Origin of the sequence: Metasolibacillus sp. (assembly GCF_025291715.1) — a bacterium.
Taxonomy (GTDB): Bacteria; Bacillota; Bacilli; order Bacillales_A; family Planococcaceae; genus Metasolibacillus; species Metasolibacillus louembei.
Map to the genome: position 1 here is coordinate 1 of NZ_JAMBIZ010000018.1, position 57,671 is coordinate 57,671.

56 protein-coding genes and 1 pseudogene (1 of these 57 running past the window's edge) are annotated in these 57,671 nt (G+C 37.9%); 29 read left to right on the forward strand and 28 right to left on the reverse strand.

Going from position 1 to position 57,671, the window contains the following annotated elements; genetic code table 11:
- Window positions 1-253: 253 nt before the first annotated feature.
- On the forward strand, window positions 254-1,393 hold the full coding sequence (locus tag M3Z76_RS12045) for a hypothetical protein (RefSeq protein ID WP_293927490.1): 1,140 nt from the start codon (window positions 254-256) through the stop codon (window positions 1,391-1,393).
- A gap of 4 nt (window positions 1,394-1,397) precedes the next feature.
- Window positions 1,398-1,790 carry a hypothetical protein gene (locus M3Z76_RS12050; protein WP_293927488.1) on the forward strand — a complete coding sequence of 131 codons (393 nt, stop codon included), beginning with the start codon at window positions 1,398-1,400 and terminating at the stop codon, window positions 1,788-1,790.
- A 111-nt stretch (window positions 1,791-1,901) separates the two neighbouring features.
- Here the strand turns inward: M3Z76_RS12050 and M3Z76_RS12055 are convergent, their stop codons facing one another.
- Window positions 1,902-2,123, reverse strand: coding sequence for a DUF1128 domain-containing protein (locus M3Z76_RS12055; protein WP_293927486.1), 222 nt, complete (start codon window positions 2,121-2,123; stop codon window positions 1,902-1,904).
- Window positions 2,124-2,299: 176 nt separating this feature from the next.
- Here M3Z76_RS12055 and M3Z76_RS12060 point away from each other — a divergent pair, with 176 nt between their 5' ends.
- On the forward strand, window positions 2,300-2,620 hold the full coding sequence (locus M3Z76_RS12060; RefSeq protein WP_293927483.1) for a YtxH domain-containing protein: 321 nt from the start codon (window positions 2,300-2,302) through the stop codon (window positions 2,618-2,620).
- Between the two features lie 26 nt (window positions 2,621-2,646).
- Window positions 2,647-3,585, forward strand: a complete 939-nt coding sequence (locus M3Z76_RS12065) for a YihY/virulence factor BrkB family protein (protein WP_293927480.1) — start codon at window positions 2,647-2,649, stop codon at window positions 3,583-3,585.
- Window positions 3,586-3,625: 40 nt separating this feature from the next.
- Here M3Z76_RS12065 and M3Z76_RS12070 read toward each other — a convergent pair whose 3' ends face one another.
- The 9 genes from M3Z76_RS12070 to M3Z76_RS12110 all read right to left on the reverse strand — a co-directional run bounded on the left by M3Z76_RS12070 (window position 3,626) and on the right by M3Z76_RS12110 (window position 14,599).
- Entirely contained in the window at window positions 3,626-5,524 is a 1,899-nt protein-coding gene (locus M3Z76_RS12070; protein WP_293927477.1) for a heavy metal translocating P-type ATPase, read from the reverse strand.
- 246 nt (window positions 5,525-5,770) lie between these two features.
- Complete coding sequence (locus M3Z76_RS12075) at window positions 5,771-6,409, reverse strand: RNA ligase family protein (RefSeq protein ID WP_293927475.1); 639 nt, start codon at window positions 6,407-6,409, stop codon at window positions 5,771-5,773.
- A 15-nt stretch (window positions 6,410-6,424) separates the two neighbouring features.
- Window positions 6,425-7,381, reverse strand: a complete 957-nt coding sequence (locus tag M3Z76_RS12080; protein ID WP_293927472.1) for an AAA family ATPase — start codon at window positions 7,379-7,381, stop codon at window positions 6,425-6,427.
- A gap of 120 nt (window positions 7,382-7,501) precedes the next feature.
- Window positions 7,502-9,049 (reverse strand): fumarate hydratase, encoded by a 1,548-nt coding sequence (locus tag M3Z76_RS12085; RefSeq protein ID WP_293927469.1) that lies wholly within the window; start codon window positions 9,047-9,049, stop codon window positions 7,502-7,504.
- A gap of 107 nt (window positions 9,050-9,156) precedes the next feature.
- Entirely contained in the window at window positions 9,157-9,339 is a 183-nt protein-coding gene (locus tag M3Z76_RS12090; protein ID WP_293927466.1) for an SE1561 family protein, read from the reverse strand.
- Window positions 9,340-9,564: 225 nt separating this feature from the next.
- Complete coding sequence (gene gnd, locus M3Z76_RS12095; RefSeq protein ID WP_293927463.1) at window positions 9,565-10,965, reverse strand: decarboxylating NADP(+)-dependent phosphogluconate dehydrogenase; 1,401 nt, start codon at window positions 10,963-10,965, stop codon at window positions 9,565-9,567.
- Between the two features lie 12 nt (window positions 10,966-10,977).
- Window positions 10,978-12,324, reverse strand: a complete 1,347-nt coding sequence (locus M3Z76_RS12100; protein ID WP_293927460.1) for a GntP family permease — start codon at window positions 12,322-12,324, stop codon at window positions 10,978-10,980.
- 12 nt (window positions 12,325-12,336) lie between these two features.
- Window positions 12,337-13,875 (reverse strand): gluconokinase, encoded by a 1,539-nt coding sequence (gntK, locus tag M3Z76_RS12105; protein WP_293927457.1) that lies wholly within the window; start codon window positions 13,873-13,875, stop codon window positions 12,337-12,339.
- Window positions 13,868-14,599: a GntR family transcriptional regulator gene (locus tag M3Z76_RS12110; RefSeq protein WP_293927454.1), complete on the reverse strand. Its 732-nt coding sequence runs from the start codon at window positions 14,597-14,599 to the stop codon at window positions 13,868-13,870. Before M3Z76_RS12110 ends, gntK begins: the two co-directional genes overlap by 8 nt.
- 619 nt (window positions 14,600-15,218) lie before the next feature.
- Between M3Z76_RS12110 and M3Z76_RS12115 the strand changes: the two genes are divergently transcribed.
- From M3Z76_RS12115 to M3Z76_RS12125, 3 genes are all read left to right on the forward strand, one after another.
- Window positions 15,219-16,400: an MFS transporter gene (locus M3Z76_RS12115; protein WP_293927451.1), complete on the forward strand. Its 1,182-nt coding sequence runs from the start codon at window positions 15,219-15,221 to the stop codon at window positions 16,398-16,400.
- Window positions 16,400-18,115, forward strand: a complete 1,716-nt coding sequence (locus M3Z76_RS12120; RefSeq protein WP_293927448.1) for an ABC transporter ATP-binding protein — start codon at window positions 16,400-16,402, stop codon at window positions 18,113-18,115. Before M3Z76_RS12115 ends, M3Z76_RS12120 begins: the two co-directional genes overlap by 1 nt.
- Window positions 18,116-18,313: 198 nt before the next feature.
- A complete protein-coding gene (locus M3Z76_RS12125; RefSeq protein ID WP_293927445.1) occupies window positions 18,314-18,679 on the forward strand; it encodes a hypothetical protein in 366 nt (121 codons plus the stop codon).
- 149 nt (window positions 18,680-18,828) lie between these two features.
- On the opposite strand, the gene M3Z76_RS12130 is transcribed toward M3Z76_RS12125, so the two are convergent.
- Entirely contained in the window at window positions 18,829-19,596 is a 768-nt protein-coding gene (locus M3Z76_RS12130; RefSeq protein WP_293927442.1) for a class I SAM-dependent methyltransferase, read from the reverse strand.
- 123 nt (window positions 19,597-19,719) lie between these two features.
- On the opposite strand from M3Z76_RS12130, the gene nagZ reads away from it, so the two are divergent.
- Window positions 19,720-21,381 carry a beta-N-acetylhexosaminidase gene (nagZ, locus tag M3Z76_RS12135; RefSeq protein ID WP_293927440.1) on the forward strand — a complete coding sequence of 554 codons (1,662 nt, stop codon included), beginning with the start codon at window positions 19,720-19,722 and terminating at the stop codon, window positions 21,379-21,381.
- A gap of 72 nt (window positions 21,382-21,453) precedes the next feature.
- On the opposite strand, the gene M3Z76_RS12140 is transcribed toward nagZ, so the two are convergent.
- The 4 genes from M3Z76_RS12140 to M3Z76_RS12155 are packed head-to-tail and all read right to left on the reverse strand — an operon-like array spanning window position 21,454 to window position 24,121.
- On the reverse strand, window positions 21,454-22,329 hold the full coding sequence (locus M3Z76_RS12140; protein WP_293927438.1) for an ABC transporter permease: 876 nt from the start codon (window positions 22,327-22,329) through the stop codon (window positions 21,454-21,456).
- Window positions 22,330-22,333: 4 nt separating this feature from the next.
- Complete coding sequence (locus tag M3Z76_RS12145) at window positions 22,334-23,248, reverse strand: ABC transporter ATP-binding protein (RefSeq protein WP_293927436.1); 915 nt, start codon at window positions 23,246-23,248, stop codon at window positions 22,334-22,336.
- Window positions 23,245-23,661, reverse strand: a complete 417-nt coding sequence (locus M3Z76_RS12150; RefSeq protein WP_293927434.1) for a DUF3021 domain-containing protein — start codon at window positions 23,659-23,661, stop codon at window positions 23,245-23,247. Before M3Z76_RS12150 ends, M3Z76_RS12145 begins: the two co-directional genes overlap by 4 nt.
- A 4-nt stretch (window positions 23,662-23,665) precedes the next feature.
- Entirely contained in the window at window positions 23,666-24,121 is a 456-nt protein-coding gene (locus tag M3Z76_RS12155) for a LytTR family DNA-binding domain-containing protein (protein WP_293927432.1), read from the reverse strand.
- A 213-nt stretch (window positions 24,122-24,334) separates the two neighbouring features.
- Between M3Z76_RS12155 and M3Z76_RS12160 the strand changes: the two are divergent.
- Window positions 24,335-24,772: pseudogene (locus M3Z76_RS12160) on the forward strand (substrate-binding domain-containing protein); the annotation flags it as partial.
- 135 nt (window positions 24,773-24,907) lie between these two features.
- Window positions 24,908-26,107 (forward strand): M48 family metallopeptidase, encoded by a 1,200-nt coding sequence (locus M3Z76_RS12165; RefSeq protein WP_293927429.1) that lies wholly within the window; start codon window positions 24,908-24,910, stop codon window positions 26,105-26,107.
- A 113-nt stretch (window positions 26,108-26,220) separates the two neighbouring features.
- On the opposite strand, the gene M3Z76_RS12170 is transcribed toward M3Z76_RS12165, so the two are convergent.
- Together M3Z76_RS12170 and M3Z76_RS12175 are read right to left on the reverse strand one after the other, a co-directional pair.
- Window positions 26,221-26,466 (reverse strand): hypothetical protein, encoded by a 246-nt coding sequence (locus M3Z76_RS12170; protein ID WP_293927427.1) that lies wholly within the window; start codon window positions 26,464-26,466, stop codon window positions 26,221-26,223.
- A 49-nt stretch (window positions 26,467-26,515) separates the two neighbouring features.
- Window positions 26,516-27,118 (reverse strand): class I SAM-dependent methyltransferase, encoded by a 603-nt coding sequence (locus M3Z76_RS12175; RefSeq protein ID WP_293927424.1) that lies wholly within the window; start codon window positions 27,116-27,118, stop codon window positions 26,516-26,518.
- Window positions 27,119-27,212: 94 nt separating this feature from the next.
- On the opposite strand from M3Z76_RS12175, the gene M3Z76_RS12180 reads away from it, so the two are divergent.
- The gene (locus M3Z76_RS12180; protein WP_293927421.1) at window positions 27,213-28,415 is read left to right on the forward strand and encodes a multidrug effflux MFS transporter; all 1,203 of its coding nucleotides are present in this window, start codon (window positions 27,213-27,215) and stop codon (window positions 28,413-28,415) included.
- A 10-nt stretch (window positions 28,416-28,425) separates the two neighbouring features.
- Here M3Z76_RS12180 and M3Z76_RS12185 read toward each other — a convergent pair whose 3' ends face one another.
- The 6 genes from M3Z76_RS12185 to M3Z76_RS12210 all read right to left on the reverse strand — a co-directional run bounded on the left by M3Z76_RS12185 (window position 28,426) and on the right by M3Z76_RS12210 (window position 35,197).
- Entirely contained in the window at window positions 28,426-29,361 is a 936-nt protein-coding gene (locus M3Z76_RS12185; RefSeq protein ID WP_293927419.1) for an alpha/beta hydrolase, read from the reverse strand.
- A gap of 84 nt (window positions 29,362-29,445) precedes the next feature.
- The gene (locus tag M3Z76_RS12190) at window positions 29,446-30,348 is read right to left on the reverse strand and encodes an aminoglycoside phosphotransferase family protein (protein WP_293927416.1); all 903 of its coding nucleotides are present in this window, start codon (window positions 30,346-30,348) and stop codon (window positions 29,446-29,448) included.
- Between the two features lie 491 nt (window positions 30,349-30,839).
- Entirely contained in the window at window positions 30,840-31,682 is an 843-nt protein-coding gene (locus M3Z76_RS12195) for a malate synthase (protein WP_293927413.1), read from the reverse strand.
- 341 nt (window positions 31,683-32,023) lie between these two features.
- Complete coding sequence (rlmD, locus tag M3Z76_RS12200; protein ID WP_293927411.1) at window positions 32,024-33,403, reverse strand: 23S rRNA (uracil(1939)-C(5))-methyltransferase RlmD; 1,380 nt, start codon at window positions 33,401-33,403, stop codon at window positions 32,024-32,026.
- A gap of 63 nt (window positions 33,404-33,466) precedes the next feature.
- Entirely contained in the window at window positions 33,467-34,207 is a 741-nt protein-coding gene (locus M3Z76_RS12205) for a polysaccharide deacetylase family protein (protein WP_483310164.1), read from the reverse strand.
- Window positions 34,208-34,306: 99 nt separating this feature from the next.
- Window positions 34,307-35,197, reverse strand: coding sequence for a TIGR01777 family oxidoreductase (locus M3Z76_RS12210; protein WP_293927407.1), 891 nt, complete (start codon window positions 35,195-35,197; stop codon window positions 34,307-34,309).
- 97 nt (window positions 35,198-35,294) lie between these two features.
- Between M3Z76_RS12210 and recX the strand changes: the two genes are divergently transcribed.
- From recX to M3Z76_RS12235, 5 genes are all read left to right on the forward strand, one after another.
- Window positions 35,295-36,098: a recombination regulator RecX gene (gene recX / locus M3Z76_RS12215; protein ID WP_293927403.1), complete on the forward strand. Its 804-nt coding sequence runs from the start codon at window positions 35,295-35,297 to the stop codon at window positions 36,096-36,098.
- Window positions 36,098-36,424 carry a YfhH family protein gene (locus M3Z76_RS12220; protein WP_107840128.1) on the forward strand — a complete coding sequence of 109 codons (327 nt, stop codon included), beginning with the start codon at window positions 36,098-36,100 and terminating at the stop codon, window positions 36,422-36,424. Before recX ends, M3Z76_RS12220 begins: the two co-directional genes overlap by 1 nt.
- A 1-nt stretch (window position 36,425) precedes the next feature.
- Window positions 36,426-36,695, forward strand: coding sequence for a YfhJ family protein (locus M3Z76_RS12225; protein ID WP_293927400.1), 270 nt, complete (start codon window positions 36,426-36,428; stop codon window positions 36,693-36,695).
- A gap of 84 nt (window positions 36,696-36,779) precedes the next feature.
- On the forward strand, window positions 36,780-37,970 hold the full coding sequence (locus M3Z76_RS12230; protein ID WP_293927397.1) for a sensor domain-containing diguanylate cyclase: 1,191 nt from the start codon (window positions 36,780-36,782) through the stop codon (window positions 37,968-37,970).
- 206 nt (window positions 37,971-38,176) lie between these two features.
- Window positions 38,177-39,970 carry a sensor domain-containing diguanylate cyclase gene (locus M3Z76_RS12235; protein ID WP_293927394.1) on the forward strand — a complete coding sequence of 598 codons (1,794 nt, stop codon included), beginning with the start codon at window positions 38,177-38,179 and terminating at the stop codon, window positions 39,968-39,970.
- Between the two features lie 67 nt (window positions 39,971-40,037).
- Here M3Z76_RS12235 and M3Z76_RS12240 read toward each other — a convergent pair whose 3' ends face one another.
- From M3Z76_RS12240 to M3Z76_RS12250, 3 genes are read right to left on the reverse strand one after another with little or no spacing between them, the layout of a single operon-like run.
- Window positions 40,038-40,643 carry a kinase gene (locus M3Z76_RS12240; RefSeq protein ID WP_293927391.1) on the reverse strand — a complete coding sequence of 202 codons (606 nt, stop codon included), beginning with the start codon at window positions 40,641-40,643 and terminating at the stop codon, window positions 40,038-40,040.
- Between the two features lie 3 nt (window positions 40,644-40,646).
- Window positions 40,647-41,048: a hypothetical protein gene (locus tag M3Z76_RS12245; protein WP_293927388.1), complete on the reverse strand. Its 402-nt coding sequence runs from the start codon at window positions 41,046-41,048 to the stop codon at window positions 40,647-40,649.
- 17 nt (window positions 41,049-41,065) lie between these two features.
- Window positions 41,066-42,052, reverse strand: coding sequence for a metal-dependent hydrolase (locus tag M3Z76_RS12250; protein WP_293927385.1), 987 nt, complete (start codon window positions 42,050-42,052; stop codon window positions 41,066-41,068).
- 187 nt (window positions 42,053-42,239) lie between these two features.
- On the opposite strand from M3Z76_RS12250, the gene mutY reads away from it, so the two are divergent.
- The 12 genes from mutY to M3Z76_RS12310 all read left to right on the forward strand — a co-directional run bounded on the left by mutY (window position 42,240) and on the right by M3Z76_RS12310 (window position 54,554).
- Window positions 42,240-43,277, forward strand: a complete 1,038-nt coding sequence (mutY, locus tag M3Z76_RS12255) for an A/G-specific adenine glycosylase (RefSeq protein WP_293927382.1) — start codon at window positions 42,240-42,242, stop codon at window positions 43,275-43,277.
- Between the two features lie 46 nt (window positions 43,278-43,323).
- Window positions 43,324-43,494 (forward strand): hypothetical protein, encoded by a 171-nt coding sequence (locus tag M3Z76_RS12260; protein WP_293927379.1) that lies wholly within the window; start codon window positions 43,324-43,326, stop codon window positions 43,492-43,494.
- A gap of 171 nt (window positions 43,495-43,665) precedes the next feature.
- Window positions 43,666-44,211, forward strand: coding sequence for a nucleoside tri-diphosphate phosphatase (ntdP, locus tag M3Z76_RS12265; protein ID WP_293927376.1), 546 nt, complete (start codon window positions 43,666-43,668; stop codon window positions 44,209-44,211).
- A gap of 102 nt (window positions 44,212-44,313) precedes the next feature.
- Window positions 44,314-46,056, forward strand: a complete 1,743-nt coding sequence (locus tag M3Z76_RS12270; protein WP_293927373.1) for an ABC transporter ATP-binding protein — start codon at window positions 44,314-44,316, stop codon at window positions 46,054-46,056.
- Window positions 46,057-46,265: 209 nt separating this feature from the next.
- Complete coding sequence (locus M3Z76_RS12275) at window positions 46,266-46,610, forward strand: hypothetical protein (RefSeq protein ID WP_293927370.1); 345 nt, start codon at window positions 46,266-46,268, stop codon at window positions 46,608-46,610.
- A 148-nt stretch (window positions 46,611-46,758) separates the two neighbouring features.
- Window positions 46,759-48,021: an MFS transporter gene (locus tag M3Z76_RS12280; protein WP_293927367.1), complete on the forward strand. Its 1,263-nt coding sequence runs from the start codon at window positions 46,759-46,761 to the stop codon at window positions 48,019-48,021.
- Window positions 48,022-48,056: 35 nt separating this feature from the next.
- On the forward strand, window positions 48,057-48,392 hold the full coding sequence (locus M3Z76_RS12285; protein WP_293927366.1) for a hypothetical protein: 336 nt from the start codon (window positions 48,057-48,059) through the stop codon (window positions 48,390-48,392).
- A gap of 390 nt (window positions 48,393-48,782) precedes the next feature.
- The gene (locus M3Z76_RS12290) at window positions 48,783-49,826 is read left to right on the forward strand and encodes an ABC transporter ATP-binding protein (RefSeq protein ID WP_293927363.1); all 1,044 of its coding nucleotides are present in this window, start codon (window positions 48,783-48,785) and stop codon (window positions 49,824-49,826) included.
- Window positions 49,801-50,769, forward strand: a complete 969-nt coding sequence (locus tag M3Z76_RS12295; RefSeq protein WP_293927360.1) for an ABC transporter ATP-binding protein — start codon at window positions 49,801-49,803, stop codon at window positions 50,767-50,769. The genes M3Z76_RS12290 and M3Z76_RS12295 overlap by 26 nt, the downstream gene beginning before the upstream one ends.
- Window positions 50,770-50,845: 76 nt before the next feature.
- Window positions 50,846-52,444, forward strand: coding sequence for an ABC transporter substrate-binding protein (locus M3Z76_RS12300; RefSeq protein ID WP_293927495.1), 1,599 nt, complete (start codon window positions 50,846-50,848; stop codon window positions 52,442-52,444).
- Window positions 52,445-52,642: 198 nt separating this feature from the next.
- Window positions 52,643-53,647 (forward strand): ABC transporter permease, encoded by a 1,005-nt coding sequence (locus M3Z76_RS12305; RefSeq protein ID WP_293927358.1) that lies wholly within the window; start codon window positions 52,643-52,645, stop codon window positions 53,645-53,647.
- A gap of 13 nt (window positions 53,648-53,660) precedes the next feature.
- Complete coding sequence (locus tag M3Z76_RS12310; protein ID WP_293927356.1) at window positions 53,661-54,554, forward strand: ABC transporter permease; 894 nt, start codon at window positions 53,661-53,663, stop codon at window positions 54,552-54,554.
- Window positions 54,555-54,600: 46 nt separating this feature from the next.
- On the opposite strand, the gene M3Z76_RS12315 is transcribed toward M3Z76_RS12310, so the two are convergent.
- Both M3Z76_RS12315 and M3Z76_RS12320 read right to left on the reverse strand, forming a co-directional pair.
- A complete protein-coding gene (locus M3Z76_RS12315) occupies window positions 54,601-55,692 on the reverse strand; it encodes an FUSC family protein (RefSeq protein WP_293927354.1) in 1,092 nt (363 codons plus the stop codon).
- Window positions 55,693-55,819: 127 nt separating this feature from the next.
- A complete protein-coding gene (locus tag M3Z76_RS12320) occupies window positions 55,820-57,106 on the reverse strand; it encodes a glutamate-1-semialdehyde 2,1-aminomutase (RefSeq protein WP_293927351.1) in 1,287 nt (428 codons plus the stop codon).
- 118 nt (window positions 57,107-57,224) lie between these two features.
- On the opposite strand from M3Z76_RS12320, the gene bcp reads away from it, so the two are divergent.
- Window positions 57,225-57,671: the 5' portion of a thioredoxin-dependent thiol peroxidase gene (gene bcp / locus M3Z76_RS12325; protein ID WP_293927349.1), read on the forward strand. It continues 24 nt past the right edge of the window; only the first 447 of its 471 coding nucleotides appear in the window; the start codon lies at window positions 57,225-57,227; its stop codon lies off the right edge, out of view.

Here is a 57,671-nt window from a genome sequence, read left to right on the forward strand (position 1 = left end):
AAAATGGGGAGGTGCCCGTTTTTTATTGTCTTGAAACCCTTGGGAGACAAGGGGTTAGAATTATGAAATTAACTCAATTAGAGTTTTAATTTCATAGATAATTGAGTGTTAAGAAATCTTAACACTTCTAGATTAGGGATTTTATGGTATTTATATTAGCAGGTTTTTATAATTAAGATAGATACAACAAATATTATTTGATGGAAATGATAGATTTTTACCCATTTAATAATCTAAAGGGGGCATAGTAATTATGGCATGGACTTTTTATGTAAATATTACAAATGACACAGATCGGGATTTAGAGGTAGTAGAGTCTCAGTTGCACTGGGGATATTGGAATACGAATGGGGAAGAAGATAAAGGGCCGCAGACTATTAAAGCTGGGGAAACGATACAGGCAGTTGGTGTGAAGTCAGCTTTTGGCCCAAATGGCTATGAGTTTTCATGCTCATGGAAGGATAATAATCGAAATGGTGAAGCGCCATACGGGGTCGTAAGTCTTTATGTGAACGTACCATATAATAATGCCAATGAAGCAACGTGTAAAGCTAATGGCTATTTTGAAGTAGCAGAATGGAAGGATATTACACATGATGGGCATAATTTTATTCGGAATATTCGTATTTCTAATAAAATAGATGGATTAAGAAAAAAGGAAGCTATTAATAGCTTATATACAAATTGGGATCGCATTGACAAGATAAAGATTGTAGAGAATGTGAAAAATGTAGATTTGAATCAATACATTCCGAGTGGCATTCACTTTGAAAAAATGCCATTATTCCGAACAGATACTTTTGCTATTTCAAAAAGGCTATGGGATGGTGTGAATGATTTAGACTTTAATAGTCTTTATTTAAAGCAAAGAGAAGTAAGTGATTATTTTTCGGTTGAGGTGACTTGTTTGCGAGCAGATGCAGCGAAAGTCGCGACTGTTACAAAGGGAGGCAAAATAACAGTTAAAGATGAATATGGTTTGTCTACTGCAACCAAAGCAGTAGATGAAAAAGTGATTACACTTGAGAGTGCGTTGAAATATACAAACAAAGCTTCTGCCTCCGTAACTCAAGAAAAAGTAGCGAGTGTAGGTGTGGAGAAAGAATTACAAATTGAACTGAAGGCGAAATTTAATATATTGAACACTGTAACAAATGAACAGCAACGAAATGAGAAAAAATCAACAGAGCGAGTTTTCGAAGCACCAAAAAATAAGGATATGGATGTTGTACCTTGGATATTTAGTAAAATGATTCTTCTCTATCGAACAGATAAAAATAATGTGACTACGTTAATAGGAGCGTCTGAGTGGGATTATGCTATTTTAAATCGTACCCATGTATACGATGTGATGGATAATGTGAAACAAAATGTAGAGACAGGAGGACAATAGGAGTATGGCGACTTGGACCTTTTCATTAATGATTACGAACACAACAGATCGTGAGTTAGAGGTTTTTCATTCACAACTAGATTGGGGTATCTGGAACACAGAAGGAATTGAGGATAGGGGACCACTCAATATTCCTCCTAATACAACAATTCAAGCATTGGGAATTAAAGCTTCTACTGGACCAAATGGCTATGAATGTTCCTGCTCATGGCGAGATAAGGTTCCAGCAGGAGAAAAATCTTATGGCACAATCTCGCTATCATTAAATGTTCCACAAAAAAGTAAAAATCGAGCTGAATGTTTGGCAGATTATCAACTGCATATAGACGCTTGGGATGAGCTACCTGAAAAAGGTCATAATTTTGTACGGTCTATTATTGTAAGCAAAGTAAGATAAAAAAGTATTCAGCACACTGGGCATTTGATGATATCCAAGCTGCAGCTAAAAAGTAAAAATACAAAGAGCTATTTGAAGCATGTGTCAATGCCTCAAATAGCTCTTATTTGCTTACTTACGCAAAGATCCTAACTCTGCAACAATTGCATTCATTTCGCTAGGGCTGAAGGAATCACGCTTCATGACCATTTCATATAAATAGCACAGATCCTCATAATGTTTTTCGTCAAAATGCTCTGATTTCATTGCATCGACATTGACCATGCGTAGCTTCTCTTTAATTTGCTCTACCATGTAAATCACATTTTCTTGAGTTGGTATTGTTAAATCCATTGTTAGCCTACCTTTCACAATAAACGAATTAATTTGACTTATTATAGCATATAGAATGAGTAACGGCGATGCAAGGAAGCTTTTAAAAATAAAGAAATTTCGTTACAATAATAGGTAAGCAACGTTTTACTTTAAACAGACTTGGGAATAATACAGAAAGAGTGGAGGAAAAAAGAATGAAAAGCAAATTAGTACCAGCAATTATTTTAGGCGCATTAACAGGAGCTGCATTAAGCATGTTAGATAAGCAAACGCGCCAGCATACAGTGGAAACATCAAAGAAAGTAAAAGATACTATTTCTTATTATTCGCAAAATCGTGACGAACTACAGGAGTTAGTCGAAACGAAAATGGAGCAGGCACAATCGTTATATGCCGATGTCACAACGAATATTGCTTCCATTATGGAGCATGTAGATGATGCAAAAACATTGCCTAGCACAGTAAAAAGCCTAGTAACTGAAACGAAAGATGCCTTTTCAAAAAGTAACACATAAAAAGGCAAAGAAGGGAGGGTTGCTTGGTGAAAGAATTAAAAAAGAATGCATCAAGCACGGTAGCCTTCTGGAAATCCTTTGTTGCGCCAAGCGGGACTGACATTGATGTTACGACAACAAAGGGCCTTTTCCAAGATATATTGAGGCGTGTGCAACGCGCAGACATATCTGGAATGGGTGCACAGCTTGCTTATTTTTTTCTATTATCGTTTTTCCCATTGCTTATATTTTTAGTGACATTGCTACCATATTTAAATTTACAGCGCCAGCAAGTATTTGAATTTATGGCGGATATTATGCCAGAGGAAGTATATGTATTGACGGAAAATATCGTCGGAGAGATTTTAACAACTTCAAATAGCGGGCTTTTATCGCTTGGGATTATCGGGACGATTTGGTCTGCTTCGCGTGGTATTGATGCATTAATTAAAGGCTTAAATCGAGCCTATGATGTAGAAGGAAAATCAGGTGTAGTAAATCGTTTATGGGCTCTTCTTTTTACATTAGCGTTTATTGCTATAATATTAATTGCATTGATATTCCCTATTTTCGGTAAACAAATTGGTAGCTTTATATTCTCATATATTGGTATAGAAAGCTCATTTGAATCAACGTGGACATTGCTTCGATGGCTGATGCCAAACGTAATTATTTTTGCTGTATTAACGTTGATGTATTGGATTATACCAAATACTGAGCCACGTTTAACGCTAATTAGTATCATTCCAGGCGCATTATTTGCAACGGTAGGCTGGCTTGCATTAACGTATGGTTTTTCATTTTATGTGGGGAATTTTAGTAACTTCGGAGCGACATATGGAAGTATTGCAGGGGTGATTGTCCTGATGCTATGGCTTTATTTAACAGGCATGATTTTAATTTTGGGCGGACTATTAAATGCAGCTTTGCAAAATCGTTATCTTGCTAAAAAAGTGAAGCAGGACAAAAAGGTATTTCTTGTGTAACTCAAAAGGCTGTTGGAAAAATCCCAACAGCCTTTTTAAATTATTCATTTTTCAACATGCGTAGCCCATTTAAAATAACTAAAATAGTGCTTCCTTCATGTCCAAGAACCCCTAATGGTAGGTCGATTGCTTGGAAAAAGTTTGAAGCAATTAACAAAACGATGACACTTAATGAAAAAATGATATTTTGCTTGACGATGCGCTGCATTTTACGTGATAGCTTAACAGCGTATGCAATTTTCGATAAATCATTTTTCATTAGTACAACATCAGCTGTTTCAAGTGCAACATCTGTACCGCCCCCCATGGCAATACCTACTGTTGCTGTAGCAAGTGCCGGTGCATCATTAATACCATCACCAACCATGCCAACTGTTTTATACTTTGTGAGATAGTCTTTAATATAATTTACCTTCGTTTCTGGCAAGCATTCGGCTACATAAGCGGTGACACCAGATTGTGCAGCGATAGCTTGCGCTGTTTTTTCATTATCTCCTGTTAGCATCATAACATCGATGCCTAGCTGTTGAAGCGATGCGATAGCTTGCTTGGCTTCCTCACGTACGACATCCTGCATAGCAGCGAGTGCCACAATGCCTTCATGATCCTTTAAGAAAATAACCGTTTTCCCTTGTGAAGCAAGCTGCTCTGCCGCACAGTTAGCAAAGCTTTGAGAATCCTCATAGCCTACAAAATCTGGTTTTCCAACAAGAAATTGTTGACCTTGAACCAATGCTTTAATACCAAAGCCTGGAACCTCCTCAATTTCCGCTTCCAATTTTTCTACTTGCTGCTCGTTGGCAAATGCAGTAATAGCATGTGCAAGCGGGTGATTGGAATGTGCTTCAATTGCAGCTAAAATTGCTAATGTATGCATACGCTTTTCCTCATCACGCACGATGAAGTCTGTTACAACAGGTGTACCCTGTGTTAATGTCCCTGTTTTATCAACTGCTAAAGCGTGTAGTGCGCTTAAATGCTCTAAATGTAAGCCGCCTTTAAATAAAATACCGTTTCTTGCACCATTTGAAATAGCTGCTAATGTGGCAGGCATAATGGCAGCTACTAATGCACATGGTGAGGCAACAACTAAGAGCACCATTGCACGGTAAAATGTTGTCGTCCAATCCCAACCTAGTAAAAAGTGGGGAAGAAACATCATGAGTGCCACAGCTGCTAATACACCTTTTACATAGACACCTTCAAAGCGCTCGATAAATTGCTGAGAAGGGGATTTTTCACTTTGTGCAGACTGGACAAGTGTAATAATTTTTTGGAATAAAGTTTCTGAGCTTGTTTTAGATACTTTAATCGTTAAAACACCATTTAAATTCACAGTGCCAGCGAACACAGCACTATCCTCGCTTTTCGTAACAGGCATAGACTCGCCAGTAATGGCTGCTTCATCGACAGCGGAGACCCCTTTAAAAACAGTCCCATCTGCTGGAATGCGCTCACCAGGCTTTACTAAAATGTGATCACCCACTTTTAATGATGTGACAGGAACATTAATTGGTTCAAAGCCACCACGTACGAGCCATGCTTCCTCTGGCTGTAATGCCATAAGAGCGGAAATTTCTTTATGGCTTTTATTCATTGCATATGTTTCTAAAGCCCCGCTTACTGCAAAGATGAAAATTAAAATAGCCCCCTCTACCCAGTAGCCAATAATAGCCGAGCCGATTGCTGCTAAAATCATTAAAATTTCCACATTCAACGTTTTGTTTTCAATTGTATCTTCAATACCTTCCTTCGCCTTCGCATAACCACCAATTGCAAAAGCCGTTAAATAAGCAATAGTGGCAGCTGTTAATTGGCCGCTTTTATCCATACGCCATGCAAGAAAGATAATTAAGCCAGCGATTAATGCTGCAATCAATTCCTTATGCTCTTGGATTTTCTCATTTATTGATAGATTTTCTCGATTAGCTGTATTCATATATGCCCTCCTTGATAATGAGTTTCACTTTCATTTAATAAATGATTGTTTATTTGATAATGTTTTTCATTTAGATTAGTTTAATTTCTAAATTAGAATTATTATAAATAAAGTATAAGGCGAAGGAGGAAAGAATGCAATAAAAAAAACTTGCGAAGATTATTTTTCGTAAGTTTGAGCAATTATGTATTTTGTTGTGATTGCTAATGGTATTACATTGTTCTCAGTCCTTTCGCTGTTGTTTTATTACATGTTTAATTTATTCGTAATAATTTCTTCCTGCAACCAATGCTCGCTTGTTTGCACATGCTGTGGTCGTACAAATTTACCTAGATTATATTGAAAGTCTTTGTAATGAAATGAATTGGCATTTCGAATAACATAGCCCTCCTGTTCACCATCAAAGCATGACTTACCTGTAAATAGTTGTTTGATTTTCTTTTCATCAAAAAGTCCTCGGTACAGAACAGGAACGGTTTCAATGCCTAATTTAGCAGCAAAAGCCTCCGTTTCATCCCAGCTCAAGCATATATTTTCTTCATTCCAAATGCTAAATAAATAAAAGTAGCTTGTTAATGCTTGATAGTAAATGGAATGCTTTGCATACATATTTTCACCACACAGCCGCCAGCCATCAGGAATTTGATAGGCAAAGCTTGCATGATATGTTTTCACCCAATGTCTAGAAGGGTGGTTAGCCGAGTTGATGCTTCTAGCATGCATATAATCTTTGTAAAGCGTTGTTCCTTCACCGTCTAATTTTTCGGTTACAACGACCTCCTTGCCGATAAAATGCTCAACATTCTTGGCGACTTTATCATCATGTGTATAACCTCTGCTCCACGGTAGATGAAAGCTTCGTGGATATTTTATATAGCTTGACATGATTTCACTTCCTTTCTATTTCGCAAATTGATCTGCTTCACGGAAAAAGTAAAGCTTTGTTAGTAAATCAGCATCTGCTAAATGGTAAATTTGGCTGCTACCTTTGTCACCACCATATTGAATAAGCATATGAAATTGTACTAAATGAATAACCTTTAACACAAAATCTGTATCAAAGCCTAGCTCCAATAAAAAATGGCAAACGGTTTGCGCTGAAACGTTTTCATGACCAAAATAGCCATAACGTTCTTGAAGCGGCTTATACTTTTTACAAAATGGCTTGCCGCTATCATGGAATAGTGCAGCTATTTGTAAGGCAAGTTTATCATTTTCCGTATAGTATTCGTTAACATAGGTTAAAACAAAATACGTATGCTGGCATAGCAAAAATTGATGGTACGGATTTTCTTGATTGAAACGATACATTTGTTGAAAGGCTGGAATAGCTTGCAATGCTTGAAAAAGCTCCTCATAACTCGGCTGTCGCTCAAGCAATGTAACGAATTGCTGTCTAGAGATGGCGTAAGGAGTAGACTCATGCACAATATGCACTTCATCAAAGCCTTCACCAGCTGTTGGAAATTCTAAATGCTTCGCCATTTTTTCCATGATTGCTAATGGCACAACTCTTTTACGCTGCTGATTTCTGGCTACACAAATGGAGTAGGGGGTATCAAAGTAATAGCATTCTTTTTGAATTGTTGCAGACAATTTTTTGAGTGCAAACATTCTGCGTTCTCGTTCAATATTCGTCGCATCGACAATAACTGAGTAGCCCTTGGCGACAAGCTCATTTAATCGCTCATATAAAACGCGAAAAATAAGTCGGGATTTTTGTTTTGTCGCATCACCAAAAAGCTCCTGACGTATCGTATCACTTGAAAGAATGACGGCATTTTCTGTTTTTGCGAGCTTTTGAACGAAGGTGCTTTTACCGCTAGCAGGTAAACCGACTGTAAATATAACCTTCATTTTTTTCACCTCCTTTCAACTATTTATATCGTCTGTAGTGAGGAGTTGTTGAATTCGCCCGCAAAGCATTAAGATTCGCACACAAAAAAAAGCGTGTCCGAAATTTTCGGACACAGCCTTTTAAAATACGCGTTCAGCGTGTTGTGCTAATTTATCAAGTGAAGATTTTTCAACGTCAGCGTGTAATGAATTGCCATGTGAATCCATTGTGACAACGGCTGTGAAGCCTTCTACACTTAAGTGCCACATCGCTTCTGGAATACCGAATTCCATTAGGTCCACACCATCTACAGATTTAATACAGTCAGCATAGTACTGTGCTGCACCGCCGATTGCGTTTAAGTAAACGCCGCCATGCTCTTGTAGTGCTTTTAATGTTTTTGGACCCATGCCGCCCTTACCCATTACTGCGCGGATACCGAATTTTTTCATAATATCGCCTTGGTATGGCTCCTCACGAATAGAGGTTGTAGGACCTGCTGCTTTTACTACCCAGTTGCCAGCTTCGTCTTTTGCCATAACTGGACCACAGTGATAAATGATTTGACCATTTAAGTCAACTGGTGCTTCTACACCTTCGCCAATTAAATGATGGTGGATGGCGTCACGGCCTGTGTACATGCGTCCAGTGATTTTCACAACGTCTCCAACTTTAAGTGAACGAATTTTTTCTTCTGTAATTGGTGCGACTAATTCAACTACTTGGCTATCAGTATCAGTTGTTGCAGCAGTTTGTACTTCATCTTTAAACGTGATTTTTTCACCTTCTTGATAGTGCCAGTTTATGATTTCGCCTGTCTCAGGGTTGATGTCAATTGCCATACGACGGTATGCCCAACAGTTATATGCTACGGATACGAAGAATGAAGCAGGTAAGCGGTCCATTACACCAATTTTACAGCCTAGTAATGTTGCCTCGCCACCGAAGCCCATTGTACCAACGCCGAATGTGTTTGTTGTTTTCACAACATATTCCTCTAATTTTGCTAAATCTTCAATTGGGTTGACATCATCTACATGGCGGAATAACTGCTCTTTTGCAAGGTCATAGCCTGCTGAACGGTCACCACCGATACCCACGCCGATGAAGCCTGCTGAACAGCCTTGTCCTTGTGCTTGCCAAACAGAGTGTAAAATACATTTGCGGATGCCATCCAAATCACGACCAGCGCGACCTAAGCCTTCTAATTCTGTAGGTAAAGAGTATTGGATGTTTTTATTTTCACAGCCGCCACCTTTAAGGATTAGCTTTACTGTAATGTAGTCATTTTCCCATTGCTCAAATTTGACAACTGGAAGACCTGCACCGATATTTGTGCCAGAGTTTTTACCAGTTAATGAGTCAACTGAGTTTGGGCGCAATTTTGCGTCAGCCGTTGCAGAAGCAATTGCTGTTTGGATTGCTTGTTTTATTTCAAGCTGGTTGACACCTACAGGAGTGTATACTTTAAAAGTTGGTAAACCTGTATCCTGACAAATTGGTGATACATTATCCTCAGCCATTACGATATTTGTTGTAATTGTATCTAAGCTCATTGCCGCGCGCGTGCCAGCATTCTCTGCTTCTTTTGCTTTTTTAATTGCACGGCGAACGTCTTTTGGTAAGTTAGTTGATGTTTCTGTTACTAAATTGTACAGACTTTTCTCCAAAGTTTCTAAATATGCCATGTTATTTTCCCCCCGAAAAATATTTAAATTCCGTAATCTATTATACTCCTTTCGTACAACGAAAAAAAGGGAAGCCTCATAAGTCACGAGATTCCCTTTAAAAATGATTATTCTGTGCGCTGTTGGAATTGATCCATTTTGTCTTCTAGATCATCCATCATTTGAATAAGACGGTCGATATCTTCCAACTCTGTCGTTTCTGGGTCGATTGCATCTAGCACTTCTAAAAAGATTTCTAGGCGTTCTTTTAAATAAGTAACTTGCTGTTCTTTGTTTGTAATAGGTTTCATGAGATTCTCCTGTATTGTAGGTTATTACATTTTATTATACAGCGTTTTGATGGAAAAATCCTTGGAAATTTTAGTTCAAAAGTAGTGATTCGCTCATCGAATAATGAAATTCGCTCAACCATCGTCAAAATTCGCTCATCGAACATGAGAAATCGCTCAACGATGAAGCAAATTCGCTCATCCAAATGAAAAAGCTATCCAACATATGGATAGCTCTCTCCATTATTACCATTCTGTATGGAATGTACCTTCCATATCATTACGTTTATATGTGTGTGCGCCGAAATAATCACGCTGTGCTTGTAAAATATTGGCGTTCGATGAACCTGTGCGATAGCTATCATAGTAAGCTAATGATGAGCTGAAGCATGGTAGGGCAACACCAGATTGAATGCCTTCGCAAACGATATTGCGCAAGCTTTGCTGATAGCGCGCTGTTTTATCAGCGAAGTATGGGGCAATCAATAAGTTTGCCAAGTTTGCTTTTTCGTCATAAGCTTCGCTAATAACATTTAAAAATTCTGCACGGATAATGCAGCCATTACGGAAAATTAACGCGATATCCTTTAATGGCAAGTTCCAGTTATTAATTTCGGAGGTCATTTTATATTGTGTAAAGCCTTGTGCATAGGCACAAATTTTGCCCATATATAATGCTTGGCGCACATATTCAATCCACTCAGCTTTATCCAAGCTTTGCGTATTTTTAGCTGGTCCAGCTAAAATCGGCTGTGCTTGTATGCGTTCCTCTTTTAAAGCGGATAAATAGCGTGAAAATAGTGCCTCTGTAATAATGGATGTTGGAATACCATTATCAATAGCTTGTAAGCTCGTCCATTTGCCAGTCCCTTTTTGTCCAGCTTGATCTAAAATCACATCGACAAGAGGTAAGCCCGTTACATCATCTTTTTTACGTAAAATTTCTGCTGTAATTTCAATTAAATAGCTTTTTAATTCACCTTCATTCCACGCTTCAAAAATGTCTGCGATTTCCTCAACGGATAAACTTAAATTGCCACGTAAAAATGTATACGCCTCTGCGATTAATTGCATATCCGCATATTCGATACCGTTGTGTACCATTTTGACGAAATGTCCTGCACCTTTTGGACCGATATATGTGCAGCAAGCCTCACCATCAGCTTTTGCTGCAATTTTTGTTAAAATGGGTGCGACTTCATTATAAAAGTGCAAGTCACCACCCGGCATAATGGAAGGACCTGTTAATGCACCAACCTCGCCTCCTGAAACACCAACACCTAAATAACCAATGCCGTGTGGCTTCAATTCATCATAACGGCGCTCCGTATCTTGATAATGCGAATTACCACCATCCATAATAATGTCGCCTTGTTGTAGCAGTGGGATAAGTGATTGAATAACAGAATCCGTTGCTGTACCAGCTGTTACCATTATGAAAACTTTACGAGGAACAGCTAAAGATTGTACGAATGTTTCCAATTCATAGTAAGGGATGAGTGTTTGCCCATCTAATTTTTCCATTAGCTGATCTGTTAAATCACGTGTGTAGTTGTAAACAGCAACCTGCTCACCATTGTTTGCCATATTTAATGCAATATTGCGTCCCATTACGCCTAAACCGATAACACCAATTGTATTGACCATCGTTTTCACTCCTTAAATAAATAAGCTTAATAATAGAATAAACCCTAAACCTGTGACAGAAATAATCGTTTCAAGTAATGTCCATGTTGCAAATGTTTCTTTCATACTTAAACCGAAATACTCTTTGAACATCCAGAAGCCTGCGTCGTTGACATGTGAAGCAATTAAGCTACCTGCACCTGTTGCAAGTACAACTAATGCAAGGTTGACATCAGATTGGCCAAGCATTGGAATAACTAACCCTGCTGTTGTTAATGCAGCAACTGTTGCAGAGCCTAATGAAATACGTAAAATTGCGGCAATAATCCATGCAAGTAAAATAGGGGAGAGGTTTGTGCCATCAAATAGCTCTGCCACATAATCACCAACACCACCGTTGATTAACACTTGCTTAAATGCACCGCCACCACCAATAATTAAAAGCATCATCCCGATATGAGAGATTGCCGTTGTACATGATGCCATTACTGCTTTAATAGGAATTTTGCGAGCAATACCCATTGTATACACAGCCACTAATAAAGAAATTAACATCGCTGTCCCTGCATCACCAATAAAGCGGATAGCAGCTAAAAAGCCGTTGTCTGCAAAGCCCATCGTTTTTTGTAGCAATGTAATGATTGTTGCAATCGACATTAAAATGACAGGTAATAGTGCGGTGAAAACACTAATGCCGAAGCCTGGTGTTTCTTCTAATTTAAATGTTTTTTGTTCACCTAATGAAGCGATATCGCCCGCTTTTGTAAAGGATTCTGGCACTAATTTTTGCGCGATTTTTGTAAAGATAGGACCTGCGATAATAACGGTCGGAATTGAAATAATAAAGCCATATAACAGCACTTCACCAATGTTTGCCTCGAATTCACCTGCAATAACAGTTGGACCTGGATGCGGTGGTAGGAAGCCATGTGTGACAGATAATGCGGCTGTCATTGGAATTCCTAAATATAAAATCGATACTTTTAATTGTCTTGAAATCGCAAAGACAATTGGAATTAATAACACTAAACCAACTTCAAAGAATAGGGCAATCCCAATAATAAATGATGCAGCAACAACTGCCCATTGAATGCGTTTTTCACCAAACTTTTCAACTAATGTCATAGCGATGCGCTGTGCACCGCCAGAGTCCGCAATTAATTTACCAAGCATTGCACCTAGCCCGAAGATTAATGCTAAATGTCCAAGTGTGCCACCTAAGCCTGCTTCAATCGTTTTGACAATTTCATCTAGTGGAATCCCTAATGCTAACGCAACCCCAAATGATACGATAATAAGTGAAATAAATGTATTGAGCTTAAACGCCATAATTAAAACTAATAACGCAATAATCCCAATCCCAACAATAACTAACGGCATATACAATTCCCCCTAATGTTTAATTAAATTACGCTGATAATCAGCAATTGCTGTATAATCCTGCTCTAAAGTACGTGATAAATGAATAAAGATAGGTAATAGCTGGCGATACTCTTGCATCGCTTCTTCCTTTGGTGTGTGCTTATACGTTTCCCCGACCATATTTGCTACTACATGTAAAGAGTCAACTCGCTTTGTTGCATAAAGCCCTAAAATACAAGCGCCGAGACAAGAGCTTTCATGACTTTCTGGGACAGTGACCTCCGATTCAAAAATATCCGCCATCATTTGACGCCACGTTTCAGAGCGTGCAAAGCCACCTGTTGCTTGAATACGTGTGACAGGTCCATCCATACATTCTCGTAAAGCTAAATAAACGGTATATAAATTGTAAATAACGCCTTCCAGTGCAGCGCGAATCATATGCTCCTTTTTATGTGCCATCGTTAAGCCGAAAAATGACCCGCGCACATCTGGATTCCATAAAGGTGCACGTTCTCCTGCTAAATAAGGATGGAACAGCAAGCCATCTGCACCAGGGCGGATGCGCTCCGCAATTTTCGTTAATACTTCATATGGATCAATACCTAAGCGCTTCGCCGTTTCCATTTCAGAGGAAGCAAATTCATCGCGAATCCAGCGCAGTACCATGCCACCGTTATTGACAGGTCCGCCAATTACCCAGTGCTTTTCTGTTAGGGCATAGCAGAAAATGCGCCCTTTGCTATCTGTTTGCGGCTTGTCAATAACTGTGCGAATTGCACCACTTGTACCGATTGTCACTGCCACTTCACCTTTAGCGATGGCATTGACACCTAAATTGGATAACATACCATCACCCGCACCGATAATAAACGGTGTTTGTGGATCGATGCCCATTTGCTTTGCGAGCTGTGTATCACAGCCTTGGAAGCATTGGGTTGTTGGCACAAGCTTAGATAGCTGTTGTTCTGAGATACCCGCAATTTGTAAAGCTTCCTCGTCCCATGCTAAATTTTTTAAATTCATTAAGCCCGTTGCTGAAGCTAATGAATGGTCGACAACATATTCATTAAAAAGCTTTTTAAAAATATATTCTTTAATGCCGATATATTTTTTTGCTTTACCAGCAATTTGTGGATGCTCATGTGTTAGCCAAGCGATTTTGCATAATGGTGACATCGGGTGAATTGGTGTACCTGTGCGCAAATAAACCGCATGCCCATTGAGCTCATTTTTAATTTTGCGTGCCCAGCCCTCGCTGCGATTATCTGCCCATGTAATAACGGGTGTTAAAGGCTGGTCGTTGTCATCTATTGCAATGACGCTATGCAATGCGCTACTAAAGGAAATAAAGGCTATTTTTTTGTTAGCGTGCTTTGACATAATATTTGAAACAGCCTGTAGCACAGCCTGAAATATCTCCTGTGGATTTTGCTCAGCTGTTGAAATATCAGGTGTGTGCAATGGGTAGCCAATATTTTCTTGCTGAATTACTGTCCCTTGTATCGTAAATAAGACAGCCTTTGTGCTCGTTGTGCCAATATCGACGCCTAACATATATTCAGTCATTTTGCTGCTCCACTCCTTTTACTAGTAGTTGCTGAGATCTCCATAAATCCTCTACTTTTCCTTGTACATCGTCAAAGTTGGCATGCAAAGATTGAATCATTAAGTTGCGCTCTTTTGCTTCGATGGCTGCGATGTATAGCTCATGATTTTTTATGATGCGAGGGAAGTCATCGTATTTTTCCTTGAAGCGCATGCGCATGGATAACAGAATAAGACCTTCCATCACAGGCTTTAAATTCGTCCAAATCATCAAAATATACGAGTGGTTGATGGAGCGAATAATCGCTTCATGGAATAAAACATCTTGATATGAAAATTCATCAGCATCGTGATATTTAATAGCCACCTTCATCATTTCGACAATTTTACTTAGCTCCATCGTTAATTCTGTTGTTTCCATTTTTAATAGGCGCTCAAAGACAAATGTTTCAATTAATAAACGAACATCATAAATTTCTTCAATTTCCTTATCTGTTAAACCGAGTACAACAGCACCCATACGCTCTAATCGAATTAAATTTTCAGCCGCTAATGTTTTTAATGCTTCACGAATAGGGGAGCGACTGACAGAAAATTCAGCAGCTAATTTATTTTCTGAAAGAATGGTACCGCTTTCAATCAAGCCCGAAATAATACGTAACCTTAGCTCAGATGTTACCCGTTCACCAGTAGATGCTTTAATAAGCCATTTTTGTGGATAGAGAAAATCTTTGAATTCAGTCATCCAATCATCCTTTCTATTTCTGAATTGTGCGGAAATTGTGTGAGTGCCTGGCACCTAATAGTATACTTGTATACAAGTATTATAAACGCAAATAATAATAATGCAAGCGCTTTAATAATGATGAAATGATGAAAGTGTAGTAGTGGTAAGCAATTAGGCACAATAAAATTTTTATTCTGAATATTTACATTATTCTAACTTTGTGTTAAAGTAATCTTAACAAATAAAAGAGAGGGTTGATCGGAAAAAACATGTAGCCAAAATACAAAATGAATGGGAGGGAGTCTAAACATTTTCTGGCAAAGTGCTAGGAAATCGTTTATACAAAAATTAGTGGATATAAGTGATATTTAAAACCCTAGTGAACTTTTAGAGATAAAGTTTGCTAGGGTTTTGTTTTGCTTAAAATTGGCTTGAAACATTCCAGCACTTGTACAAGTGCTGGAATGTTTCAAGCCAAGCTCCCGGCGGATGTCAAGGATTTTGAAAGGAGGAAATTGTGCAAGCACAATTCAAAATCCCGACACAATCACGCTAAGGCGAGATTGATTCGACTTCCGTAAAAAAAATGATACAATAATTAACAGGCTTACTAGAAATCGTTTTGGAGGCAACATAAATGGCAGTAACATATGCACAGCAAAGATTTTGGATTTTAGTTATCATCGTCTCCATTTCGGGATTTTCACAAGGAATGCTACTACCATTAATTGCAGTTATTTTTGAGCAGGATGGTGTCGCAACAACATTAAATGGTTTGAATGCTACAGGCTTATACATAGGAACTTTGTTAATTTCTCCTTTTATTGAACAGCCGCTGCGAAAATTTGGCTATAAGCCTGTCATTATGGCTGGGGGAGCCTTAGTCTTTCTGTCACTAGCAACATTCCTATTATGGAAAAACATATTGTTTTGGTTTTTCTTAAGATTATTAATCGGTATTGGTGACCATGCCTTGCATTTCGGCACGCAAACGTGGCTGACAGCCTCTACACCGCAGCATAAATTAGGACGCAGTATGGCGATTTATGGCTTGTCGTTTAGTATTGGTTTTGCAGTAGGACCGCTTTTCGTTCCGCTAATTAAAATTTCGCAGGCTTTACCATTCATCGTTTCTTCAGTACTTTGTTTACTTGCATGGTCGCTTGTGTTTTTTGTGCGCAATGAGCATCCTGAAGCTTTAACAGGAGACACAAAGCAAACAGGAAGTATGATGCGTTATAGGTTAGCATTTCGTTATGCATGGATTGCCTTTTTACCACCGTTTGTTTATGGCTTTTTAGAATCCTCTTTAAATGCCATCTTCCCTGTTTACGCGTTGCGAAAAGATTTTGATGTTGCGATGGTATCAATTGTGCTTGCCGCCTTTTCCATCGGCACGATTGTTTTGCAGCTTCCCTTAGGGATGTTAGGGGATAGAATTGGGCGACGCAAAGTCATTTTAGGAGGGCTACTAGGTGGTGCAACCATATTTGCAGCATGCAGCTTTGTTGAGCACATACCTTGGAGTGTTGTTGTGTTCTTTGCATTGGCAGGAATGTGTGTAGGAACGATGTTTTCACTCGGAATTACCTATATGACAGATTTAACGCCTAAAGAGTTATTGCCAACAGGAAATCTGCTATGTGGTATTTTCTTTAGCTTAGGTAGCTTAAGTGGTCCTTTCCTTGGTGGAGGCTATTTACAATTAGTAGATAGTTTGAGCTTTTTATTATTGATTGCAGTAATGCTTGCAGCAATATTTATTATTATTTTATACTTTGGACGAAATTTACAAACGAAATCAGAAAGGAAAGAATAATGCTAAGAAAATTTTTCTCTTATTATAAGCCACATAAACGCTTGTTTATGATTGATTTTTCAAGTGCGATTATCGTGGCAATTTTGGAGCTTGCATTCCCGCTTGCCGTGCAATGGTTAATCGACACATTGCTGCCAACAGGCGAATGGGGCATGATCGCTAAAGTTAGCGTATTGCTATTGCTTGTTTATGTTTTAAGTACATTTTTAAACTTTATCGTCAATTATTTAGGGCATAAGCTTGGAATTAATATTGAAACAGATATGCGACAAGAGCTATTTAATCATGTACAAAGACAATCATTCCGCTTTTTTGATAATACGAAAACAGGGCATATTATGAGCCGTATTACGAATGATTTATTTGATATTGGTGAGTTTGCGCACCATGGACCTGAAGATTTCTTTATTGCCATTATGACCTTTATTGGTGCATTCACAATTATGTTTAATATTAATCCAACATTAGCGTCGATTGCGCTCGTGATGGTACCATTTTTAATATGGCTTGTCACATTTAGCAATATGAAAATGAACAAAGCCTGGAAAAAGATGTACGGTGAAATTGCAGATGTCAATGCACGCGTTGAGGATAGCGTATCTGGGGTAAGGGTAGTTAAGTCGTTTACGAATGAAAAGTTTGAAATGACACGCTTCCGTCAGCAAAATGGTTTATTCCGTACCGCTAAATTATATGCGTATAAAATAATGGCTGGTACACATTCTGGAATTTATATGATGACACGCCTGTTGACATTAGTCGTATTAGTTGTTGGCGCATGGCTGAACTTAAATGACCAGCTGTCACACGGTGAGCTAGTCAGCTTTGTTTTATTTACCAATGTACTGATTAAACCAATCGATAAAATTAGCGCATTGCTTGAGCTTTATCCAAAAGGGATGGCAGGCTTTAAGCGTTTCCGCGATTTAATTGATCAGGAGCCTGAAATACAAGACAGGGAAAATGCTGTGGATGTACCTGCACTACATGGGGATATCGCCTTTGATCATGTCAGCTTTAATTATGATCAGTCAAAGCCTGTACTAAAGGATATTTCGTTTTCTTTAAATGCTGGCGAAACGATTGCCTTTGTTGGTCCAAGTGGTGCAGGGAAAACAACGATTTGCTCATTAATTCCACGCTTTTATGATGTGAGTGATGGGGCGATTACGATTGACGGTATGGACATTCGTGATATGACGCAAAAATCGCTACGCGAGCAAATCGGTATCGTACAACAAGATGTCTTCTTGTTTACAGGTACAATCCGAGAAAATATCGAATATGGTAAGCTAGGTGCTTCCTTCGAGGAAATTCAAGCTGCCGCAGAGCGTGCACATTTAAAAGAGTTTATCGCTAGTTTACCAGATGGCTATGAAACGCAAATTGGTGAGCGAGGCTTAAAGCTATCAGGTGGTCAAAAGCAGCGTTTAGCAATTGCACGTATGTTCTTGAAAAATCCGCCAATTTTAATTTTAGATGAAGCAACATCTGCGCTTGATACAGAAACAGAAATGATTATTCAAGAATCTTTAGCAGAGCTAGCTGAAAATCGCACGACACTTGTTATTGCGCACAGACTTGCAACGATTCGCAATGCTGACCAAGTGTTAGTTGTAACACCAAACGGTATTGAGGAGCAGGGGACCTATGATGAGCTTGTCGCAGCAGGTGGTGTTTTTGCGAACTTGCATCATATTCAATTTAAAAAGTAATATAATAGCTGAAACTAGCAGTCTTCTATTAGAGGACTGCTAGTTTTTTATATTGATTCAACCTAATATGCACGGCTGTAGATGTTAGGCATATTGATTTGTTTTCGAAATGATATTAGATAGCATCATATCTGCAATCTATAATAAAATGACATGGTACAGTATTTTCATTAATTACTAAGAATGGAGGCTAAACTAGTGAGCTATGATTTAATGGTATTTGATAAAGAGCAGGCACCTAAGGATAAAGAGGCATTTTTGAAATGGTATGATGAACAAACACAATGGGCTGAACCACATGATTATCAAACGATTACAACTACTATACCTGCATTACAGAAATGGTATGAGGACATGGTGAAGCATTTCCCTGATATGAATGCTATGGATGATGAAGACGAGGAATTAGAAAGCCGTTATACAGATTACAGCATTGGTTATACAGTGATTTATGCTGCCTTTGCATGGTCAGTTGCAGATGAGGCCTATAGTAAGATGAAGGAGCTTGCACAGAAGCATAGTGTAGGATTTTTTGATGTTAGTGGTAATGGTGAAATCTTTTAGCTAAAAACAGGGGCTGATGTGATAATCTGCCCCTGTTTTTTTAGGTAAGCAACCTTTTCTATAAATCTTTATTTTCAAGCATTTTTTTCAAATAGTTTCTTGTATCTTGATGTGTTAATTTTACAAGTGTTTGCTCAAAACTGAAAAATTTAATCGCAGCAATTTTTTGTAAGTATATAAACAACAGCTTCACTATCCTGTCCATTAAAAGGCGTTTTATTATAATCACTAAACGCACTTTCGATTTGCAATCCTGCTTTCACTATAAATGATTCAAATTCATTAGGGTGATAGTATTTGACGAAGAAATCCTCATTCTCACTTTTTGTTTTCGTATCATTTTCAAATAAATCATAGGTCATTTTAGAATGAGCAATGCCAGTCACAGGGTTATAGCTAGTTGTCCCAGTTAATTGTATAGCTATATTTTGCTGTTGAACGGTTCTAGGGGCGTCAGCTGTCTCAGTTGGTTGCTCATTTCTATAGTCCACATTTGTGAAAACAGTTAGCGCTATTTTACCATCAGGCTGTAGCCAATTTTTTAATTGCGTTAAATAAGAAAGTATTTGCGTATCCTCCGTAATTAGAGAAAAAGAACCTGCTGCAATAAAAATAAAATCATACAATTTCTCCGAATGGAATGAGGCAAACTCACAGCATTGCAAAGTCCCATTGTATTGGCTGTCTTCTAGCTTTTCTCGAAATCTAGTAATCATTTCTTGTGAAATATCGAATCCATCAATTGCATATCCATTGTGGATGAACTCTAGCATAAATCGCCCAGAGCCACACATCGGCTCTAAAATGGCCATGTCTTTATTCGTATAGGACATATAAAAATTTAATTCATCCGTTGGAGCTGTAGGCTTGCTAATGTCATAAAATAATGAGCAAAGGCTTCCATAATAAGTGTTCATGTACAATTCCTCCCTTTTCTCTTCTCAATATAGTATAGAAAGGTTTGTATGTACAGCGTTTTAGGGTATTCTATATAAAAGAATTCAATAATTCAGAAATCAAAATGAAAGCAGGTTTTACATATGGCCAAAATAGGGTGGGGCTTAATTTTAATTGTGATACTCGGCGTATTGTTATTTGCTGCGATGACGGTAATGCAAAAGCCCGAAAAATCCGAACCACAGCCAGTTCCACAGGAGGAGCAAGCGGAAAATCCAAAGTTAACTGTTCAAGATATTATGCATTTAGCTGAAATTGGAAAGGTGCCAGATGTGCCATTTGTTGCTGGAGAAGCTAAAAAACAAGATATCCAACAGCAATGGGGAGAGGCTCAAAACGTAGCAGAGCTAGACAATGAAAAGTATGAAGATTATACAAAACAAGATGTGACAATTGGTTATCAAGGTGAGCTAGCATTTGATATTCGTTCATTTAAAGCAGATATACAAAATATTCATTTAGAGGATATTAAAAATAACATGGGGGAGCCTACGGAAACTCGCTATTATCAGGATGAGGCAACGGACCAAGTAATTTTAGTGTATCAAGTGAATCCGACTTACCAATTAAAATGGATATTGCCAAAACCAACAGAGGCTGAGGCAAATCCAAGTGTACATCATATTTCAGTGTATACAAAAATAAAAGATGAGGTAGCAGAGGCGATCAATCAAATGACGTTAGAAGAAAAAATTGGTCAAATGATGTTTGCGGGCGTTGCAGGCACGACATTGCAGCAGGAAACAGCTAGCTTAATCCATGATTTCAAGGTTGGTGGTATGATTCTTTATGGCAATAATCTTGAAACGACAACACAATCGGTAAACTTAGTTAATGATTTAATGAAAGCAAATGCGGACAATCGTTTGCCACTTTTCATTGGCACAGATCAGGAGGGGGGGAATGTCGTACGATTGCCGGGAGCATTGAAAAATTTCCCGACAAACCAAAAAATTGGAGCAATTAATGAGGCACAATTTTCATATGAAATCGGTAGCTTATTAGGAGAGCAGCTCAAAGCATTTGGTTTTAATCTGGATTTTGCTCCTGTATTGGATATTAACAGTAATCCTAAAAATCCTGTTATCGGGGATCGCTCGTTTTCTAATAATCCACAAGTTGTCAGTGAACTAGGAATTCAAACGATGAAAGGCTTAGCATCACAGCAAGTTATTCCTGTAATTAAGCATTTCCCGGGGCATGGTGATACATCGGTAGATTCTCATTTAGCTTTACCAAAGGTAGAAAAAAGCTTAAAGGATTTAAATGAGACAGAGCTTATTCCATTTAAAGCAGCTATTGAAAGTGGCGCAGATGTAGTAATGGTAGCGCATATTTTATTGCCAAAGATTGACCAAAATTATCCTTCCTCAATGTCAAAGGAAGTAATTACAGGCATATTACGGGAGCAAATAGGCTTTGATGGTGTTGTTATGACTGATGATATGACGATGGGAGCTATCGCGAACCATTACGATATGGGGCAAGCGGCTGTAGCTGCTGTAAAGGCAGGTAATGATATTGTATTAATGGCACACGGCTTTAGCAATGTGACATCTGCTATTGAGGCAATAAAAGTAGCGGTAAATAGCGGTGAGATTTCGGAGGCACAAATTAATGAAAGCGTACGTCGTATTATTCAGCTTAAACAAAAATATCAGCTTGTAAATACACCAGTGCCAGCAGTGGATATAAATAAGCTAAATGCAGATGTTGAGAGAGTATTGAATGCTTATATGGATTAACTAAGAAGAGCAAATCTTGATTCAGCGAGTATCTTAAATGCTCACTGAATCAGGATAGATAGCTGTAATCACCTAGCGATGCTTGCGCTTAAAAATTGTGATAGATACAATGGCTAGTATAACAATCGTACATACAATAACGATATAGCTTGTCGCATGGCTTAATATAGTTCCATGAAGCTTATAGGATATACCATAAATCAATTTATATTGCTCAATAGCTTCAATTGGTGCATCTGCAAATACTGTAGCAATTGAATTTTCCATAAAGGCATTGCGTAATAGTAAGGTTGTATGGCTAACAGGGAAATACATAATACTATTTTGAGCAAAGCTAGGTAGTACACCAATTGGAATATAGACACCGCATAAAAAGCCAAGAAGTGTACCGACAATTGTGCTTAATGTGGAAAAGGAATTTTGCGTGTTGACTAAAAGTACAAAGAAAACATTCATAATACTCGCTAATAATACAGATAAAATTAATAGTCCTGCTACTTTCAAAAAAGAGGATACGCTTAACCACACACCACCTGTTGAAACGATAAATATTTCACAGATGATGAAAGCAATAAAGGTGAAGAGACAACCGATAATAAAGGCATTGAACACATAGCTCATTTGAATGGTAGCGCGTGAAACAGGCGCTGTTAAAAAATCGGCAGTAGCCTTTGATTCGATATCTTTTATAGCGATGCCAAATGCTGCTAATGTTGTTGATACAGCAATCATAGATAACAAGCCTGCGACAAACCATTCATTCACCATTGTAATTAGCTCAGGCGTAGCCTCTGCTGCTTGTTTCAGTGAGTCGATTTGTGTTTTTTGTAAAAATAATGCGTAAAGCCCGATGACAATAAGAACTGATAACAAGGAAAAGAAAACGGCTGTTTTATCACGTCTAAACACTTTATTATTGCGCTGGATTAAGCTGAGTAATGCGCCCATATATTTATACCTCCTGCTTTGTAATATGAATAAACACATCATCCATTGTGCCTTTGATTACTTCAAAAGAAGCGACAAGTGCTTCAGCCTGTTTTAATAAGGCTAATGCATGTAGTGTAGATTGTACTCGAATTGTAAAGATTCCCTGTTTTTCTGCATAGCTAATATTGTGTTCTTGAAGCCAATGTGCACCTTCAGTAAAGCTATGAAAAACAAGAGCTAATTGGTCATAGGCATATTTCGTTTTTAATTCATCGGGTGTACCTTCAGCCACAATTTCTCCTTGTTTGAGCACAACTACTTTATGAGCCATTGCAGCTTCCTCCATATAATGAGTTGTTAAAAATACCGTCATATTTGTTTCTTGCTGTAATTGTCTGATTGTTTGCCATACAAATTGTCGAGTTTGTGGGTCAAGACCAGTTGTTGGCTCATCTAAAAATAGCAGTGTAGGGCGATGAATAAGTGCCCTTGCAATATCCGCCCGTCTTTTTTGCCCACCAGACAATGTGCCATATTTTTGTTTTTCAATGTCACCTAAATTTAAATAAGTCGAGACAAATTGATAGTTTTCTGCTAGCTCCTGCTTCGATAAATTGTACATTTTGCCACGATGAATAATGTTTTCGTACACGGTTAAACGTTCATCTAATAAGCTTTGCTGAAAGACAACACCAATCGACTTACGAATTTCAGCATTGTGATCACTACTATCAAGCATATAGCCATTTATTTTAACTATGCCACTCGATTTTTTTAATAAAGTGCATAAAATTTCGATGGTTGTAGATTTACCTGCTCCGTTCGTACCAAGGAATGCGAAAAGAGTGCCTCGCTCCACTGAAAAGGAAATTCCCTTAATTGCTTCATATTTGCCATAGCTTTTATGCAAATTTTCTATTTGAATAATTTCTTTCATTTTGGTCGTCCCTTCCTTTTCTGAATTGCAGCATTAATCTGCTCAATATCCCTTTTTTCTAGCATATATAAAGTACTCCAAACAATAGTGTAAATAATAACTTCAGAGACAAAAACGTTTTTCATACCAAAATGCACAAACCAATCACCAAAGTGACCAGCCGTAAAGACGAATAATGTGACGCTTATGAAATGAATGATGAGCTGTGCAATAAATGGCAGACGCTCGGTATTAAAGAGCAGTGAAAGTGGTCCAATTGCAGCACCAAGGAGAGTAGCTATAATAATTTGATAACGTAGCTCAGCTCCTGAAATCGTAATATTTGCATCAGATAAAATGCTAATTGTGACTAAAATATAAGAGCTACTTAACGCAATAAGTATACCTATAATGATCATGCGAAAAATTCTCATGAAATCAATCCTTTCCAATACCAAGATGGTGTTTTAAATCTTTTAAATATTTGCGACTAACAGGAATACCTGTATCGTTTTCGAGTATTAATTGTGTTGCGCCGATTTTGCCCATTTGAATGGAGGAAATTTTATGGACATTGACAAGCGTGGATTTATTGACGCGAACAAAATCCTTTGCTAATTGCTCTTCAAGCTCATACAATTTACGCTTTGTTTCAAATTCCTGTTCATCTGTTTGCAAATAAACTTTTGCGTCCTCTGCATAAATTGAAAATATCTCTGTAATTTTGAGTAGGTGAATTTCTTGTTGTAAATAGCCATCAACTACGGTCTTTTGCGATGTTGATGAAGCTTGCAGTTGCTTCATCAATTGTTCAATTTGCTCATTATACGCTTTGGCATGTATATGAACCTCAGTTTCTTCTAAGTCACTGTTAATCGTTAATTGAATTTTCAAGCGGAGACCTCCTTATTACTTCATATCGAATTCGGTAATCTTACTGTAGCATAGAAAATTTGCAGAAAGTGTAAGTTTTAAATAAGTGGTTGAATTTATCGTGTAACATGTAGTTTTCAAAGGATGACAGGTTGCTGTTTGACAGCCATTTCAGTAAATGGAAAAATAAAAGGGAACTATGTATAATAATTTTCAGTTTGTACCCCTTTATCAGCAAAGCTCGAAACACCTGCCAATTTAAGACGTAAAGGCTATGAAACTGTAATGCAGGAGCATGGACGAACAGCGATTACATATGAAATAGCAAATGCACTGAATCGAGGTGAGCAACAAAAGGTCATTGCCCAGCTTTTTCAAGAGCATCCACAAGTTGATGGTATTTTTGCTAGTAATGATTTAATTGCAGCTACTGTAATAGCAGAGGCACAAAAGTATGGCAAGCATATTCCAAAAGATTTAAAAGTGATTGGCTATGATGGCACCGAAACCTGCCAAACATTATTGCCAAGCCTAACGACGATACGTCAGCCGATTGAATTAATTGCACAAAAGGCTGTGGAGGTTTTATTGAAGGAAATTGAAGGGGAATATGAACAAGAGGAAATGGATATTTGTTTACCTGTGCAATTAATCGAGGGAACAACGACATAAAGAAATGTGCAAAACTGTGTTCTAACTTTCATCATTTTACTTACACTGATTATAGGTAGAGATGAAGGGGGAATAGAGACAGTGAAAAAAATAAGCATAATAGCACTGTTGCTCTTTGGAGTATATGTGTTTTGTATGTATAGCTATATAATGAGCAATAGCAGTGTAATTCCACAAGCATTACAAGGAACAGCGGCAGATCCTGTGATGTTTATGTCTGGTAGGGAGCTTTACTTAAGTGAGGAATATTCAAAAATACGCAATTTTTTATTTTTTATTGCTACACCATTGGAATGGCTTCTTTACTTTTTAATACTTGTTATGGGGGTATCACGTTATTTTGAAAAGGTAGCAACAGCTCAATCGAAATGGCGATTAGTACAAAATGCAGGCTATTTATTTTTCCTGTCAGGCTTCCTGTATATTATATTGTTACCGTTCAATTATTATCGCTACTCACTTAGTAAAAGCTATGGGATTAGTACACAAACATTGTCATCATGGCTACGGGATGGTTTGGTTGATTTTGCTGTCAGCTTTGTGACGATGTTTATTATTATAACGGTGTTATATTGGCTAATCCGTAAAAGTGCAAAGCGTTGGTGGCTGTATGCTTGGTTATTGACGATTCCAATGACGCTTTTTGCGACGTTTATTCAGCCTGTAGTTATTGCGCCATTATACAATGATTTTTACCCGTTGCAAAATAAGGAGCTAGAGACGAAAATTTTAGAGTTTGCTGGACAGGCACATATACCAGCTACACATGTCTATGAAGTCAATATGGCAGAGAAAACGAATGCTTTAAATGCCTATGTGACGGGCATTGGCAGTAACGCTAGAATTGTGCTATGGGACACAACCTTGAATCGTTTATCGGAGGATGAAGTGCTATTTATTATGGCACACGAGATGGGACATTATGTGGAAAAACATATTTATTGGGGCATAGCGAGTTATTTAGCCTTAGCATTTGTAGGCTTTTGGCTAACAGCGAAAGCGATGTCATGGCTGATTGCGCGCTATGGGCGGTTGTTACACATTGATAAAGTAAGTGATATTCGCTCATTCCCACTTTTTTTACTAATCCTATCGATGTTGCTATTTCTGTCGAGCCCATTATCAAATTATGTGTCAAGATATCAGGAGACAAGAGCAGATGATTATGCTATTGCTCTCACAAAGGATAAGCAAGCAGCCGTGTCTGCCTTTCAAAAGTTGACAATTGCTGGTTTGAGTGAGGTCAATCCACCGACACTTGTGAAATGGTTCCGCTATACACATCCAACAATGCTAGAAAGAATTCAAAAAGTAGATGAAGAAGAGTCTAAATGATTTCAACTTGATTCAGTGGGTGTCCAATCATCCGCTGAATCAAGTTCGAACAATACAGGGTGTTAAATTCACTAAATTATCGAAGGAATCGAATTGATTTTTTATACTTTGAATTAAAGTGCCATTTTTCGAGAAAACAGCTTGGTAGTGCCATATGCAACAGCTGCTGCAATCACTGCAACGATTGTAGCAGCTACATAATTTGGCTCTGCTGTTACAATCACAGCCTCTGTTCCAACTGCAACCGTTGTTGGATCAAATGTTGGTGTGTAGAACAATGTAAGTAGGATGCCTGAGCTGATTTGTATAATAAAGTAGGCAGCTATGAACACACCGATATATAACATAAATTTCTTCAAATGAATCCCTCCTTCTTATTCCATACGAATGAAAAAGAGTAAATTTTCGTCATTTTTTACAATCCATTATAAACATTGAAGCGTCCTGTGCCATAAATATTTTTTCACCATGGTAAAAGGTTTCAGAGTGGCAATGGTGATAGCCGACTTTTGTTAAGAGGGAAGCTAATTCCTTTTGCTCAAAGCCGTTGTGAACCATGTCTGATACGACTTTTTCATTTTTATCAAAATCGACAATGAGGAGGTGCCCACCTTCATTTAACATGTCATAAAGCTTTGACAATACAAATTCCGTATTCTCAATATGCAGCAATACTTGTGCCATAAAAATATAGTCAGCACGTAGGTTGTTTGTGCTTACATTTTCAATATCAATACAGTGGGTAGAGGCATTTTGAAGATTGACTTTTTCAATTTTCTTCTGTATTTCATCTACCATATTTTGCGCGGCATCCACAAAAAGCACAGATTGAAAATCATTGAGTAACTGCATACCAACAAGTCCTGTACCACAGCCAAAATCAATAGCTGTTTTATTTGTAGCATCCACTAACTGCTCACGAATTGCATTGGCCGCTATTCGTGCAATAGTCATTCTTTCATCGGTATCATAGCTACCAGCTATTCTTTCAAAAATATCGAGGTTTCCCATTGGATAAGCTCCTTTACTGAAAAAATTATGTTATTGTAGTCAAGAGAGTTTCGTGTTACTAGTATAATTCAAATGCTCTCTGGAATGGGAAGGATTGAATCGATTGAATACACAGTCTGAAAAAATACATAGTAAGAAGTTATGGTTTGTATTGATTTTAGGGTCACTGACCGCATTTGGTCCACTGTCACTCGATATGTATTTACCTGCATTGCCATTAGTTGCAACAGATTTAGCAACGTCAGCATCGCTTGTGCAAATGAGCCTTACCGCCTGTTTATTAGGGCTAGCACTTGGACAATTGCTTTTCGGACCATTAAGCGATATTTATGGTCGACGACGCCCGTTACTTTTTACATTGCTTGTCTATGCATTCGCCTCTTTATTATGCGCATTTAGCACATCAATATGGATATTTATTGTATTGCGCTTTATTCAAGGATTTGCAGGAGCAGCAGGGATAGTGATTGCACGAGCCTCGGCAAGGGATATGTATTCAGGTAAAGAGCTAACGAAATTTGTGGCACTGCTATCATTAGTGAATGGAGCAGCACCAATATTAGCACCTATTTTTGGTGGCGCTGTGTTACGCTTTGTCGCATGGCCTGCTGTCTTCATTATTTTAAGTGTCATAGGTGTTGTGATGTTTTTAGCAGTTGCCTTTACATTGACAGAAACATTACCGAAAGAGAGGCGGGCAGAGGGTGGAATGCTTGCAACTGTTAAAACATTTCATCTGCTGTTAAAGGACCGTGTTTTCATGGGAATTGCACTATCACAGGCACTAATTTCCATGAGTATGTTTGCCTATATCGCAGGCTCTCCTTTCGTATTGCAAAATATTTACGGTGCAACACCACAGCAGTTTTCCTTTATTTTTGCCGCAAATGGTATTGGAATTATCATCGCAGCACAAGTAACAGGAAGACTAGCTAATCGTATGGAGGAAAAGAAGTTGCTGCTTTATGGCATTATGATGTCATTTAGCGGAGCATTGTTATTGCTGTTAACGATTTTGCTGCAAGGTCCGATTTGGCTTGTATTAATCGCTTTATTTTTTGTCGTTTCGAGCGTCGGTGTCGTCGGGACAACCGCATTTTCGTTATCGATGGAAAGGCAAGGAAGGGCAGCAGGAAGTGCCTCTGCTTTTTTAGGTATTTTGCCATTTGGTGGTGGGGCGCTCGTTTCACCATTAGTCGGTATTGCTGGTGATTTCACAGCCGTTCCGATGGGAATTACGATATTTGCCTGCAGCTCGTTAGCCGTAATTATTTATAGTTTGATTGCCGAAAGCTGAAGGATGTCCTTCAGCTTTCTTCATTTTCGATGAATTGCTGGATTGCTTTTATCACGATATGAGGGTTTTCCAAATGAATTGAATGCTGGCAGCTTGTTTGAATTTGCGTTGTTTTTGCAGTGAGCTGACTTAATAAGCTTTGATGCTCTACCCATGTTGAATCTGTATTATTAGAAGATAAAACAATAATAGGTAAATCAGCCTTTAAAGCTGGAGCAGTTACAACTTGCATCGCGGATAGCTTACTATATAAAAATTCATTGTAGGCGGCCTCATAACATTTTGGGTGATAGCCTAAATATTGAACATATTTTTGATAGGGCCCTGGCAAATGCTTTCTACCGACAGGCTGCTTTAGTAGCTTTGGCAGGCCAATGCCTGAAGTTAAATAACCCAATCGAAATAGCTTTAAGCTTTTGCTATGCGCATTTTTACGCACAGCATCCCATTCACTGCTTAAATATCTTTTTTCGTGTACTGCATCAATTAAAATTAGTGCAGCTACTTGTTCAGGATATTTACTTGCGAATAGCCGCATATTTAAGCCACCGAAGGAATGACCAACTAAAATATAAGGTGGCTTTAGCTGTGATTTTTTTAAAATATGTACTAAATCACTGACAACATCCTCACTTGTATAGGGCATATTTGCTGGAGAGCTCCAGCCATAGCCAGCTCGATCGAATGAAAGCACACATGCAAATTTGGCTATTTGCGGCTGAATATAATGCCAATCTATGGAGCAACAGCTTAATCCAGCATCTAATATGATGGTATAATCGCTGCTTTTTTCATCAGAAACAATTGCGTGAATGAATCGTTCTCCAATAGAAATCCTTTGACCAATTTCCTTTACATGTCTTTTCTTATTCATATACGTATTCGTGATTGTGAAAGGGAAACCGATAATGTCAATTGCTTGTTTAGCCAATTTATCAAATTTCAAACATACCAACTCCTACTATTCTAACTAAAAATATGCAATATATGACGCTTATATTTAAGAAAAGGTTGTTAGAAAGAAGGGAAGTTATCTATTTATTTTTTCTAAATACCATATTGGCACAGGATTATTCATATGATTAAACCACGACAGCACATTTTTTGCTTGCTTTTTCATGGTTATTACTTCCTTCTCACCAAAAGGAATCGCCCAGTAGATAGAGGAAAGCATATTGCTTGAAATATAAAATGCTAGCAGTTTGAAAAATTCAATCGGTGGTTTGCCATCAAAGTAGCCATTGAGCTGACCTGTCGCAAAATGAGGACTAGCTTCCGCACTCCACACAATGCGATTAAATTCCTCCCATGGATCACCAAAATCATAGCGATTGAAATCGATGATTGATAAAGTGTTATGAGGCGAAATTATCATATTCCCAACATGATAATCTCCATGATGAAGACACTGGGGTCTGTCAGATAGCAAGTAGCGATTATTTTCGATATAATGCATGATTTGTTCATCACCATCTAATTTAATAGGGCACGCCTTATATTTTTCAATTTTATAATTTGTTTTGCGATTGAAGCGGATTTCCCAATCTTCTTGATTTAGCGGGGCAGAAATGGAATGAATAAGCTTGAGCATCTGTCCAGAGCTTACACCAAGCTCGTACTGCTCGATTTCGGTTAACTGTGACAAAACATCTCCAGCATCCTGTCCCTCACACCAAGTAAAAAGTGAATAAACACTTTCACCATTATGACAAATGCCAAAATCAAGTGGCTGTGACATTGTGACACCTAATGCTGCAACTTGTTTCATTATCTCAAATTCAGCTTTTTTCTTGTCGTATTCGGAAATACTCGCAATACGCAGCAATCTTTTTTCATTGTCAGTTGTTTCAATATAATATTTTTGGTCAGTTGACCAGCCTTTGTTGATGAGCTCAATTTTTGTGAATGTGTTGTAGTCTTTGATGGATTGCATGTGACACCTGCTCTTTCATAGAGGTTATTTTGATAAGAAGAATATTTTATGGTGAAATGTAGAGATTTTGTCAGTAAATCAATTTTACTCGTTGCTTAATTTTTGTCAAATAAGCAAATGTTATTAACAGCAGTATAGTACGTAGTCACATATGAAAAAACAGCCATCTATTCTGGAATATTTCAAAATAGGTCGCTGTTTGTTGTACTTGCTAGTTAAGCTGCGTTTATTTTATATTAGATTTATTTAAATCTGTAATGCATTTTTGAGGTATAATTTTAAGGCTCCTATTTGCCCTTCTGTAACATTTATGATAAAAGTGGCAATTATACTAAGCTGCTGCTTTGGAGAAAATTCTCCTGTGTCTACTTCTTTTTTAGTTATGTTAAAATTTTGTACGATGAATAGAAACAAAAAGATGCAATCTGTAATAACAGAATGCACCTTTTCATATTCTATAGGGTTTAGCATTATGTTAGCAATAAAGCCCTTTACAAACGATTAAGTATTGGCAGCTCTTCTTTTGAAATCTGATTCATTTTACAAAAATGTTGAAGAAACTGTTGTGCTAGCTCTTGTTCCTTTGGATCACTTTTTAATGAAACGATTTCAAATAAAATTTGAGCCATCCATAAATTATCAAAATAACGGTATTTGCCTGTGTTCCATGACATTTTTTTTGGAGACTTTTCAGCTACATAATATCCCCATGAGAGCAACTGGTCAGATTCTTGTTCTGTCAGTTGGAGTCTGTATTTTGAATGCGCTGGAACAGTGCCATCTTCACAAAGCTTACCAAAGAAATCTTCTTTTACCATATAGACACCTAAAATACGTCTATCTTTTTCGGGCATTTTGGCATCTAGCGCTGTTAGCAAAACAGCACTATTTTGATGTAAACGGCTTGGCTTGTTTGGTTTCCCTTTATTGTTTCCACTTTTAATGACACCGGAAAAAACTTTCCACTCTAAAAAGGCGTTGTGCTGCTCTTCAGTGTCGCACCAAAAAACCATTTGTGATTCCAAATGAAGCTTATGGGATTTCATGAGCTTTTCCTGTTCTAAGCGAAGCTCTTGATTTTTTCGTTGTAATTTGAGTTCTTCTTCTTTTTTCCACTCATCCTCCCTTTGTTTCATTTCTCTCGTTTCTATAATTTTATGGAGTAAATTAGCATCAGCTTGATCATGTAACTTTAAATGCTTGTCAAATGCATCTGGGAAAATAAATTTTTTATTTTCTGATGCGAAATGTATTTCAACGCTTGAATCATTGTGTTTAATGACACTCCCAGTGCCAAAAAGTTTGTGTGTAACTTTCTTATTAATTAGATTCATTATTCTAGCCCTCCTTGTGTATTTGAGTTCTTCCTTTCGTTCAAAAAGATATTAAAAAAACGTATTCAAATTCTATCTGTAAAAAGGGTCAGCAGAATTCAAATACGTTTCAAAAAATCATTCTAAAACTATTATAACATTTATTAATGGATTTACAAATTTATTATTGACAAAATATTTGGAGGAGAGGTAAAATGAAATTTTATTCTTTGTATAGTTTTGAATTAGCTATGAAGTAAAGGTTTAATATCAGCATTTTAAAAGCTTAATTAAATGAAAAAATACATAATTTTCACACTCACTGAGTAGATGATTTGTAGAGAAGGGCAACTAACAATTTGTTAGTTGCCTCTTTTTAAAATAAGCTGTACAACAACCTCCACATGCGCAGTCTGCGGAAACATATCAACAGGCTGCAAATACGCCACATCATAAATCTTAGATAACTGTTGCAAATCTTTCGCCAATGTTGATGGGTTGCAAGATGTATACACAAGACGTTTTGGTTTGATTTTTAAAACGGATTCGATAAATTTTCTATCTAAGCCTGTGCGTGGTGGGTCTACTGTAATGACGTCAGGTATAAATTTTTCACGATGCCAACGGGCAAGTAAGTCCTCAGCTTTGCCTGTATAGTAGCGGGCATTTTGGAAGCCATGATTGCGAGCATTGTTTTTTGCGTCCCCAACACTTTCAGGCACAACGTCCATCCCACGTACTTCCTTTGCATCACGCGCTAACCATAAACCGATTGTGCCAACACCACAGTAAGCATCAACAACGGCTTCCTTGCCTGTTAGTGCCGCCGCTTTTTTGATTTCATTATATAAATGCACCGTTTGCTCAGGGTTGAGCTGGAAAAACGCACGTGAAGATAAATCGAATGCAAGCTCACCAAGCTCTTCATGAATCGTTTCTTTGCCATCTAAGACAATTGTTTCATCACCGAAAATAAGCGATGTTTTCTCACGATTAATATTTTGCGTAATCGACACGATGGCAGGGTCAATTTTTTTTATGCGCTCAATTAATTGTGCTTGATGCGGCAATTCATTGCGTGTTGTTACTAAGCATATTTGTGTTTCACCTGTACGGATGCCTGTACGTACAACGATTGTACGCACTAAGCCATTTAATGTTTTACCATCGTAAATTGTAATGTTCAGCTTTTGTAAAATTTTACGTGTAGCAACTGTAATTTTTGATGTGACAGGGTGCTGTACTAAGCAATCGTTAATATTTAAAAGTCTGTTTGAGCCTTCTGCAAATAGTCCTGCATAGACACGCTTGCCTTCCTTGCGTACTTGAAATTGGCTTTTGTTGCGGTAATGCCACGGGTTGTCCATACCGAGTGTTGGACGAACTTCAGCGTTTGCTGCGATTTCTGGCACATATTTTTCTAAGGCTTGGATAACGATATCGCGCTTATTTTTTAGCTGTGCCTCATATGTCATATGTTGAAGCTGGCAGCCGCCGCATTCATCATAAACAGGGCATGGGGCTTCTTGTCGATCTGCACTTGCTTTACGGATAGCTAAAATTTCAGCCTCGGCGAAATTGCGCTGTAGCTTTGTTATTTTTACGGTTACTTCTTCTCCAGGTAGAGCACCTTTTACGAAAACGACATTGCGCTTAAAAAAGCCCACACCTTCACCATTAATGCCAAGTCGCTTAATTGTTAAAGGGAATTTTTGCCCAAGTGCCATTGTTGGTTGATTCATTTTTTCACGTCCTTATACAAGTTCATCCCACCATTATAGCGCATGGTAGGATGAAAAAAAAGATTAAGGTAGTGTGATACCTTCATATTCGAGAACGAGGTCATCTAATGATTTAAATGTATAGCCTTGTTTCTTAGCATCTTGAATAAATTTTGGCAGTGCCTCTGCATTATCCTGTGCAACCGTATGCATTAAAATAACTGCACCTGGGTGAAGCTGCTGCATCAAGGCATCGTAGGCATATTTGTAGCCACGACGTTCATCTTTCAGCCAATCTTTAAAGGCAACAGACCAGAAAATATGGCGATAACCGTTATCATTTCCGACTTTTAAAAGTCGTTCATTAAATACTCCCTCAGGTGGTCGAGCATAATAAGTACGTTCAATCCCTGTGAGCTCCTTCAGTTTGTTATCGAATCGTTGCCATTCATTTACCATTTCGCTGTCGGACAGTCGTGCCATATTTGGATGGTCATAAGAGTGATTACCAATTGTATGGCCATCTGCTACCATACGCTTTACTAAATCCGTTGCGCTTGTTAAGTAATGTCCTGTTAAAAAAAATGTTGCAGGGACATTTTCTGCCGCTAATGTGTCTAAAATACTTTCAGTGAAACCATTTTCGTAGCCGTTATCGAAGCTTAAATAAGCAATTTTTTCATCAGGCTTTCCTTTATAAATGGCTCCATATTTGCTAAGCAGTGTATCAAGCTCAGCGCCAGCCTGTGCGGGCTCGTTGTTAGTGGAACGTTTAAAGCCCCAATGATACTCAGCAGCTTGGGCAGTTGAATGGGATGTGAGCATAAATGTACCAAGTACTGTACAAATCAATAGTATGCCTAGAAAATGATGCTTCCACATAGTTGTGCAAATCCTCCTTTTTTGAGTAGGTTGCACAAAAACTTAAGACTTATACAAATCACGTAATGCTTCTTCAAGTGTAGGGAATTGGAAAGTAAATCCTGCTGCAAGCAGCTTTTCTGGTACGACATGCTGACCTTCTAAAACGAGCACGCTTTTTTCGCCAAGTGCTAGCTGAAGTGCAAAGTTTGGGACAGGTAGCCAATGTGGCTTGTTTAATACACGACTTACTGTTTTACCAAAGCTTTTCATGCGTTCAGCATGCGGTGCAGCAAAATTAATTGCGCCTTCTAGTGAAGGTGTTTCAATGGCATATAAAATTGCACGTGCTACATCATGTATGTGAATCCAGGATAACCATTGCTTGCCAGAGCCAACCGTTCCGCCCACAAACATTTTGTAAGGGAGAGCGATAAGCGGTAGTGCACCAGCTTCTGTATCTAATATGACACCGAAGCGAGCTAAGCATGTACGAATGCCTAATTCTTTCGCACGTAATGCTTTTTGCTCCCAATCAGCTACTGTTTTTCCTAAAAAGTCATTTGCACGTTGTGTTGATGTTTCATTATATGTAGCGGTTGTAGAAATCGGATAAATGCCAACAGCACTCGCATTAACGATAACCCGTGGTGGAGTGCTAAGCTGTGTCACAATGCGTAGCATTTCCTCAGTAGCCGTCATACGACTATTGTAAATTGCCTCTTTTTGCTCAGGTGTCCAACGCCCATCATTTAATGAAACGCCAGCTAAATTAACGAATGCGTCAATACCATCAAGTTGTTCGAGTGGCAATGTGCCATGTAACCATTGTACATAACGTGCATTTTGTGGCTGTCCACGTGTTAAAATAATCGGTTCATGCCCTTGCTCTCGCAATAAATCTGTGAGTGCACATCCAACTAAGCCTGTGCCACCTGCAATTGCAATTTTCATTGTTATCGCCTCCTCTTCATCGTTAATATAGTATTCGTGAAAGCATGCCAAAAAACCTGTATACTAAAAGTAATTTGTATAAGAAAAGGAGGAAGGCATGTTTGTTATTACGAAAATTGGGCGTCAAAAAAACAATCCAGAGCGTTATAATATTTATTTAAATGAAGAATATGCCTTTGCTGTAGACGAAGGAACGCTCATTCAATTTGGATTGACGAAAGGCAAAGCGCTTGAGCAATTTGATATAGATGAAATTACGTATGAGGATGAAATTGCTAAAGCATTTAACAAAGCATTGCATTTTTTAAGCTTCCAAATGCGCAGTGAATATGAGGTAAGAAAAAAGCTGTTGGATGCAGGGCATGGCGAGGCTGTCGTTTTAGAGGCAGTTCGTAAGCTAGAGCGCTTAGGCTTTTTAAATGATGCAACATATTCAAAGGCTTTACTTGAAACGAAAAAGAGGACAGCAAGCAAAGGGCCGCGTGCGATTAAGCAGGATTTAATGAAAAAGGGCATAGATAAAAATTTGCAGGAGCAAGTTTTGCGAACATTTACGCATGAGGAGCAGGTGCAAATTGCCTTGCAGCTAGCAGAAAAGGAAGTACGTGGCGGCAAAGGGCGAACACCCTCACAAATTAAACAAAAAATTCAAGATGTACTTGTGCGCAAAGGATATTCGTTTACAATTGTACAAGAAGTGCTTGATCAAATGACGATTGAGCGACAGGATGATGAATGGCAAAATTTAATTGAAGTGCAAGGCGATAAAATTTGGCGTAAATATGCGGCAAAGCATACTGGTCGCGAGCTACATATGAAAGTGAAGCAGGCACTTTATCAAAAGGGCTTTCCAGTTGAAGTCATTAATAGCTATATTAATTATAAGGAGTCTGAGGAATAATGGAAAAAAACTATGCAGCAATGACAGAGCAGGAGCTGCGAACAGAAATTGCGACACTAAGAGAAAAGGCTCGTAAGGCAGAGCAGCTCGGTATTATGAATGAGTTTGCAGTATATGATCGAAAAGCGATTATGGCTGCCTCTTATTTAGTTGATTTAGATAAAATTGTACTCGGTGAAATGTATCGCATTGATGGTGCACCAGGGGAGTTTTTTAAAGTAGATCGCTTGAAGGGACGCTTTGCCTGGGGGCATCGTTTAGGAAGCGAGCGTTATGAGGAAGCGATACCTGTCGCAATGTTATTACCAATGAAGGTGGGGAAATAATATGGAGCAGCATATCGAAAAATTAACGGAGCAATTGCTAGAAAAAAATCCAGCCTTGTCAAAGGGACGTGCACGTACTTGGGTTGAATTGCTATGGAGCGATTTTGAAGCAACTTCTGCCAAAGCTGGCTATGCGTTTCGTGGAGCGGATTATACAGCAAACCTTGTGAAGCAATTGATTGATAGCTACGGTGATAAGCTACATGAGTTTGCAGCTAAAAATCCAAAGTACGCACATTTATTAAATAATAGTGACGATATCGTACAATAAAGAGATAAATAACCAGTTGAGAATAAACATAGCTTCTCAACTGGTTATTTTTTTAGCAATTGAGGTAAATGCTCTTTTTCACAAATGGCAGCGTCACCTATTAAAGAAAGATCTTACACAGCAACATATTTGAACTATGCAGCAGGCATTTTTTATGGTTTTTTGCTTGCTATAGCTATTTATCATTTATTGCTGTATTTTTCACTGAAGGAAAAAGTGTATTTATATTATGTGTTATTTATAGCATGCTTTATGCTTTATCAAGCAAGACAGTTAGAAATATTTATCTACCTTTTCTTTATATTTCAAGTGCTATTTGCTATTCAGCTTCTTGCATTACAAAAGCATGCAACGCATTTCTATCGCTTAGCTAAAGGGCTAATAGTCGTTATAGTATTGACATTTTTATTGTCAAATATGATAAGAATACATGATGCTATAGCTATTGTACCCATTCTGTTTTTATTGTTAAGCGGTGTAGTTATTTTGCTGAAAAATCAGCTAGTAGCTCGTTTTTATGTAGCAGGGTATAGCGTTGTAGTTATTATTCAGCTATTTTGGGGATATGAGGCATTCATGATAGGTTTTCCTTTGCTTGCATTATTTTTGGCTTTCGCTTTAGGGGAAAGGATAAATTTCAGAAAAAGAGATTATCAAAAAATACAATATATGTTGAGTGAAGAGATAGAAGGGATTGTTCAACAGCGAACTGAGCAATTAGAAAAAAAGAAGCGGGAACTAGAAAAGCTAGCGAATACAGACCGTTTGACACAAATATCAAATCGCGTACAAATAGAGAAATTATTGGAGGGGAATTTTCAGCTTGCACAGCAACAACATATTCCGTTTTCGATTATTTTGCTAGATATTGATGATTTCAAGGCTGTCAATGATGAATTTGGTCATCAGGTTGGCGATATAACGCTTAAGGAAGTAGCAAAAATTTTGAGAAATGCGATGACAGGGCAAAATACAGTTGACAGATGGGGTGGAGAGGAATTTTTAATATTATGTCCTCAAACAACATTGAGTGAAGCCGTTATCATAGCTGAGAGGCTGAGGGAGCAATTGGCTAGCTATTCATTTCCTGTTGTTAAACAAAAGACAGGGAGCTTTGGGGTAGCAAGCTATATGGAGGGCGATAGTCTCGATTCATTATTATTAAGGTCTGATAAAGCATTATACCAAGCTAAAAAATGTGGGCGAAACTGTGTAGAATTCATCATGATTCAAAGGGAGCCTGCCACCTTCACAGGTAGTGGGAGAAATGTTTAAATTACATTTTCCAAACATCTGTTGAGAGATGGGAGCCGTCATGTGATGGACCTACATCATGTTGTTCAATTGCAAATTGCGAAGGGGAGACCTATGCAGCCAGTTAACTTTGAGTGAAACATATAAAAATTTAATTTGTTGATTAATTCAATATAGAATATACTTATGAGAAATTTAAAGGTGCTTAGATAGGAGGGAGAACACTGTTGACATATATAATGGCAAGAAAAAATAAATTGCTGCTTTTTGGGATTATTTTTATTATTGCATATATGCAGCTCCCTGCTTTATCTGCCTCTGCTACAGAGAGGTCAGAAAAAATAATTTTAGGAAAGTACTATGATATTTTAAGAGATAAATCTAATAGTATTACAATAGAAGAAATTATAAGTGGCAGGCATGATAAGGAATTTGAGCAGAGTGAATACGAGTATCTATTATTTTGGCATACGACAGATACAATCTGGTTAAAACTCTCAGTGCAAGATTTATTATTAGATAAGCAAGAATATTGGATTGAAGCAATTGATAAATTGGATAGTATTGAAATGTTTGTAGTACAGCAGGATGGCTCGTATACAAAACAGCAAAGAGGTTTATCCCATATTGATCAACAAAATATACCGCATCGCTCTAATTTATTTCAAGTTTATGCGCCTAATATTACTGAAATATATTTTAAGCTAGATGGTACGCAATTATTACCACTTAGCATGGTTTCATTTCTTTATACGGCAGATGATTTTACAAAAAGCGCAATGGATTATAAGTTTTTCATAGGCATTTTTTATGGCTTTTTACTAGCATTGCTTATTTATAATTTGTTTTTATATTTTTCCTTTAAGGAAAAGGCTTATTTATATTATGTGCTATATATCACTAGCTTTATCTTTTATCAAGCAACGATGAATTCGCTAGATGTAGAGATTTTTGGGCACATTTTACCGAAGTGGCTGTTGGCAAAAACATTAACGATAGCTGCTTATGCGCTTCTTGTTTTCATGCTGTTATTTTCAATCGAGTTTTTGGAATTGAAAAAATATGTGCCCAGCAGCTACAAAATGGCAAAAGTATTTTTAGTTATTGCCCTACTGTCATTTGTTGCTATATTTGTTGTACCGAGTGCAAGCATTATAAATAATTTTACGCTTATTTATATGCTCATTATTTTAATATTTTTGTGGGGAGTCAGCTTGTGCGTTTTACGCAAAGGGCAGAAAATGGCGCGCTTTTATATTGTTGGTTGGACGGTGCTGTTAGGCACGATAATTGTACAAGCATTAAGCTTTTTAACAATACTGCCATTCCATCCTTATTTTTTTGAACATGTGCCTGCATTAGGCGCCATGTTTGAGGCTACATTTTTATCGCTAGCATTAGGTGATAAAATTAATTTAATTAAAAAAGAGCATCAAGAAATACAAAATGTTTTGAATGAGACGTTGGAGCACAAAGTTAGGCAGCGTACACAACAATTAGAAAAGGCGAAGCAAGAGCTTGAACAGCTGGCAAACACAGATAGGTTGACGCAAATCTCAAATCGCGTTAAATTGGATAGCGTTTTAGAGAAATATTTTGCAACAGCAAAACAATCTGATGAGCCATTTTCAATTATTTTATTAGATATCGATAATTTTAAAGAAGTGAACGATACCTATGGCCATCAAGTAGGGGATCAAGTGCTAATAGAATTTGCTCAAGTATTGAAAAATGCGATACGTGAGCAAGATATCGTCGGTAGATGGGGGGGAGAGGAGTTTTTAATTATTTGTCCTCACACAAGCCTGCATGATACATTGCAATTAGCGGAAGTGTTGAGAGTACAAGTGGCCAATTCTACTTTCTCTATCACAGAGCAAAGAACGAGCAGCTTTGGTGTCGCAAGCTATGTGCAAGGCGATACACTAAATACTTTATTAACGAGAGCCGATAATGCATTGTACAAAGCAAAGGAGCACGGAAAAAATCGAGTTGAATATATAGCGGCTAGTCGGAGTTAACAGCTCTCCAGTTGATTGAATTCATTATCCCTCATGAGTAGGTTTGCGTCATGAGGGATATATTCATTTAATTTCCTGAGTATATGCTATGTGCAAGCTTTAAAGGGTTATGCTCTTTTAAATAGTGTTCTTCTGCTGGCCAGTATCTATTTTTATACGTGTTCAATCGCTGTTCTAAATCCCCCAAATATTTATCACGCTGTAATGCACGCTCATGCCTTATTTCTTTTGCACAGTTTAAAAAAATGATGTAATCATAAAACCTTCTCCATTCCTCACGCAATAAAAATATGCCTTCAATAATCACGATGCAATGAGGGGGGATAGGAATGGCTTTATTTATTGAGCTATCTGTTTCTCTGTTGTAAAAAGGTAACCATAATTGTCTGTCATTAGCATGCAGCTTTTTGAATAAATTTTCCTTCAAATAGTTGATATCCCATTGGAGCTGATAGTATTCATACCATTCAGCATGCTGTGTGTGATAGCGCAGCTTTCTTTCCACAATATGATCATCAATATGAATAATGACCACATCTTTTTCCTTTTCAAATTGCTGTACAATTGTCGTTTTACCAGAGCCACTTAATCCATCAATTGCCACAATAAAAGGTCTATCAAGAGAATGTTTTTTATAAGCCTCTTTCATATTTTGCATTATTGAGTGATTCATACCTTATGTTGTGACCTCCTTTTCCTTCAATATAAAGATAACATAAAAATGAGGACAGAGAAAAAGGACTGTAGGTATAATTTCTATACATACAATCCTTTCATTTGATTTAGGAGCAACAAGAGTATCAGTCCAAGCCTCTGATGAAATTGCTTTTTCATGTCGTCCATATAAGAAATAATAGAAAATACATGCTGCAATAATAACGAATACCATAGAGAGGAAAATGTTGCTATAGCCGATTACTAGTACAAAGAACCCTAAAATAAATGGTCCAACGCCTAGCCCGGTATCATATAAAATAAAGTAAGTCGATGTGGCAAGACCTAAGCGCTCATGGGGATATACTTCCTTGTATAAAATGTCAATAGGAAAAGGCTGTGTAGAAAGTGATACTCTACTCACTTTCTACACAGCCTTATTTAATCACTTGTCCCAATTTGCAATTTTCTTTGAAGCTTATCCTCTGTAAAAATCCAGCCTGTATAGGAGGTAACAATTTCTAAATCGTCATTTAAATGTGCTACTGCGACAAATGGATAGCGATTGTTGCTACGATAGCGTAAGTCAATTAAACGTACCTCTGTTAAACCGTTCTCTAGCTCAGAGATTTCCCATCGATAGAGCGGTGAGAAGGAAACGAAGGCTTGTAAATTTGAATCGCTTAAAGCTTTTTCTACGAGTGGTGTTTTTGGCAATGGATGAATTTCAAATTTATCATAAATGTTTACTGTACGACCATACGCTTTCCCTACGTAATAGTGCGTTTTTGAAGCGGCAGCTACACGCCAATTGAAAAAGCGCATCGTTGGAGCAACGATAACATATTCCTCATCCTGAATCGTTGCATGTACCGCTTTTTTGACTGCTTTTTGTACAAAGAAACGCAGTATATAATATAAAACAATGATGAAATACATGATGCTAAATGTGATGACAGGGTTGGCACCGAATGCCCAAAGCAACAGTCCAATGCAATGAATTGTAAAAATAAATGGGTCAAACGTGTTGATAACGCCTAATGCTACCCATTGTTTAGAAAATGGACGTAGCGCTTGTGTGCCATATGCATTAAAAATATCAACGAAAACATGGAGAAAGACAGCTAGCTGTACCCAAAGCCATAAGTGCAAAGTGTTGGCATCTTGGAAAATTAGCGATAAAATAGCCGTTATGAGAAGTGGCCATAATAAAGTAGCGGGAATAGAGTGAGTAATTCCACGATGGTGACGTATATAAATAGCGTTATTACGCATTTTTAACACTGTATCAATATCAGGTGCTTGCGAGCCGATAATCGTTCCCGCCATGACAGCAGTAAATGTGATGGAATGGTTTGCGACAATAGGGTCAGCTAAAGCTAGGCCGCCGAGTGCAATACCCATAACTAAATGTGTACCAGAATCCAAATTACATCATCTCCTATCAATTACGTCTCGGCATAATAACGTCAAGATTGTGAGCATAATTGACAATCCTTGACATCCGCCGGGGGCTTAGTTTGAATCAATACAGATTCAAATTAAAGGGCATCTTGTTACTTCTATCATATACCCTTTTTCACTGAAAGAAAATCTAAAACAAGCGGAGGAAACTGTGAATTACAAATATACGCAACAATTTCGACAAGCTTTAGTCGAATGGTTTAATCGAGAAAAAAGAGACTTACCTTGGCGACAGACGACAGAGCCATATCATATATGGGTTTCTGAGGTAATGCTACAGCAAACGCGAGTAGATACTGTTATTCCTTACTACAATCGTTTTATTGAGCGCTTCCCAACAGCTGAAACGTTAGCCTATGCACCAGAGCAGGAGCTATTAAAAATGTGGGAAGGCCTAGGATATTATTCAAGAGCACGCAATTTACAGGCTGGTGTACGTGAAGTTGTTGAAACGTATAATAGTGTTGTACCTGATAATCGTGCAGATATTTCAAAATTAAAAGGTGTAGGACCTTATACAGCAGGAGCAATTTTAAGCATCGCATATGGCAAACCAGAGCATGCGGTTGACGGTAATGTAATGCGTGTTTTGAGTAGGGTGCTACATATTAAAGAGGATATCGCTTTACCAAAAACGCGCAAAGTGTTTGAGGAGGCAGTTGATTTTTTAATTGATCCAGAAAATGCCTCATCCTTTAATCAAGGATTAATGGAGCTAGGTGCACTAATTTGCACGCCAACATCTCCTAAATGCTTATTATGTCCAGTACGTGACTATTGTATAGCCTTTGAAGCAGGAGATGCGGCACAATTGCCAATTAAAACGAAAAAAATAAAAATGAAGCAGCTCGAATTGGATGTAGCTGTTATACAAAATACCAAGGGTCATTATTTATTAGAGCAGCGACCAGCGGAAGGATTGCTCGCAAATATGTGGCAATTTCCGATGGTGGAGCGTAATAAAGAAAGCATTGATGAAAAATATAATGTAGCAATAGAAGCAAAAAAGCCTTTAATGCAGTTCAAGCATGTGTTTTCACATTTAACATGGCATATTGATAGCTATTCTGCAACAGTAAAGGAAACAGGCATTTTAGGTGAACATGTACAATGGTTTACAAAGGAGCAAATTGCTCAGTTACCAATGCCTGTTCCAATGCTAAAAATTTGGTCGCAGGTTGACGTATAAATCATTTTTTCGTGCGCACAATAATGAACACGGAGGTGATTTAAAGATGAAACGCAATCGTCAAAACAATGAGCAAGGGAAAAACCAAAACCCAATGCAACGTGAGGAATTCGCTGCAGAGCCAGATTTCCGCGAAATGGAAAAAAACAATCAATATGCTGGTAAACAGCAACCAAAGAAAAACTTCGATAACGAAAACAACGAAGAAACAAAATAGTTATAAAGGGATGGCGAAAAAGCAGAAATTTAACTGCTTTTTCACATCCCTTTTTCAATAAATTTGAGTTTTCACACTACACCTTTATGTGAACGATTGCTATAATAAAATATGAATGGTACATTATTATAAATTATTGATTGATGGTGGACAAAAAAGGTGGGCTTTGATATGGCATTACCAGTAGAAGGAGAAACGATACAAATACATAGCTATAAACACAATGGTCGTATCCACCGTATCTGGCAAGAAACGATGGTGTTGAAAGGGACAAAGAACGTTATTATTGGCGCAAATGAAAAAACGCTCGTAACGGAATCGGATGGACGCACATGGCTGACAAGAGAGCCATCAATTTGTTACTTCCATGCCGAGCATTGGTTTAATATTATTTGTATGCTGCGCGAAGATGGTGTGTACTATTATTGCAATATGAGTTCACCATTTGTTTATGACAACAAATCCCTTAAATACATCGATTACGATTTGGATGTTAAGGTTTTCCCAGATATGTCATACACATTACTTGATGAGGACGAGTATGAGGAACATAAAAAGTTAATGGCCTATCCCGAAGTAATTGATAAAATTTTAAAGCGCAATGTAGCAAAACTAATCAGCTGGATTCAACAGCGCAGAGGCCCGTTTGCGCCAGATTTTATCGAAGTATGGACAAATCGCTATCATCTAAATCGCGAAATTCAAGGAGAAAAATAAGTCATAATGGAAGAGAAAGCTTGCCAAAGCATTTTGGCAGGCTTTTCTTTATGTGTTTGCTATAATAAATAATTAGGCAATCGAAAAGGAAGTGGAAAACATTTGGATAGTATGAAAAGATATATGCGCTTTGTGAAGCCATATACTTGGGAATTAATTTTAACGATTATTATCGGTATTTTAAAATTTGCAATACCGTTATTTATTCCGTTGCTAATACAAATTGTCATTGATGATATTATTGGCTCAAATACGCTGACACAGGTGGAAAAAACAACACAGCTCGTTTATTGGCTAGGTGGAACATTAATCGTGTTCTTTATTATTCGACCACCAATTGAATATTATCGCCAATATTTTGCGCAAAATGTCAGCAATAAAGTGTTATTTGATATACGGAAGGAATTGTATACACATTTACAAAAGCTGAGCTTAAAGTATTATTCCAATACAAGAGCAGGAGAAGTTATTTCGCGCATTATTAATGATGTAGAGCAAACGAAAAACTTCATCATGATAGGGCTGATGAACTTATGGTTGGACCTAGTAACTATTTTAATTGCAGTAGCAATCATGTTAACGTTGGATGTTAAGCTAACGTTAGTCGCGTTAATTTCGTTTCCACTCTATGCTTTCAGCGTCAAATACTTCTTCGGCAAATTGCGTGATTTAACGCGCAAACGCTCGCAGGCTTTAGCAGGAGTGCAAAGCTATTTACATGAACGTGTAGCAGGGATTAGCATTATTAAAAGCTTTACATTAGAGCGCCATGAGCAAAAAATATTTGATGAGACGAATGGAGAATTTTTAGATAAGGCGTTAGATCATTCAAGATGGAATGCAAAATCATTTGCAGTTGTCAATACGATTACGGATATGGCTCCGTTGTTAGTCATTGGATACGCAGGCTATCAGGTAATACATGACAATTTGTCGCTTGGGGTAATGGTCGCATTTATTGCCTATATTGAACGTTTATATGGACCGCTGCGTCGACTTGTCAGCTCATCGACAACGTTGACACAGTCGATTGCATCGATGGATCGCGTTTTCGAGTTATTTGATGAAAAATACGATATTGTTGATCAAAAAGAGGCTCAACCTTTAAAAAATGTAGCAGGACAAGTGACATTTCAAGATGTTGTTTTTCGCTATGAGGATGAAGGAGAAAATGTTTTACAAAATATTAATTTTAATATTCAAGCAGGCGAAACGGCAGCCTTTGTCGGTATGAGTGGTGGTGGTAAATCAACAATTGTCAGCTTAATCTCAAGATTTTATGATGTCCAATCAGGTGCTGTTGTAATTGATGGCAAGGATGTTCAAGAGGTGACATTAGAATCGTTACGCTCCCAAATTGGTATCGTGTTACAGGACAATATTTTATTTAGCGATTCAGTCAGACATAATATTTTAATGGGCAAGCCAGATGCGACGGAGGAAGAAATTATTGCAGCGGCTAAGGCGGCAAACGCGCATGATTTTATTATGAATTTGCCAAATGGCTATAACACACAAGTAGGCGAGCGTGGTGTCAAGCTATCTGGAGGACAAAAACAGCGTATTGCTATCGCGCGTGTATTTTTGAAAAATCCACCTATACTCGTACTAGATGAGGCAACATCAGCGCTGGATTTAGAAAGTGAAGCGTTAATTCAAGAATCGCTAGAACGCTTAGCACATAACCGTACAACGATTATTATCGCACACCGTTTATCAACGATTACACATGCGGATAAAATTTTCGTTATCGAGCATGGACAACTTGTTGAGGAAGGCAATCATGAGCAGCTGATGGAGCAGCAAGGAGCTTATTATAATTTGTTCCAAGTGCAGAAATTATAGAGGGGAGCCACTGTAAGGCTGAGGAGGATAGTATCATATGAAAAAGACAATATGTTGATTTTTTATGTATACGAAGATGCTATTGAAAATATAGAAGTTGATGCTTCGATTAAGGAAGCGTTGAATGGCTTGTGACATTACGAATAAATTAGCTAACAAAAAGTTGCGGGGAATTTCCCTGCAACTTTTTGTTATGAGAGGTGGAGCGAATGGAATTAATAGAGCTAAATGATTTGATTGATAGCGCTGTTTATGAGTTTTGTTGCGCAGTATATTACAATGATTTGGAAAATAGAAGTCATTGGAATGCCAATTCGCTCTTTGTGAAATGGGAGGAATTTGGTGTACTTGCTCCTTATTTAGATATGGTTTTTCCACATTATCATTATTTTGGTCCACAAAAAATTAGATTGTTGGAGTGGGAGAAGGTGAAAGAACTTTATTTTGCTTCAAATAATCAACATACACTGATGTCAAACTTTTTTGTAGGCATTGATCAATGGCTTGCGAAAGAAAACAATAGCGCAGAGTATTTTTGGATTTTAGGTGTGTAATTTAAAAAGACGCTTGGAGTGATTTTACTCTAAGCGTCTTTTTACCAATGAAGAGTAGGAAATAAAATTATTTTAAGCTAGACATTTACAATTTTTTAAAATAAAATAAAGATTGATTAATCAATCAATTTATTGGTGAGGTATTTTTATGAAAAATATAGCAAGATTAAAAAAAGAAAAGTATCATCTATGGGCGTTTCCAATAAGTAAGCTTATCTCTTCATTTGGTGCGCTTGTTTATGCCTTTGCAATGAGCTTGTATATTTTACAGCAAACAGGCTCTGCTACAAGCTTTGCATTAAGCTTGATTTGCAGTGTAATTCCACGCGCACTTGTAGCGCCATTTGCAGGGTACATGGCGGATAATTGCTCAAGAAAAGCGATTGTACTTACAGGACAAATAACAATTATAATAGCGATTAGTGGATTGTTGAGCGTTAGTTTAGTAGTAGGATTATCTCCCTTAGCAATATACATAACGACGATTATTACATCTATTGCTTCTCAATTTTTAAGCATCGCATTGAGCGCCTCTATTACAAAGCTTTTCAATGCAGAAAACGTCCAAAGAGCGATGTCCTTTAATCAAATTGCCATCTCCTTATCTTCAATCGCTAGCCCAGTCATTGCAGGTATACTGTACGGCTATATATCAATGGCTGTATTTTTAACTGTTTATATTGGAACAACAACGCTGGCAGTAGCGCTAAATGCAACGATGGATTTTCATTTATTTGCAGCAAAAACAGAAGAGCATTTGAAAGAATCGATATGGCAAAGCATGAGAATGGGGGTTATTTATTTAAAATCACAGCCGCTTATTTTACCAATGCTTTGGGTTGTCTTTGTGAATAATTTTTTATTTGGTGCCTTTAACATAGGTTACTCTTATACACTTATTGAAATTTTGCAAATGCAAACACAGCATTTTGGTTTGACAGAGGCAGCATATGCTATAGGGATGCTGTTGATGTCCATTTGGCTATCAGCACCGAAAAGAGCAGTGAAGTTCCCTGTTTTAGTAGCAAAGCGTTGTATGATAGGCATGGGAATAACGATGATGGGGGTTACACTTCCATTGTTTTTTGAAATTTCTTATATAAGCGTTGTTATCTACTATATGGTGCTAATGTTTGCGATTGGACTATTAGAGCTTTTAGTCAATATACCGTTACAGGTGATGCTACAAAAAGCTGTTGATGATGAGTTTAAGGGGCGTATTTTTTCGTTAACTGAAACAATGTCAATGGCATTGATGCCACTTGGAAGTGTTGTGTATGGCTATCTTTATGATGTATTCCCCGCCCAATGGATATTTATTATTTCTAGTTTATTGTTAATAAGTGTTATTATTATTTTAATAAAACCATCCTATATTCACAAAGCTCATCCAGAGTTAAGCAATGTATGAAAGCATACGTATCAATTAATAAGGGAGGAGTTGCTTTGAGCAAACTAAAAATCTTAATTAGTATTTGTGCTGCCTGTGTATTGGTAGCAAGCTGCTCTACCTCTTCTCCTGATTGGGCTTATAATTTTGTTGTTTGGAATGACTTTATGTATGTGGTAAGCGATGAATATACAGAGAATATAGGTGGTGTAATAGGTGAAGTCACTAAATTTTCTGACTCAGAAGGTATTTATTTTGGGAACTTTTCGAATAAGTTTAAAGAAGGAACTAAATATTATGAAGTGGAGGGTGTTGGTACAGATGTATCCATAGCCATTGAGGAAGGCTCTCGATACAGGATTGCATATCGAAATGGAGAATATAAGAAGTAGATTGTTATAAAAGTACAGCAATTAAAATTTCCTCCCTATAATTTTGACAAATGATTTTACATTGCCATTTCTCTTAATTCAAAGTGAATATTTATTAATCCGAAATTTATTTTTAATAATCGTTATTATTATTTTAATAAAGTAGCCTTCTATTCAAAACATTTATATAAAATAAAATACTCATAGAATAGCAAGGTTATTATAGTTAGGATGTGAAATTCGAAATCTTAAAAGTGATTTCGGATTTTTTTGTAGAATAATAATTACAGAATTTTCTGTACAAGGAATGTAAAATCGAATATATTATAAATTAACAAACTATTCGAAATAATGAATGCGGTTTCGAAACGATTGGTAACAGTTTTATTTTGACAACGAGGGGGCAGCTAGATGAGCCGAAAACAAATTCTTGAAGTGAGAGATTTAGAAACAAGCTTCTTTACTGACGATGGGAGAATTGCTGCTGTTGACCATATTAGCTTTTCTGTAGAGGAAGGTGAAATTCTAGCTATCGTAGGAGAGTCTGGCTGTGGCAAAAGCGTTACATCACTATCAATTATGGGGCTAGTACCAAGTCCACCAGGGAAAATTACGAATGGTGAAATTTTATTGGATGGCAAAAACTTAGCTACTCTTTCTGAAAGAGAAATGCGACGGATTAGAGGGAAGGATGTCGCAATGATATTTCAGGAGCCAATGACCTCTTTAAATCCATTATTTACAATTGGCAATCAAATGACAGAGGCAATACGTATTCATCATAAAAAATGGACAAAAAAGCAAGTACAGGAACGTGCAGTTGAAATGATGAAGCTAGTAGGCTTACCACGCGCAGAGGAATTGCTCAAGGAGTATCCCCATCAATTATCTGGCGGGATGAGACAAAGGGTAATGATTGCGATGGCACTTGTTTGCGATCCGAAGGTATTGATAGCAGATGAGCCAACAACGGCATTAGACGTAACAATCCAAGCGCAAATTTTAAAGTTGATGAAAGAATTAAATACAAGATTACAAACAGCTGTTTTGTTAATTACACACGATTTAGGCGTTGTCGCTGAAACATGCGAGCGCGTTATTGTGATGTACGCTGGACAAATTGTAGAGCAAGCACCTGTCCAAGAAATTTTTGAAAATCCGCAGCATCCATATACAAAAGGGCTAATTCAATCAGTACCCGATATGCGCTATAAAAAGGATGCACTTTATTCCATTCCGGGCAATGTACCAAAGCCTGGCTCCATTCAACAAGGCTGCCGTTTTGCACCACGCTGTGAGTATGCATTCGAACGTTGTCATATGGAAAACCCAGCGCTTTATAGCAAATCAGAGGTGCATACAGCACGCTGCTTTTTATTAGATGAGGCTGTTGAAGGAGCGTTTCATGTGGAGATAGGGGGACAGATTGATGGCGAACGTACTGTTGAAAGTTGAGAATTTGACGAAGTATTTTCCGATTCGAGCTGGAATGCTAGCTCGCAAAGTAGGGGATGTCAAGGCAGTCAACGACATATCATTTGAAGTATACGAGGGAGAAACATTAGGAATTGTAGGAGAGTCTGGTTGTGGAAAGTCAACAACAGGGCGTGTTATTATGCGCCTGCACGAGCCAACAAGTGGAAAAGTTACATTTGATGGTGTTGAATTGACTTCCTTATCAAATGAGGAAATGCGCAAGGCGCGACGCGATATTCAAATGGTGTTTCAAGACCCATATGCGTCGCTAAACCCGCGTCACACGATAGAAAAAATTTTGGAGGAGCCGTTAATTGTGCATGGAATTGGCACAGCTGAGGAGCGGCGACGCAAAGTGATTGAATACTTAGAAGTAGTTGGTTTAAGCGCCTATCATGCAAAGCGTTATCCACATCAATTTAGCGGTGGTCAACGTCAGCGTATCGGTATTGCAAGAGCCTTAATGACAAATCCGAAGCTGATTATTGCGGATGAGCCCGTATCAGCGCTAGATGTATCCATTCAGGCACAAGTTTTAAATTTAATGCAAAAGCTGCAAGAAGATTTAAAACTCACATATATTTTTATTGCACATGATTTAGGAGTTGTTCGTCATATTAGTGATCGCGTCGGTGTGATGTATCTTGGGAGAATGGTAGAGCTCGCAAATAGTGAGGATTTATATGCAGAGCCATTGCACCCCTATTCGCAAGCACTATTATCTGCTGTGCCAATTCCAGACCCTAATTATGAGCGTGAGCAAGTTATTTTAACAGGGGATATTCCTAGTCCTTCAAATCCGCCAACTGGCTGTGCTTTTCATACGCGTTGCCCAATGGCGATGGATATTTGTAAGCAGCAGGTTCCACAGTTTAAGGAAGCTAAAACAGGTCATTCTGTTGCCTGTCATTTGTATGAATGATAGGTAGCGATGATATATAGATATATAACATTTAGGAGGGGTTCATTTGAAAAAGAAATTTTGGCTACTCGGTTTTATGTTATTGGCACTTTCCATCTTTTTAGTAGCATGTGGTACTGATAAAGAGAATGAAGGTAATAGTTCTACACCAAGTACAGATAGTACAGATGATGGCGGTAAAGAGGAAGCTTCGTCAAAGCCTCAAATTTTAGTATTTGGTCGTGGCGGCGATTCCGTATCTTTAGATCCCGGAATCGTAACAGATGGTGAATCATTTAAAGTAACACAAAATCTTTTTGAGACATTATTAAACTTTGGTGAGGATGATACAACAATTCACCCTGGTTTAGCAAAAGAATGGAGCATTAGTGAAGATGGTTTAACCTACACATTCCAATTACAGGAAGGCGTTAAATTCCACGATGGCACGGACTTCAATGCAGAGGCAGTAGTGAAAAACGTCAACCGCTGGAAAGGTGGTAAGGAGGACGATTTCTATTACTTCAACTCAATGTTCAAAGCTGAAGGGCAAGATATTATTGCAGATGTAAAGGCTGAAGGTGATTATACAGTTGTTTTCACATTATCCCGTCAGCAAGCACCATTCTTAAAAAATCTTGCGATGAGTCCGTTCGGTATTGCATCTCCAACTGCATTTGAAGCATCAGGTGATAAGTTTGGAGACGAACCAGTAGGAACAGGTCCATTTAAATTTGTCGATTGGAAGCGCAATGATTCAATTACAATTGAAAAGTTTGCTGATTACTGGCAAGAGGGGCTACCAAAACTTGATAAAGTTATTTTCCGTTCAATTCCAGATAACTCAGCACGCTTAAATGATTTAGTAGCAGGTAATATTGATTTAGCTGATGGTATTAATCCATCTGATGGCGCAACCATTGAATCAAACACAGCTTTACAGTTAATTGAGCGACCATCTATGAATATTGGTTACTTAGGTTTAACGAGCACACGTAAACCATTCGATAATAAATTAGTACGTCAAGCGGTAAACTATGCAATAGATAAACAAGCAATTGTGGATGCATTCTTTGAAGGGCGTGCTGAAGTAGCGAAAAATCCAATGCCACCTTCAATTAGCGGTTACAATGATGATATCGAAGCATACCCATATGATCCAGAAAAAGCAAAAGCTTTATTAGCTGAAGCGGGCTATGATGGTACACCAATCGAGCTTTGGGCAATGCCTGTACCACGTCCATATATGCCGGACGGTGCAAAAGTAGCAGAAGTTATCCAAAAAAATCTTGAGGATGTAGGCATGCCAGCGAAAATTGTCACATATGAATGGGCAACGTATTTAGATAAAGCGAAAAACGGTGAAGCAGATGCATTTATGCTAGGTTGGACAGGTGATAATGGTGACGCTGACAACTTTATCTATACTTTATTAGATGAAGACAATATTGGCAGCAACAACTACACGTACTTCAAAAATGATGAAATGCATAAATTGTTAATTCAAGCACAGTCTGAAACTGATGAAAATGTACGTAACGAGCTTTACAAGCAAGCACAAGTAATCATTCATGAAGAAGCACCATGGGTTCCTTTAGCGCACTCAACACCATTGCTTGGTGCAAAGGCAGAAGTGAAAGGCTTTAAAGCGCATCCAACAGGCTCTGACAAATTATTAAATGTATCAATTGAATAGAAATTAGTAGAATAGGGCTATCGAAAAGGTCTTACCTTTCCTGATAGCCCAATCTTCTATATGAAGTAGATAGATTTAGTATTTTTGAGAATATAACCATTTTGACGCAATGACAACTTAGTGTTTGAAAAGTGGTGTATTCGTCTACTTTTTCAACACTGCTACTAACAACAAGATTTTATGGAGAGGTGAAGAATCATGCTTCACTATATTGGCAAACGTTTGTTACATTTAATACCAGTGTTACTTGGGATGACATTTATTGTATTTTTAATTATTCGAGCAATTCCAGGAGATCCAGCACAAGTAATTTTAGGACAGCAAGCAACAGCTGAAGCAATTGCTGCATTACGTGATAAACTCGGCTTAAATAATCCTTGGTACATACAATACTTCGATTATTTAAAAGGCATTTTTACAGGGGATTTAGGTGAATCTTTACGAACGAGACAGGCAATTGTAACAGAAGTATGGCCTTATTTAGCTGCAACATTTGAACTAGCTATTTTTGCGATGATTATTGCTGTTATTGTTGGAATGAATGCAGGTATTATTTCAGCATGGTTTCAAAATTCATGGTTCGATTATATTGCGATGGTTATCGCACTAATTGGCGTATCTATGCCGATTTTTTGGCTAGGTTTAATGGAACAATGGATTTTTAGTGTGAATTTAGGTTGGTTACCAACATCCGGTCGTGAAGAGGTGCGGGATCCTGTAACGGCAATTACGCATTTATATTTAATTGATACGTTAATGCAAGGGCGTTTTGATCAGTTTATTGTGACGATAAAGCATTTAATTTTACCTGGACTTGCACTAGCTACAATTCCAACAGCGATTATTGCACGTATGACAAGAGCTTCAATGTTGGAAGTAATGCGCTCAGATTATGTGCGTACAGCACGCTCAAAAGGGCAAAAAATGTTTGTTGTTATTTATAAACATGCGCTGAAAAATGCATTAATTCCTGTATTAACAATTGTTGGTTTACAGATGGGGATGCTATTAGGCGGAGCTATTTTAACGGAAACCATTTTTAGCTGGCCAGGCATTGGTCGCTATATATATGAGGCAATAGGTTATCGTGACTATCCAGTCATTCAGTCTGGTATTTTAATCGTAGCCTTTTTATTCATCATGATTAATTTGATTGTTGATATTTTATACACTGTCATTGATTCAAGGATCAAATACAACTAGAGGAGGGGAAAATATGTCTGAAATTGCAACAAAACCAAATGTGAATATGGCTCAGCAAGACAAAGTTGCTGGACCTTGGAAAGAGGCATGGCGCAGCTTTCGTAAAAATAAATCAGCGCTAATTGGAACAGCTATTGTCATATTTTTCATCCTTCTAGCCATTATAGGTCCAATATTTGCGCCACAGGGCATTAACGATCAAAATTTATCGCAACGTTTATTGCCACCATCATCTGAATTTTGGTTTGGCACGGACGATTTAGGTAGAGATATTTTTTCACGTATTTTGCATGGTGCACGTATTTCTTTAACAGTTGGATTCTTTGCGGTTATTTTATCTGCAACAGCAGGGAGCTTTTTAGGAATTATTGCAGGTTACTATGGCAGATGGATTGATACAATTATTTCACGTATTTTTGATATTATGCTAGCATTCCCTAGCATTTTATTAGCCATTGCAGTTGTATCGATTTTAGGTCCATCTTTACGCAATGCATTAATTGCCATTGCTATTATTAATATACCTAACTTTGGGCGTTTAATTCGTTCGCGAGTATTATCGATTAAAGAAGAGGAATATATTCATGCAGCGAAAGCTGTTGGTATGAAAAATGCACGTATTTTATGGCGGCATATTTTGCCCAACTCTATGACGCCTGTTATCGTACAAGGAACTTTAGCGATTGCAACAGCGATTATTGAAGCAGCAGCATTAGGCTTTTTAGGGTTAGGCGCTGAAGCACCACAGCCTGAATGGGGAAAAATGCTTGCAGATGCACGGATTTTCTTATTGAATGCACCATGGGCAATGATATTTCCTGGTCTTGCGATTATGCTGACGGTTGTCGGCTTTAATTTAATGGGTGATGGCTTGCGAGATGCGCTTGATCCGAAGATGAAAAATTAAAAGAAGGCGGGTGGAAAAGGAACTCCTTTTCTATCCGCCTTCTTCATTAATAAAAATCGGTCTCTAAATCAATATTTGCTTCTTCGCTATGGTAGTTTCGATAAGCCATAATTAATCTATCTAAATGCTCTAAGTTTTCCTCATAATCTAAAATACGCGATAAAATATAAAGCAAATGGTAGCTTGAAAACTCTTCTTCACCCTCTGTTTCCTTGGCGATTGTAATTTGTTTAATAAATAAATCCATTACTTCCGTGCGCTGTAGATGCTCCTCATGTCGCACCCATGAAGAATGGTCTGCCCGTAGTTTACCCGTAAATTTCAAGAGAAGCTGTTCATGGTATGTTAACAATAAATCGATGCGCTCTTGAATTAACATAAGGATAGAGGATGGTAAATGTGATAATTCATTTTCATGCTTGTGCAGACGCTGCAACAGCTCTAAACTTTTTTGAGATACGGTAATCATTTGACGATAAATTACAAGCTTTCTTGCTTTCACATATTTTTGATTTTTAATATAGCGACGTTCTTCTTTATATAGCTCATACAGCACTTCAATTTGAGAAAGTCGTGATTTTAACTTAGTTAAAGCTGTTTTTGTTGATGTATGCTCACTTGCTTGACGAACGGCAAGACGCGCCCAGCGAATAATATCATCTTGCGTAGAATCAATGCTTGTAAATAGCTTAATTTCGTAGCGAGGTGGTAAGAAAACCAGATTGACAATAAACGCCGCGAACACGCCGACCATGACCGTTGTAAAACGAATAAGCGCAAAGGTTAAAAAGTCATCTCCTTGAAACTCCATAATCGCAACAACTGTTACGAGTGCTAGCGTTAAGGATTTTTCCAACTTAAACTTCATCATAATCCCGATCACAAGTATTGCAGCGATGCCGATTGCTACTAGCTGATGACCAAATAATAGACCGAATACAACCGCTACAACCGCACCAATTAAGTTTCCTTGCACTTGCTCTAAAATGGTTAAATATGAGCGATAAATAGATGGCTGAATGGCAAAAATAGCAGCAATTCCAGCGAATACAGGTGATGGTAGATTACATAATTCAGCTAAAAATAGAGCAAAAACAATTGCCACACCTGTTTTTAAAATGCGAGCACCGAATTTCATACTAGGGCTCCCCCTTTTTCATTTAGTTAAAGCCCAATTAGCCTCTAAAAGATGAAAGAATCGCATTCTTTCACTTGTTAAGCTTGACGAGTAAGGAAACAGAATTGTTATTGATTAGAGCTCCACTTTATAGCTGTGAAAAGGCATAATCAACTGCTGCGAGTGTTTCTATAATATCATCCTCTGTATGCTCAGTCGTTAAGAACCAAGCCTCATACTTAGAAGGAGCTAAATTGATACCTTGTGAAAGCATAAGCTTAAAGAAGCGACCGAAAATTTCACCATCAGCTTTTTCTGCTTGCTCATAATTTACTACCTTTTCATCTGTAAAGTAAATAGTTAATGCACCTTTTAGGCGATTTACCGTAATCGTTATGTCATGCTTCTTGGCAGCTTCTAAAATACCTTTTTCTAAAATAGCACCAAGTCGATCCATTTCCTCATAAATACCTGGTTGCTTCAGTACTTCTAAACATGCGATACCTGCCTGCATAGAGGCAGGATTTCCAGCCATTGTACCTGCTTGATAAGCTGGTCCTAATGGTGCGACTGTTTCCATAATTTCCTTTTTTCCGCCATATGCACCGATTGGAAGACCACCCCCAATTACTTTGCCAAGTGCTACTAAATCAGGTGTCAAACCAAGCATCGTATGTGCAGCCCCATAATGGAAGCGGAATGCTGTAATAATTTCATCATGAATTGTTAACGCCCCATATTCTTTAGCCATTTCATGTACAAGCTCTAAAAAGCCTGGCTTCGGCTCAACGATACCGAAATTGCCAACAATCGGCTCAATTAAAATACCTGCTATTTGCTCACCCCAACGCTCCATTGCATGTTTAAATGCCTCTGGATCATTGAATGGTACTGTAATGACCTCTGTTGCGACGCTCTCAGGTACACCAGCAGAGTCAGGTGAGCCTAATGTGGCTGGGCCAGAACCGGCAGCTACTAATACTTGATCGAAATGTCCATGATAGCAGCCAGCAAATTTAATCATTTTTGTGCGACCAGTGTAAGCACGAGCAATACGAACTGTTGTCATCACCGCCTCTGTTCCAGAGTTGTTAAAGCGAACTTTATCTAATGTTGGAATCGCTTCTTTAAGCATTTTGGCAAATGTTACTTCATGCTCTGTGGCTGTACCAAAAAGCACACCTGTCTCAGCTGCATGTGCAATTGCTTTTGCGATATGCGGATGGCCATGTCCAGTAACGATGGGACCATATGCTGCTAAATAATCGATATAGCGGTTGCCATCAATATCATAAAAATAAGCGCCTTTCCCGTATGCCATTGCGACAGGCGCACCACCGCCAACCGCTTTATAAGAGCGCGATGGGCTGTTAACACCACCGACGATATGTTGTAATGCTTCTTCATGTAAAGCTTCTGATTTTGCGTATCTCATGTTTGTTCCTCCAAATAATTTAATTCCTCTCTATTGTAGACCGAATTTTCATTTCATGCCAAAGAATTTGAAAGGTTTCGCATAGTTCGGTACGATAGAGGAGAGAGGAGTGGTAACAGTGACATTATTACATACACAAGCACCAAATTTTACATTGAATAATGAGCAAGGACAGCCAGTGCAATTAAGTGATTTTTTAGGAAAGAATGTGGTGCTATATTTCTACCCTAAAGATATGACGCCAGGCTGCACAACAGAAGCTTGTGATTTCCGTGATGCCTATGCTGATTTTTCAAAGTTAAATGCAGTTATTTTAGGTATTAGCGCAGATGATGCGAAAAAGCATACGAAGTTTATTGAAAAGTATAATTTACCTTTTTCATTATTAGTAGATAGTGACCACTCTGTAGCAGAGGCTTATGGTGTGTGGGTGCTGAAAAAAATGTATGGTCGAGAATTTATGGGTATAGAGCGTTCAACCTTTTTAATTAATGAAAAAGGGGTTATCGCAAAAGAATGGCGCAAAGTGCGTGTGAAAAATCATATTGAGGATGTTTTAACCTAT

Bases quoted from the DNA above. Each gene is read 5' to 3' on its own strand.
- M3Z76_RS12220 (WP_107840128.1), top strand. From the start codon at position 36,098: ATGGAAAAAAACTATGCAGCAATGACAGAGCAGGAGCTGCGAACAGAA.
- M3Z76_RS12280 (WP_293927367.1), top strand. From the start codon at position 46,759: ATGAAAAATATAGCAAGATTAAAAAAAGAAAAGTATCATCTATGGGCG.
- M3Z76_RS12090 (WP_293927466.1), bottom strand. From the start codon at position 9,339: ATGAAACCTATTACAAACAAAGAACAGCAAGTTACTTATTTAAAAGAA.
- M3Z76_RS12290 (WP_293927363.1), top strand. From the start codon at position 48,783: ATGAGCCGAAAACAAATTCTTGAAGTGAGAGATTTAGAAACAAGCTTC.
- M3Z76_RS12230 (WP_293927397.1), top strand. From the start codon at position 36,780: ATGGCAGCGTCACCTATTAAAGAAAGATCTTACACAGCAACATATTTG.
- nagZ (WP_293927440.1), top strand. From the start codon at position 19,720: ATGGCCAAAATAGGGTGGGGCTTAATTTTAATTGTGATACTCGGCGTA.
- M3Z76_RS12300 (WP_293927495.1), top strand. From the start codon at position 50,846: ATGTTATTGGCACTTTCCATCTTTTTAGTAGCATGTGGTACTGATAAA.
- M3Z76_RS12045 (WP_293927490.1), top strand. From the start codon at position 254: ATGGCATGGACTTTTTATGTAAATATTACAAATGACACAGATCGGGAT.
- M3Z76_RS12060 (WP_293927483.1), top strand. From the start codon at position 2,300: ATGAAAAGCAAATTAGTACCAGCAATTATTTTAGGCGCATTAACAGGA.
- M3Z76_RS12075 (WP_293927475.1), bottom strand. From the start codon at position 6,409: ATGTCAAGCTATATAAAATATCCACGAAGCTTTCATCTACCGTGGAGC.
- M3Z76_RS12100 (WP_293927460.1), bottom strand. From the start codon at position 12,324: ATGCCGTTAGTTATTGTTGGGATTGGGATTATTGCGTTATTAGTTTTA.
- M3Z76_RS12210 (WP_293927407.1), bottom strand. From the start codon at position 35,197: ATGAAAATTGCAATTGCAGGTGGCACAGGCTTAGTTGGATGTGCACTC.
- ntdP (WP_293927376.1), top strand. From the start codon at position 43,666: ATGGCATTACCAGTAGAAGGAGAAACGATACAAATACATAGCTATAAA.
- M3Z76_RS12295 (WP_293927360.1), top strand. From the start codon at position 49,801: ATGGCGAACGTACTGTTGAAAGTTGAGAATTTGACGAAGTATTTTCCG.
- M3Z76_RS12055 (WP_293927486.1), bottom strand. From the start codon at position 2,123: ATGGATTTAACAATACCAACTCAAGAAAATGTGATTTACATGGTAGAG.
- M3Z76_RS12225 (WP_293927400.1), top strand. From the start codon at position 36,426: ATGGAGCAGCATATCGAAAAATTAACGGAGCAATTGCTAGAAAAAAAT.
- M3Z76_RS12140 (WP_293927438.1), bottom strand. From the start codon at position 22,329: ATGGGCGCATTACTCAGCTTAATCCAGCGCAATAATAAAGTGTTTAGA.
- M3Z76_RS12110 (WP_293927454.1), bottom strand. From the start codon at position 14,599: ATGACTGAATTCAAAGATTTTCTCTATCCACAAAAATGGCTTATTAAA.
- M3Z76_RS12120 (WP_293927448.1), top strand. From the start codon at position 16,400: ATGCTAAGAAAATTTTTCTCTTATTATAAGCCACATAAACGCTTGTTT.
- M3Z76_RS12150 (WP_293927434.1), bottom strand. From the start codon at position 23,661: ATGAGAATTTTTCGCATGATCATTATAGGTATACTTATTGCGTTAAGT.
- M3Z76_RS12050 (WP_293927488.1), top strand. From the start codon at position 1,398: ATGGCGACTTGGACCTTTTCATTAATGATTACGAACACAACAGATCGT.
- M3Z76_RS12305 (WP_293927358.1), top strand. From the start codon at position 52,643: ATGCTTCACTATATTGGCAAACGTTTGTTACATTTAATACCAGTGTTA.
- M3Z76_RS12175 (WP_293927424.1), bottom strand. From the start codon at position 27,118: ATGGGAAACCTCGATATTTTTGAAAGAATAGCTGGTAGCTATGATACC.
- M3Z76_RS12260 (WP_293927379.1), top strand. From the start codon at position 43,324: ATGAAACGCAATCGTCAAAACAATGAGCAAGGGAAAAACCAAAACCCA.
- M3Z76_RS12080 (WP_293927472.1), bottom strand. From the start codon at position 7,381: ATGAAGGTTATATTTACAGTCGGTTTACCTGCTAGCGGTAAAAGCACC.
- M3Z76_RS12195 (WP_293927413.1), bottom strand. From the start codon at position 31,682: ATGAATCTAATTAATAAGAAAGTTACACACAAACTTTTTGGCACTGGG.
- recX (WP_293927403.1), top strand. From the start codon at position 35,295: ATGTTTGTTATTACGAAAATTGGGCGTCAAAAAAACAATCCAGAGCGT.
- M3Z76_RS12165 (WP_293927429.1), top strand. From the start codon at position 24,908: ATGTATAGCTATATAATGAGCAATAGCAGTGTAATTCCACAAGCATTA.
- rlmD (WP_293927411.1), bottom strand. From the start codon at position 33,403: ATGAATCAACCAACAATGGCACTTGGGCAAAAATTCCCTTTAACAATT.
- gnd (WP_293927463.1), bottom strand. From the start codon at position 10,965: ATGGTCAATACAATTGGTGTTATCGGTTTAGGCGTAATGGGACGCAAT.
- M3Z76_RS12145 (WP_293927436.1), bottom strand. From the start codon at position 23,248: ATGAAAGAAATTATTCAAATAGAAAATTTGCATAAAAGCTATGGCAAA.
- M3Z76_RS12310 (WP_293927356.1), top strand. From the start codon at position 53,661: ATGTCTGAAATTGCAACAAAACCAAATGTGAATATGGCTCAGCAAGAC.
- M3Z76_RS12070 (WP_293927477.1), bottom strand. From the start codon at position 5,524: ATGAATACAGCTAATCGAGAAAATCTATCAATAAATGAGAAAATCCAA.
- M3Z76_RS12320 (WP_293927351.1), bottom strand. From the start codon at position 57,106: ATGAGATACGCAAAATCAGAAGCTTTACATGAAGAAGCATTACAACAT.
- M3Z76_RS12205 (WP_483310164.1), bottom strand. From the start codon at position 34,207: ATGCTCACATCCCATTCAACTGCCCAAGCTGCTGAGTATCATTGGGGC.
- M3Z76_RS12085 (WP_293927469.1), bottom strand. From the start codon at position 9,049: ATGGCATATTTAGAAACTTTGGAGAAAAGTCTGTACAATTTAGTAACA.
- M3Z76_RS12190 (WP_293927416.1), bottom strand. From the start codon at position 30,348: ATGCAATCCATCAAAGACTACAACACATTCACAAAAATTGAGCTCATC.
- M3Z76_RS12130 (WP_293927442.1), bottom strand. From the start codon at position 19,596: ATGAACACTTATTATGGAAGCCTTTGCTCATTATTTTATGACATTAGC.
- M3Z76_RS12275 (WP_293927370.1), top strand. From the start codon at position 46,266: ATGGAATTAATAGAGCTAAATGATTTGATTGATAGCGCTGTTTATGAG.
- M3Z76_RS12240 (WP_293927391.1), bottom strand. From the start codon at position 40,643: ATGAATCACTCAATAATGCAAAATATGAAAGAGGCTTATAAAAAACAT.
- gntK (WP_293927457.1), bottom strand. From the start codon at position 13,875: ATGACTGAATATATGTTAGGCGTCGATATTGGCACAACGAGCACAAAG.
- M3Z76_RS12315 (WP_293927354.1), bottom strand. From the start codon at position 55,692: ATGAAATTCGGTGCTCGCATTTTAAAAACAGGTGTGGCAATTGTTTTT.
- M3Z76_RS12115 (WP_293927451.1), top strand. From the start codon at position 15,219: ATGGCAGTAACATATGCACAGCAAAGATTTTGGATTTTAGTTATCATC.